The 57671-nt window shown below is 65.4% G+C and carries 35 protein-coding genes (2 of these 35 running past the window's edge); 16 read left to right on the top strand and 19 right to left on the bottom strand.

The features are described from left to right. From F1609_RS02325 to msbA, 5 genes are all read right to left on the bottom strand, one after another. On the bottom strand, positions 1 to 546 hold the 5' portion of the coding sequence (locus F1609_RS02325) for a formate dehydrogenase accessory sulfurtransferase FdhD (protein WP_167074250.1). Its footprint begins 276 nt before the window's first position; 546 of the gene's 822 nt are visible here — the first part of the coding sequence; it begins with the start codon at positions 544 to 546; its stop codon lies off the left edge, out of view. After that, the gene (gene fdhF / locus F1609_RS02320; protein WP_167074248.1) at positions 543 to 3374 is read right to left on the bottom strand and encodes a formate dehydrogenase subunit alpha; all 2832 of its coding nucleotides are present in this window, start codon (positions 3372 to 3374) and stop codon (positions 543 to 545) included. Before fdhF ends, F1609_RS02325 begins: the two co-directional genes overlap by 4 nt. Then, positions 3371 to 5074: an NAD(P)H-dependent oxidoreductase subunit E gene (locus F1609_RS02315; RefSeq protein WP_167074246.1), complete on the bottom strand. Its 1704-nt coding sequence runs from the start codon at positions 5072 to 5074 to the stop codon at positions 3371 to 3373. Before F1609_RS02315 ends, fdhF begins: the two co-directional genes overlap by 4 nt. Positions 5075 to 5163: 89 nt before the next feature. Next, the gene (waaF, locus tag F1609_RS02310) at positions 5164 to 6186 is read right to left on the bottom strand and encodes a lipopolysaccharide heptosyltransferase II (protein ID WP_167074554.1); all 1023 of its coding nucleotides are present in this window, start codon (positions 6184 to 6186) and stop codon (positions 5164 to 5166) included. Positions 6187 to 6188: 2 nt separating this feature from the next. Next, entirely contained in the window at positions 6189 to 7931 is a 1743-nt protein-coding gene (gene msbA, locus F1609_RS02305) for a lipid A export permease/ATP-binding protein MsbA (RefSeq protein WP_167074244.1), read from the bottom strand. Positions 7932 to 8250: 319 nt separating this feature from the next. Here msbA and F1609_RS02300 point away from each other — a divergent pair, with 319 nt between their 5' ends. The 4 genes from F1609_RS02300 (at position 8251) to F1609_RS02285 (ending at position 12378) form a co-directional block, all read left to right on the top strand. Further along, the gene (locus F1609_RS02300) at positions 8251 to 9510 is read left to right on the top strand and encodes an O-antigen ligase family protein (protein ID WP_167074242.1); all 1260 of its coding nucleotides are present in this window, start codon (positions 8251 to 8253) and stop codon (positions 9508 to 9510) included. Then, a complete protein-coding gene (locus F1609_RS02295) occupies positions 9507 to 10331 on the top strand; it encodes a glycosyltransferase family 2 protein (protein ID WP_229421565.1) in 825 nt (274 codons plus the stop codon). The genes F1609_RS02300 and F1609_RS02295 overlap by 4 nt, the downstream gene beginning before the upstream one ends. A 119-nt stretch (positions 10332 to 10450) precedes the next feature. Then, a complete protein-coding gene (locus F1609_RS02290; RefSeq protein WP_229421563.1) occupies positions 10451 to 11266 on the top strand; it encodes a glycosyltransferase family 2 protein in 816 nt (271 codons plus the stop codon). An 8-nt stretch (positions 11267 to 11274) separates the two neighbouring features. Further along, positions 11275 to 12378 carry a glycosyltransferase family 2 protein gene (locus F1609_RS02285; RefSeq protein WP_167074238.1) on the top strand — a complete coding sequence of 368 codons (1104 nt, stop codon included), beginning with the start codon at positions 11275 to 11277 and terminating at the stop codon, positions 12376 to 12378. 15 nt (positions 12379 to 12393) lie between these two features. Here F1609_RS02285 and dnaE read toward each other — a convergent pair whose 3' ends face one another. Continuing rightward, the gene (gene dnaE, locus F1609_RS02280) at positions 12394 to 15954 is read right to left on the bottom strand and encodes a DNA polymerase III subunit alpha (RefSeq protein ID WP_167074236.1); all 3561 of its coding nucleotides are present in this window, start codon (positions 15952 to 15954) and stop codon (positions 12394 to 12396) included. 160 nt (positions 15955 to 16114) lie between these two features. Here dnaE and F1609_RS02275 point away from each other — a divergent pair, with 160 nt between their 5' ends. Continuing rightward, positions 16115 to 17032: a sulfurtransferase gene (locus F1609_RS02275; protein ID WP_167074234.1), complete on the top strand. Its 918-nt coding sequence runs from the start codon at positions 16115 to 16117 to the stop codon at positions 17030 to 17032. A gap of 175 nt (positions 17033 to 17207) precedes the next feature. On the opposite strand, the gene F1609_RS02270 is transcribed toward F1609_RS02275, so the two are convergent. From F1609_RS02270 to F1609_RS02240, 7 genes are all read right to left on the bottom strand, one after another. Then, entirely contained in the window at positions 17208 to 18629 is a 1422-nt protein-coding gene (locus F1609_RS02270; RefSeq protein WP_167074232.1) for a mannose-1-phosphate guanylyltransferase/mannose-6-phosphate isomerase, read from the bottom strand. A 153-nt stretch (positions 18630 to 18782) separates the two neighbouring features. Beyond that, positions 18783 to 18989, bottom strand: coding sequence for a DUF6447 family protein (locus F1609_RS02265; protein WP_167074230.1), 207 nt, complete (start codon positions 18987 to 18989; stop codon positions 18783 to 18785). A 55-nt stretch (positions 18990 to 19044) separates the two neighbouring features. Beyond that, complete coding sequence (locus tag F1609_RS02260) at positions 19045 to 20391, bottom strand: TolC family outer membrane protein (protein ID WP_229421561.1); 1347 nt, start codon at positions 20389 to 20391, stop codon at positions 19045 to 19047. 1 nt (position 20392) lies between these two features. Beyond that, complete coding sequence (locus F1609_RS02255; protein WP_167074228.1) at positions 20393 to 21748, bottom strand: HlyD family type I secretion periplasmic adaptor subunit; 1356 nt, start codon at positions 21746 to 21748, stop codon at positions 20393 to 20395. A 4-nt stretch (positions 21749 to 21752) separates the two neighbouring features. Further along, complete coding sequence (locus tag F1609_RS02250; RefSeq protein WP_167074226.1) at positions 21753 to 23597, bottom strand: type I secretion system permease/ATPase; 1845 nt, start codon at positions 23595 to 23597, stop codon at positions 21753 to 21755. Positions 23598 to 23937: 340 nt separating this feature from the next. Next, complete coding sequence (locus F1609_RS02245; RefSeq protein WP_167074224.1) at positions 23938 to 28266, bottom strand: DUF4214 domain-containing protein; 4329 nt, start codon at positions 28264 to 28266, stop codon at positions 23938 to 23940. A gap of 586 nt (positions 28267 to 28852) precedes the next feature. Beyond that, on the bottom strand, positions 28853 to 30250 hold the full coding sequence (locus F1609_RS02240) for a FecR family protein (RefSeq protein WP_167074222.1): 1398 nt from the start codon (positions 30248 to 30250) through the stop codon (positions 28853 to 28855). Positions 30251 to 30543: 293 nt separating this feature from the next. On the opposite strand from F1609_RS02240, the gene F1609_RS02235 reads away from it, so the two are divergent. The 11 genes from F1609_RS02235 (at position 30544) to F1609_RS02185 (ending at position 49518) form a co-directional block, all read left to right on the top strand. Next, entirely contained in the window at positions 30544 to 32379 is a 1836-nt protein-coding gene (locus F1609_RS02235) for a CHASE2 domain-containing protein (RefSeq protein ID WP_229421559.1), read from the top strand. Then, the gene (locus tag F1609_RS02230; RefSeq protein ID WP_167074220.1) at positions 32376 to 33713 is read left to right on the top strand and encodes a tetratricopeptide repeat protein; all 1338 of its coding nucleotides are present in this window, start codon (positions 32376 to 32378) and stop codon (positions 33711 to 33713) included. The genes F1609_RS02235 and F1609_RS02230 overlap by 4 nt, the downstream gene beginning before the upstream one ends. Positions 33714 to 33790: 77 nt before the next feature. Beyond that, entirely contained in the window at positions 33791 to 34120 is a 330-nt protein-coding gene (locus tag F1609_RS02225) for a VanZ family protein (RefSeq protein ID WP_167074546.1), read from the top strand. 25 nt (positions 34121 to 34145) lie between these two features. Further along, positions 34146 to 34922 carry a Crp/Fnr family transcriptional regulator gene (locus F1609_RS02220; protein ID WP_229421557.1) on the top strand — a complete coding sequence of 259 codons (777 nt, stop codon included), beginning with the start codon at positions 34146 to 34148 and terminating at the stop codon, positions 34920 to 34922. A gap of 196 nt (positions 34923 to 35118) precedes the next feature. Beyond that, positions 35119 to 36336 (top strand): alginate O-acetyltransferase AlgX-related protein, encoded by a 1218-nt coding sequence (locus F1609_RS02215; protein ID WP_167074218.1) that lies wholly within the window; start codon positions 35119 to 35121, stop codon positions 36334 to 36336. A 92-nt stretch (positions 36337 to 36428) separates the two neighbouring features. Beyond that, on the top strand, positions 36429 to 37859 hold the full coding sequence (locus F1609_RS02210; RefSeq protein WP_167074216.1) for an MBOAT family O-acyltransferase: 1431 nt from the start codon (positions 36429 to 36431) through the stop codon (positions 37857 to 37859). Between the two features lie 231 nt (positions 37860 to 38090). Then, the gene (locus tag F1609_RS02205) at positions 38091 to 41897 is read left to right on the top strand and encodes an Ig-like domain-containing protein (RefSeq protein ID WP_167074214.1); all 3807 of its coding nucleotides are present in this window, start codon (positions 38091 to 38093) and stop codon (positions 41895 to 41897) included. 280 nt (positions 41898 to 42177) lie between these two features. Further along, positions 42178 to 42978: an ABC transporter permease gene (locus tag F1609_RS02200; protein WP_279401140.1), complete on the top strand. Its 801-nt coding sequence runs from the start codon at positions 42178 to 42180 to the stop codon at positions 42976 to 42978. Beyond that, positions 42978 to 44198 carry an ABC transporter ATP-binding protein gene (locus F1609_RS02195; RefSeq protein WP_167074212.1) on the top strand — a complete coding sequence of 407 codons (1221 nt, stop codon included), beginning with the start codon at positions 42978 to 42980 and terminating at the stop codon, positions 44196 to 44198. Before F1609_RS02200 ends, F1609_RS02195 begins: the two co-directional genes overlap by 1 nt. Beyond that, positions 44195 to 45679, top strand: coding sequence for a class I SAM-dependent methyltransferase (locus tag F1609_RS02190; protein ID WP_167074210.1), 1485 nt, complete (start codon positions 44195 to 44197; stop codon positions 45677 to 45679). The genes F1609_RS02195 and F1609_RS02190 overlap by 4 nt, the downstream gene beginning before the upstream one ends. Beyond that, a complete protein-coding gene (locus F1609_RS02185; RefSeq protein WP_167074208.1) occupies positions 45679 to 49518 on the top strand; it encodes a glycosyltransferase in 3840 nt (1279 codons plus the stop codon). The genes F1609_RS02190 and F1609_RS02185 overlap by 1 nt, the downstream gene beginning before the upstream one ends. Here the strand turns inward: F1609_RS02185 and F1609_RS02180 are convergent. From F1609_RS02180 to F1609_RS02155, 6 genes are all read right to left on the bottom strand, one after another. After that, on the bottom strand, positions 49515 to 50726 hold the full coding sequence (locus F1609_RS02180; RefSeq protein ID WP_167074206.1) for an alginate O-acetyltransferase AlgX-related protein: 1212 nt from the start codon (positions 50724 to 50726) through the stop codon (positions 49515 to 49517). The genes F1609_RS02185 and F1609_RS02180 overlap by 4 nt on opposite strands. A 1-nt stretch (position 50727) precedes the next feature. Next, positions 50728 to 52137, bottom strand: coding sequence for an MBOAT family O-acyltransferase (locus tag F1609_RS02175; RefSeq protein ID WP_167074204.1), 1410 nt, complete (start codon positions 52135 to 52137; stop codon positions 50728 to 50730). Positions 52138 to 52226: 89 nt separating this feature from the next. Continuing rightward, positions 52227 to 53429: a hypothetical protein gene (locus F1609_RS02170; protein WP_167074202.1), complete on the bottom strand. Its 1203-nt coding sequence runs from the start codon at positions 53427 to 53429 to the stop codon at positions 52227 to 52229. 1 nt (position 53430) lies between these two features. After that, a complete protein-coding gene (locus F1609_RS02165; RefSeq protein WP_167074200.1) occupies positions 53431 to 54855 on the bottom strand; it encodes an MBOAT family O-acyltransferase in 1425 nt (474 codons plus the stop codon). 139 nt (positions 54856 to 54994) lie between these two features. Continuing rightward, entirely contained in the window at positions 54995 to 56176 is a 1182-nt protein-coding gene (locus F1609_RS02160; RefSeq protein WP_167074198.1) for a hypothetical protein, read from the bottom strand. After that, positions 56173 to 57671, bottom strand: the 3' portion of a protein-coding gene (locus tag F1609_RS02155; RefSeq protein ID WP_167074196.1) for a hypothetical protein. 253 nt of this gene lie beyond the right edge of the window; only the last 1499 of its 1752 coding nucleotides appear in the window; its start codon lies beyond the right edge, outside the window — the gene reads right to left on this strand; the stop codon is at positions 56173 to 56175. Before F1609_RS02155 ends, F1609_RS02160 begins: the two co-directional genes overlap by 4 nt.

The following is a 57671-nucleotide window of genomic DNA, read 5'->3' as shown; positions in this document are numbered from 1 at the left end:
GCGGCCCACGTCTTCCACGAAATACAGCAGCTCGCCCGCGTTGGAAAACAGCGCGCAGCCATGCACCGAGCCGGCCTGCTTGTAAATCGATTGCTGCGTGCGGATGATGTCGACGATGCGGTACACGGTCGATTGCGCCAGGCGCGCGCCGGGAGGCAGCACGATCTTGTCGATATCGTCCATCAGGGCACCGAACACCGAGCCCTGGCCGCAGCCGGTGGTGACCACCTTCCTGGAGGTGCGCGCCTCCACATCGGCAATGCCGGCGCGCGTGAGCACGGCCACCGCGTCGACCGACCAGTCGACCTGCACCGAGACGATGTCGGTAACCGACGTCACCAGGCGCTGGTTGCGCAGGTAGCCGAGCGTGAGCGCTTCGGGGGCGCCGCCGAGGGTCATCAGGGTCACCAGTTCGCGCTTGTCCACATACACCGTGAGCGGCCGCTCGGCGGGAATGGCGATGGTCGAGCGGCGTGCGCGTTCGTCGAGCACCTCCACCTCGTGGGTGAGCGCGGCGCGGGCGTCGCTCAGTTGCGGCATTATCATGGAAGCGCTGCCTTGGCAAGCACGCCTGCCAGCACCTGGCCGCCGCCGAAGCTGCCCTGCGGCTGCACCGCGCCGCCCAGCGCCACCCGGATGGCGCAGTATTTGAATTCGGGGATTTTCCCGAACGGGTCGAGCGCGGCGTTGGTGAGGCGGTTGATGGCCGCTTCGTAATAACAGAAGGGCACGAAGATCGCGCCGCGCGGCGAACTGTCGTCGGCGCGCGCGTACAGCGCCACTTCGCCACGGCGCGAAGCGATGGTGATCACATCGCCCGGCTGGCCGCCCAGCGCCGCCAGGTCGAGCGGATGCACCAGCGCCACCGGATCGGGCTCGATCGCGTCCAGAACCGCCGTGCGGCGCGTCATGCTGCCGGTATGCCAGTGTTCGAGCTGGCGCCCGGTGATGAGCACCATCGGATACGCGCTATCCGGGCGCTCGTCGGCCGGGATGATATCGGCCGGCACAAAGCGCGCGCGCCCGGACTCGCGCGGGAACTGCTCGGTGAACACCACCGGCTGGCCCGGATCGCCCTCCTTCGTGCACGGATAGGTGACGGCGTGCTCGCGTTCCAGCCTGTCCCAGGTGATGCCGCCGATGCTCGGCATGATGCGGCGCATCTCGTCGAACACTTCCGACACGTGCCCATACTGCCAGTCCAGGCCCAGGCGCTGCGCCATCTGCTGGATAATCCAGAGGTCCTGCCTGGCCTGGCCGGGCGGGTCGATGGCCTGGCGGCCGATCTGCACCAGGCGGTCGGTGTTGGTGAAGCTGCCGGTCTTTTCCGGAAACGCGCTGGCCGGCAAAATCACGTCGGCCAGGTAGGCGGTCTCGGTCAGGAAAATATCCTGCACCACCAGATGGTCGAGCGCGGCCAGCGACGCGCGCGCGTGGTTGGCGTCGGGGTCGGACATGGCCGGGTTTTCGCCCATGATGTACATGCCGCGAATTTCGCCGCGCGGAATCGCATGCATGATTTCGACCACCGTCAGGCCGGGCCGGGAGTCGAGCGGCATGCCCCAGGCCTGCTCGAATTTGGCCAGCGCCTGCGGATTGTCGACCCGCTGGTAGTCGGGGAACATCATCGGGATCAGGCCCGCGTCGGACGCGCCCTGCACATTGTTCTGGCCGCGCAGCGGATGCAGGCCGGTGCCGGGGCGGCCGATCTGGCCGGTCATCAGCGCCAGCGCGATCAGGCAGCGCGCATTGTCGGTGCCGTGGATGTGCTGCGAAATGCCCATGCCCCACAGGATCATCGACGCTTTCGACGTGGCGTACAGGCGCGCCACATAGCGGATGGTGTCGGCGTCGACGCCGCAGATGGGCGCCATCAGCTCCGGGCTGTAGCCGGCCACGTTCTGTTCCAGCTCCGCGTAGCCGATGGTGCGGCTGGCGATGAAGTCCTTATCGACCAGCCCTTCGGCCACGATGGTGTGCATCATCGCGTTGAGCAGGGCCACGTCGGTATCGGGCTTGAACTGCAGATAGCGGTGCGCGCTGCGGGCGAGGTCCGAGCGGCGCGGATCGCACACCACCAGCCTGGTGCCGTTCCTGATCGCGTTCTTGATCCAGGTGGCCGCCACCGGATGGTTGACGGTCGGGTTGGCGCCGATGACGATCACCACCTCGGCCAGGGTCACGTCCATCACCGGGTTCGACACCGCGCCCGAGCCGATTCCTTCCAGCAGCGCCGCCACCGACGATGCGTGGCACAGGCGCGTGCAGTGGTCGACGTTGTTGCTGCCGAAGCCTGTGCGCACCAGCTTCTGGAACAGGTAGGCTTCTTCGTTGCTGCCCTTGGCCGAGCCGAAGCCGGCCAGCGCGCGCTTGCCGTGGGTGTCGCGGATGCGCGCCAGCGCGCCGCCGGCGGCGTCGAGCGCCTCTTCCCAGGTCGCTTCGCGGAACACGTCGAGCACGCGCGCCGGGTCCATGGAAAATTCGCCGCTCTTGGGCGCGTCAAGGCGGCGGATCAGCGGCACCGTCAGGCGCTGCGGATGGTGCGCGTAATCGAAGCCGTAGCGGCCCTTGACGCACAGGCGTTCGCGGTTGGCCGGGCCATCGCGCCCCTCGACGAAGACGATCTTGTTGTCTTTGATGTTATAGGTCAGCTGGCAGCCCACGCCGCAGTACGGGCAGACCGAATCGACCTGCTTGTCCGGCACGGCCAGGGCGGCGTCGCGCGCCGGGGTCAAGGCGCCGGTCGGGCAGGCCTGCACGCATTCGCCGCAGCCGACGCAGGTGGAGTCTCCCATCGCATCGTCCATGTCAAAGACGATTTTTGCGTGGTCGCCGCGCCAGGCCAGGCCAATCACGTCGTTGACCTGCTCGTCGCGGCAGGCGCGCACGCAGCGCGTGCACTGTATGCAGGCGTCCAGATTGACGGTGATGGCCGCGTGGGAAGCGTCGCGCGCCGGCTGGCTGCGCGCGGCGAAGCGCGGCTGGCCGAGGGCCAGCTTGCGGGCCCAGAAATCGACTTCGTTGTGGCGCGTGTAGGCGCGTTCGGGCATGTCGGACTGCAGCAGTTCGAGCACCATTTTTTGCGCCGCCACGGCGCGCGCGCTGTTGGTGGCGACCTTCATGCCGGCGGCCGGATGGCGGCAGCACGATGGCGCCAGCACGCGCTCGCCGTCGATCTCCACCATGCACGCGCGGCAGTTGCCGGCCGTGTCCATACCCGGCTTGTAGCACAGGCGCGCAATCTCGATGCCTTCGCGCGCGGCCACCTCGATCAGGGTTTCGTGGGAAAAGGCGGTTACCTTCCGGCCGTTGATTTCCAGCTCCACCGGGGTGCCCCGCAAGGCGGCTTGCTTGCTCCTGCTGATCGCATTCATGGCTTGCCCAATTCATGAGAAAAGTACTTGACGACGCAATCGACCGGATTGGGCGCGGCTTGCCCGAGGCCGCAGATGGAGGCGTCGCGCATCACCTGCGACAGCTCGGCCAGCAGCGGCGTGTCCCATGCCGCTTGCTCGATCAGCGCCAGCGCCTTGGCGGTGCCGACCCGGCACGGCGTGCACTGGCCGCACGATTCGTCCTTGAAGAAGCGCAGCGTGTTGCGCGCCGCCGCCACCGCCGAATCCTGGTCCGACAGCACCACCACGGCGGCCGAACCGATGAAGCAGCCGTATGGCTGCAAGGTGTCGAAGTCGAGCGGGATGGCGTTCAACGCGGCCGGCAGGATGCCGCCCGATGCGCCGCCCGGCAGGTAGCCATAGAACTGGTGGCCGGGCGCCATGCCGCCGCAGTATTCGTCGATCAGTTCCTGCACCGTGATCCCGGCGGGCGCCAGCTTGACGCCCGGCTCGCGCACCCGGCCCGAGACCGAAAACGAGCGCAGACCCTTGCGGCCGTGCCGTCCCTGGCTGCTGAACCAGCCGGCGCCATGTTCAAAGATGGCGCGCACCCAGTGCAGGGTTTCGAAGTTGTGCTGCAGGGTCGGCAGTCCGAACAGGCCGGCCTGGGCCACGTAAGGAGGACGCAGGCGCGGCATGCCGCGTTTGCCCTCGATCGATTCGATCATCGCCGATTCTTCGCCGCAGATGTAGGCGCCGGCGCCACGGCGCAGGATCAGTTCCGGCATGGGCGACAACGGCGGGTCGGCGCGCAGGCGCGCCAGCTCGGTCTGCAGCATGGCGCGGCAGCCGTGGTATTCGTCGCGCAGGTAGATATAGATGGTCTCCACGCCGGCCACCCAGGCCGCCACCAGCGCGCCTTCGAGGAAGCGGTGCGGATCGCGTTCGAGATAGTAGCGGTCCTTGAAGGTACCCGGCTCGCCCTCGTCGATATTGATCGCCATCAGGCGCGGGCCGGCTTCGTTGCGCACGATGCGCCATTTTCGCCCGGTCGGAAAACCGGCGCCGCCAAGGCCGCGCAGGCTCGATTCCTCCATCGTGGAGATCAGCGTATCGGCATCGCGCCCGCCGTCGTGGCACGCGCGCGCCAGCACGTACCCACCGGCGGCGCGGTAGCTGTCGTAGTCGATGTAGCCGCTCGGCGCATGGGTAGTGTGGCCCAGGCTCACCGCGGCGGCCACCGACTCGCAGCTGGCGTGGGCGAGCGGATGCTGGCCGACCACGGCGGCTGGCGCCTGTTCGCAGCGGCCGATGCAGGGCGCGGCGAGTACGCGCACGTCTGCGCCCAGGATGGCGGGCAGGCGCTCGAGCAGCTCGCGCGCGCCGGCCATCTCGCACGACAGGCCGTCGCAGACGCGCACCGTCAATGGGGGCGGCGCGCTGGCGCCTTCGCGGACCACGTCGAAGTGATGATAGAAGGTCGCGACTTCATAGACCTCGGCCTGGGCCAGCTTCATTTCCTGCGCCAGCGCGGCCAGGTGGGCGTGCGACAGGCAGCCGAAGGCATCCTGGATGTGATGCAGGTGCTCGATGAGCAGGTCGCGCTGGCGCGACTGCGCGCCGAGGAGGCGCTGCACTTCCAGCAGGGCCTGCGGGTCGACGCGCCGGCCCTTGGGCGCCTGGCGCTTGCGCTGGCGGCTGCTGGCCTGGGCCACGATCGGAATGACGGGATGGTTCATGGATAAATCCTGAAAGTAACCCTGCTGACTGACGATAACAAGGTCACATCATACCCTTGCCCGCGCCACATTTCACCTCCCACCCGGGCTTACATCTGGCGCAGCTCCTGCCATACCATGGCCGGGTCGAGCTTTTCCATGCAGTCGTGGTGGCCCAGCGGGCATTCGCGCTGGCGGCACGGCGCACAGGCCAGCCGCAGCGAGATCGAGCGGGCCACGTCGGAAAACGGCGGCGCGTGGTCCGGGTCGGTCGGGCCGTACAGCGCAATCACCGGCCGGTTCAGGGCCGAGGCAATGTGCAGCAGGCCGGAGTCGTTGGCCACCACGGCGGCCGCGCCGGCGATCAGCGCGATCGCTTCGCTGAGCGAGGTGGCGCCGGCCACGTTGTGGATGCCGACAGTGCCGGTGATCGCCGTGATCTCGGCGCAGGCTTCGCGGTCCTTGGGCGAGCCAAGCAAGGCGATGTGGGCCGCCGGGTCCTGCTCGCGCACCGATTGCGCCAGCGCGGCGAAGTGGCGCGCCGGCCAGCGCTTGGCGGCGCCGAATTCGGCGCCCGGCGCAAACACCACCAGCCGCCCCGCCCCGCCCATGCCGTGGCGCGCGCGCACCTCGTCAATCTGTTCCTGGCCGACCCGCATGGCCGGGCGCGGCACGTCGGTGCGCAGGGCTGCATACGACGCGGCATCGGGCGCGCCGGCCAGCGCCGCGTAGAACGGCACCATCGCACGCTTCGGGCTGTCGTCGTGATGGACCACGTTGAGCAAGCCATAGCGCATCTCGCCCTTGTAGCCGACCCGGCGCGCGATTCCCGCCAGCCAGGGAATGAGCGCGTACTTGATCGTGTTGGGCAGCACGTAGGCGTCGACATAGCCGCGCGCGCGCAGCACCCTGGCGTAGCGCCAGCGCTCGCGCAGTTGCAGCGCGCCGTGCCGGAACGGGGTTTCGAGCACGCTGTCGACTTCGATCATGGCGCGCCAGGCCGGCGCCACCGAGGGCGGCGCCAGCACGTCGATCGGGCGCTCCGGATGTTGCCGCTTGAGCAGTTGCAGCAGCGGCTGGGCCATGACGGCGTCGCCGATCCAGTTGGGGGAGATGACCAGGGTGCGGCCCATGTTCATGCTTCGGCCTTGTTGTCCGGCTTATTGGCGAACTGCAGGCGGTACAGGTTGGCGTACATGCCGTCTTGCGCCAGCAGTTCGTCGTGGCGGCCCGCTTCCACGATCCGCCCCTGGTCGAGCACCACGATGCGGTCGGCCCGTTCGATGGTCGAGAGGCGGTGCGCGATGACGAGCGTGGTGCGCCCGGCCATCAGGGTGTCGAGCGCGCCCTGCACCGCGCGTTCGGATTCGTTGTCGAGGGCGGAGGTGGCTTCGTCCAGGATCAGGATCGGCGCATCCTTGTAGATGGCGCGCGCGATCGCCACGCGCTGGCGCTGGCCGCCCGACAGGCGCATGCCGTTTTCGCCGATCGGCGTGTCGACGCCTTGCGGCAGGGCCGCCACCACCTCGTCCAGGTGGGCCGCCTTGATGGCCGCGGCCAGGCGCGCCGGGTCGACCCGCTCGGCGCCGTAGGCGATGTTGGCGCCCAGGGTGTCGTCGAACAGCACCACGTTCTGGCTGACCATGGCCAGCTGCGCGCGCAGGCTTGGCAGGGTGATGTCTTCATACGGCACGCCGTCGAGCAAAATACGCCCATCCTGCGGGGAATAAAAACGCGTGACCAGGTTCACAAACGTCGACTTGCCGCCGCCCGACATGCCCACCAGCGCCACGGTTTGCCCGGGCAGTACTTCCAGGCTGACGTCATTGAGCGCCAGCGGGTTGTTGTCGCTGTAGCGGAACTGGACGTTCTCGAAGCGCAGGTGGCCGCGCGCGCGCGCGAGCACGACCTGGCCCGGATCGGCTTCGACCGGGGTGTCGATCATGGCGAACACGGTTTCGGCGGCGGCCATGCCGCGCTGCAGCGGGCCGTTCACGCCGACCAGGGATTTGAGGGGCGCCAGCAGCATCAGCATCATGGTGATGAAACTGATGAATTCTCCCTGGGTCATGCCGGAGCTCATGGCGATCACGATCACCACCGACACCGCCAGCGCGGTGGCGCTCTGGGTGATCGGCACGGTGGCGGCGCTGGCGACCGTGATGCGCTGCGAGAAGCCGAGCAGCGCGCCGCTGCGCTGCTCGAAGCGTTCGCGCTCGTAGCGCTCGCCGGCGAACACGCGGATCACCTGGTGCCCGCGCGCCGCTTCTTCGACCACCTGGGTCATTTCGGCGGTCACGCGCTGGTTGTCGCGGCTCAGGCGGCGCATGCGCTTGGCGGTGGTGCGCACGATGGCGGCGGTGACCGGCATGACGACCAGGGCGATCAGGGTCAGTTTCCAGTTGGTCCACATCAGCATCAGCAGCAGCCCGACGATGACGAGCGAGTCGCGCACGTAGGCCACGAACACGGAGTTGATCATGTCGACCACCTGGCGCACGTCGCCGATGACGACGTTGATGATCTTGCCGGTCGATTCTTCGTGAAAGCGCGCCACGGGCAGGCGCAGCAGGCGGTCGAACACCATGCGCCGCAGGTCGTTGAGCACGCGGCTGATGACCCAGTTGTTCAGGTACGCGGTGGAGAAGGTGAAGATGCCGCGCCCGATGAAGATCGACAGCAGCACCAGCGGCACCAGCCACAGGGAAAATGCGACCCGGTTCGGGCCGAAGCCTTTGTCGATCAGCAGTTGCAGCGCGTAGCCGAGCGCCGGCTCGGTGACGGCGGTGCCGGCCATGGCCAGCAGCGACATCAGCGCGCGCGCACGGTACGGTTTGACGATAGCCAGCAGGCGCCGGACTATGACACTATTTTCCATCGTTTTCTTTCGCGTTCAGGATTCGAACCTGGTCCGGTTGCGGCATGCCGCGATTGTAAAGACGCGGCCTGTACCAGAGGCTCGACATTCTCGCACACGCGGTCCGGGTGCGGCCACTACTACATCGCAGGCCTGCCAAATCCGCCCGCGCAGGCGTCTGTCGGCACATGCATACGCCTGCCACAGGCCGTGCGCGGACGGTACTGTAAAATGGCGAACGAATTTTAGGGGGGCAGCCGCCGCGAGGCCGGCGCCCGCTATCGCCACGCCGCCCGCGCGGCATGCACGACCAAGGTCGCTTAACAAGGCTATTGCTACAATGCAAGATTCTCCCGGTTTTCCGATTACAAGGCTTGAGCGCGCGGTCCAGTACCTGCTCTTGCTGGCGCTGTTTTGCGTACCATTTTCCACCTGGCTGACCAATGTGTTTGCCGGCTGCTGCGTGCTGTGTTTCGGCGCCGCCGTCGCTACCAGCGCGCCGCTGCGCGCCGTGCTGCGCACGCCGCCGGCGCTGCTGGCCATCGGTTTGCTGGCGCTGCTGGCGCTTGGCGCCAGCTGGTCGATCGGGCCGCCGGCCGATATCGGCTCGGCCCTGAAAAAATATGCGCGCCTGCTGGTGCTGCCGATCGCGGTGGCCACCAGCCTGCGCGATCCAGGCATGCCGGCGCGCGCGCTGGCCGCCTTTTTCGGCGGCGCGGCGGTGCTGGCCAGCTCGAACTACCTGGTCTGGCACGACCTGATGCCCGCCTCCTCCGAAGGCTGGTGGCGCATCGGCACCGCCACCGATTCGTTCTCGTTCAAGAATCACATCACGATCGGCATCCTGCTCAGTTTTGCCACGGTGACCTGCCTGCTGGGCGCGACCTATGTGCAGGGAACGCGCGCGCGCGTGGCCTGCGTGGCAGCCGGAATCCTGTTCAGCGTACCGATCATTTTCCTCAACCAGGGCCGCACCGGCTACGTCACCCTGTTCGTCGGCATGGTGGTGCTGTTCCTGCTGCGGGTGCGCTTTACGCCGCTACGCACCACGTTCGGCCTGGCCGCCATCGTGCTGCTGTTCGTCGGCTTCTATGCCAGCTCGAACAACTTCAAGCAGCGCACCGACGACCTGATCACCGAGGTGCGCACCGACCAGAAACGCTCGCCCAACGGCCTGCGCATGAGTTATCTGCGGGTCGGCACCGGCATCGTCGCCGCCCATCCGCTGGCGGGCCTGGGCACCGGTTCGTTCGCCGAGGTGTATGCGCCGACCGCGCTGCGCGACTGGCCCGAGGATGAACTCGGACACACGCGCCACCAGCCGCACAGCGAATTCCTGCTCATCGCCGCCCAGCTTGGCGTGCCCGGCCTGCTGCTGTATTTCGCCATGCTCGCCAGCCTGCTGCGCCCCGCCCTGCGCACGCGTTCCTTCCACGCCGACGCGCTGGTGCTGCTGTGGGTGATTTACGTGGTCAGTTCCTCGTTCAACAGCCTGCTGTGGGATGTGACGGAAGCCTACTGGTTCCTGCTGCTGGCCGGCTCGCTGTATGCGAGTGCGCGCCATCAGGCGCAGCCCGCCCTGCGTCCGGCGGCGCCATGAGCATGAGCATGCGCCCGGACGCGCTCATCTCCATCGTCATCGCCACCTACAACCGCCCCGACGCGCTCGAGGCGGTGGTGGACGCCTGCTTTGCGCAGAGCGACAGGCAGTTCGAAATCATCATCGCCGACGACGGCTCGGGCGAACCGACCCGTGCCTGTGTCGCGCGACTGCAACAGCGCGCGACGGTGCCCCTGCTTCATGTGTGGCAGCCGGACCAGGGCTTCCGGCTGGCGATGGCGCGCAACCAGGGTATCCTGGCCTCGCGCGGCGAGTACATGGTGCTGCTCGACGGCGACTGCATCCCGCAGCGCGATTTCGTGGCGCGCCACCGCGCGCTGGCGCAAGCGGGCTGCATGGTCACCGGCAGCCGCATCCTGCTCGACGACGCCTTTACCCAGCGCGTGCTGGCCGACAAGCGCAACCTGCACGCGCTCGGACTGGCCGACAAACTGGCCCTGCGTGCGCGCGGTCACCTCAACAAGGTGCTGCAGTTGCTGGTCAAGCTGCCCGACCTGGGACGGGTGCAAAAGCGTTTCAGCTGGCGCCGCATCAAGGGCTGCAACATGGCGGCCTGGCGCAGCGACATCGACACCGTCAACGGCTTCGACCAGAGCTTCGAGGGCTGGGGGCACGAGGATGCCGACTTCGTGGTGCGCCTGCATAATGCCGGCATCAAGCGCAAGGATGGCGCGTTTGCCACCGAAGTGTTTCATTTGTGGCACCGCGAGAACGCGCGCGACGAGGCCTCGAGCAACCGCGCGCTGGTGCGCCAGCGCGCCGCCGAGCGCACCGTGCGCGCACTGCGCGGGCTGGCATGACGCGCCGCCCGCCATTGCACCCGCAAGAGGCTGGACGCGGCGCGGCGGCGACGTATAATAGGTATGTACGCGATGCGCGCTGCCGCTGGCAGTGAATGTCGTTTCACCGGGAGTTCATCTTGTCACGTCCGCACACCATTTCTCTGATCGTCACCACCTACAACCGGCCCGATGCCCTGGAGGCGGTGCTGCGTGCCTGCCTGGCGCAGGATGACGAGGATTTCGAGATCATCGTCACCGACGATGGGTCGACCGAGGCGACCCGCCATTGCGTCGAACGCATCGCGGCGGGCACGCAGCGCCGCCTGGTGCATGTGTGGCAGCCCGACGACGGCTTCCGCGTGGCACGCGCGCGCAATCAGGGCGTGCTGGCCGCGCGCGGCGATTACGTAGTCTTCCTCGACGGCGACTGCGTGCCGCGCAAGGATTTCGTGGCCAGCCACCGGCGCCTGGCGCAGCCGGGCTGCATGATCACCGGCAGCCGCGTGCTGCTGTGTCCCGAATTTACCCGCGCCGCCCTGGCCGAACAGCGCGACCTGCACGAGGCGGGGCTGGATGTGTGGTGGCGCGCCTGGCGCGCCGGGAATATCCAGAAGATCCTGCAGCTGGCGATCCGCCTGCCCGACGTGGGGCGGGTGCGGCGCGGTTTTACCATGCGCCGCATCAAGTCCTGCAACATGAGCGCCTGGCGCAGCGACATCGAGCGCGTGAACGGTTTCGACGAATCGTTCTCCGGCTGGGGTCATGAAGATGCCGATTTCGTGGTGCGCCTGTTTAACGCCGGCGTGCGGCGCAAGGATGGCGCCTTCGCCACCGAGGTGTTCCACCTGTGGCACAAGGAGCGCAATCGCGACCAGGCGGCGCATCACGACAAGCTGGTGTACCAGAGCCAGGTCGACAAGATCATTCGCGCGCCGGTCGGACTGGCGCGCTGACTGCATCCATGAGCATGCACGCCGCGGCGCCGCAGCCGCTATTGAGCATCATCGTCCCCGCCTGGAATGTGCAGAACTACATCGTGGCTTGCCTGGCATCGGTGCTCGACCAGATGGGGCCGCGCCATGAGCTGATCGTCATCGACGACGGCTCGCGCGACGCCACCCTGGCGCGCGTGCGCACCCTGCTCGAGGCATGCCCGCAGCTGGCGTGCACGGTGCTGGCGCAGGATAACCAGGGTATCGCGGTGGCGCGCAACCAGGGCCTGGCCGCTGCCCGCGGCGAGTACATCGTGTTCGTCGACAGCGACGACCGCCTGCTGGCCGGCTCGCTGGCGGCGCTCGAGCAGGCCATCGACGCGCACCATCCGGACGTCATCGCCTGCGACTTCCGCGTGTGGGTGCCGGATCAGGAAGACAAATCGCACCGGGTCGGCCTGCGCTATCCGCATGCGCTGCTGCGCGACCAGGCCACCATCCTCAATACGTTTTTCGCCGACCGCCAGATGTATGTGTGGGCCAAGGTCTTCAAGCGCGCCGTGTACGAGCAGCTGGAAGCGCCCGTGTTCCCGCCCGGGCGCGTATTCGAGGACGTGTCCACGCTACCCCGGCTATTGAGCCAGTGCGCCAGCCTGCTGTACCTGCCGCATCCGATCATCGACTACCGCCAGCACCCGGCCAGCATCACCAAGCTCATTTCCGAGAAGTGGTGCCTGGACCTGGCGGGGGCGCTGCTGGTCGCGCGCGAGCATCTGGAGCGGCGTGGGGTTGATGCGTCGGTGAAGACCCACTTCGATATCGCGGCCGGGTATTTTTTTATCGGCGTGGTCAAGGACTCGTACGAATTGCCGCGCGCAAGCGGGCGGCGCGTGCGCGCCGCCATCAAGGCGGTGTTCATGGAGAGCCTGTTCGGCGACTGCGCCAGCATGCTGGCGGCGGTGCGCGCGGCGCAAACGGTATCGGTCGACCGCGAGCACGATGCGCGCATGATCCGCCAGGTGGAACGCGCGCTGGCGGGCAGTTTCGTATTCCGGGTCAGGCAGACGGCGAGCCGCAAGATCAAGGTATGGCGGCGCTTGCGCAGGAACCAAAAGGCGGCGGCCGTTTTTTGAGCGCCGCCCGGCCGCTCAGTACTCCACCGCGACCTCGCGCGCCCCCAGCACCTGTTCCAGCGCCAGGGTCAACGCATCCGACGGCGCCACGCGCCAGTCGTCGCCGAACTGCAAGGTGCAGTCGACGCCCTGCGGCTTGACCCGCATCGCGACCGGCAGCCCGCTGCCACCCTGGGCGCGGTACGGTTGCAGCACTTCGGCGATTTTCGACGAGGCCACCTTGCCCGGCAAGTACAGCCCGAGCTGGCGCCCGTAGTGCACGCGCGCCGAGGTCAGGTCGAACACCTTCTCGGCCGTGATGCGCAGGCCGCCGTTGAAGCGGTCTTCCGACACCTTGCCCACCACCGCCAGGAACTCGTCTTCCTTGAAGATGTTCTTGTTCGACTCGACCACTTCGCTGTACACCGTCACTTCGACGGTGCCGCTCTTGTCGTCGAGCGAGACGATCAGGATCTTGCCGCGCTGGGTCATCTGGGTGCGTACGCCCGTGATCACGCCGCACATCATGCGCGGCTCGCGCGACGGTTCCAGGTCGGTCAGCTTGGTGCGCGCAAAGCGCCGCGCCTCGGTCGCGAACGAATCGAACATGTGGCCCGACAGGTAAAACCCGAGCGCGATTTTTTCTTCCGACAGCTTCTGGCGGTCGGTCCACGGGGTCGCTTTCACGTACTCGGGCGGGGCCACCAGGTCGCTGTCGTCGCCGCCGAACAGGCTGACCTGGTTGACCGAGGCCGAGGCCTGGTCGGCCACTTCGACCGCGAACGGCACCGAGGCCAGCAAAATCGCGCGGTCGACCTTGAAGCAGTCGAACGCGCCGCTGCGGATCAGGGACTCGATGGTGCGGCGGTTGATCTGCTTGCGGTCGACCCGCTTGCAAAAGTCGAACAGGTCGGTAAACGGCCCGCCGGCGGTGCGCGCGGCGATGATCGCTTCGATCGCCGACTGGCCCGAGCCCTTGACTGCGCCCAGGCCATAACGGATGTTGGTGACGCGCTTGCCCGTCACGGACGGCGGTGGGCCTTCCGGCATGAAGCGGTAGTCGGAATGGTTGATATCGGGCGGCAGCAGGGTGAGGCCGCATACCTCGAGCGAGTCCACCACCAGGATCTTGATCTTGTCGGTGTCGTCCATCGCCAGCGACAAGTTGGCGGCCATGAAGGCGGCGGTGTGGTGCGCCTTCAGGTAGGCGGTGTGGTACGACAGCAGCGCGTAGGCGGCGGCGTGCGACTTGTTGAAGCCGTAGCCGGCGAATTTTTCCATCAGGTCGAAAATCTCGTCGGCCTTTTCGGCCGTCAGGCCATCCTTGGCGGCGCCGGCGCGGAAGATCTCGCGGTGCTCGGCCATCTCTTCGGCCTTCTTTTTACCCATCGCGCGGCGCAGCATGTCGGCGCCGCCGAGCGAGTAGCCGCCGACGATCTGCGCCATCTGCATGACCTGCTCCTGATACACCATGATGCCGTAGGTTTCGGACAAAATGGATTCGGTGCGCGGGTCGGGATAGTCGAAGCGTTCGCCGTGCTTGCGCTTGCAGAAGTCGGGGATCAGGTCCATCGGGCCCGGACGGTACAGCGCCACGAGCGCAATGATGTCCTCGAAGCGGTCGGGGCGCGCGTCTTTGAGCATCCCCTGCATGCCGCGCGACTCGAGCTGGAACACCGCGACCGTCTTGGCCTTGGTCAGCAGCTCGTAGGAAGCCTTGTCGTTGAGCGGCAGCTTCTCTAACGCGAAGTCGGCGTTGGCGACCGGGTCGAGCTGCTTGATGTAGCGTACCGCGCGGTCGAGAATGGTGAGCGTGGTCAGGCCCAAGAAGTCGAACTTGACCAGGCCCACGGCCTCCACGTCGTCCTTGTCGTACTGCGAGACCACGCCCGAGTCGCCGCCCTGGGTGTACAGCGGGCAGAAGTCGGTCAGTTTGCCGGGCGCGATCAGCACGCCGCCGGCGTGCATGCCGATGTTACGGGCGATGCCTTCGACCTGCTGCGCCAGCGCCAGCAACTGCTTGACCTCGTCCTCGTTCTCGAGGCGCTCCTTGAGCATCGGTTCTTCTTCGATGGCGTCGGCGATCGTGACAGGTTTGCCGGGCTTGAAGGGAATCAGCTTGGAGATGCCGTCGCAGAAGTTGTAGCCGAAATCGAGCACGCGGCCGACGTCGCGGATCGCGCCCTTGGCGGCCATGGTACCGAAGGTGGCGATCTGCGAGACCGCCTCCTTGCCGTACAAATCCTTGACGTGCTGGATGACGCGGTCGCGCCCTTCCTGGCAAAAGTCGATGTCGAAGTCGGGCATCGAGACGCGTTCGGGATTCAAGAAGCGTTCGAACAGCAGGTTGTATTGCAGCGGGTCGAGATCGGTGATGAGCAGCGAATACGCCACCAGGGAACCGGCGCCCGAACCGCGGCCCGGGCCGACCGGCACGCCGTTTTCCTTGGCCCACTTGATGAATTCGGCCACGATCAGGAAGTAGCCGGGGAACTTCATGTTACAGATCGTATCGGTCTCGAACTTGAGGCGCGCTTCGTAGCGCGGACGCGCCGCTTCGCGCTTGACCGGGTCCGGGTATAGGTGGATCAGGCGCTGTTCCAGGCCGGCCTGCGATTCGGAGACCAGGAACTGGTCGATCGTCATGCCGGGCGGGGTCGGGAAGTTCGGCAGCTGTGGTTTGCCGAGGGTGAGCACGACGTTGCAGCGCTTGGCGATTTCGACCGAGTTGGCCAGCGCGGCCGGCATGTCGGCGAACAGCTCGGCCATCTCGGCCTGCGACTTGAAGCGCATCTCTTCGTTGAAGCGCTTGACGCGTTTGGCGTTGGCCAGCATTTCGCCTTCGGCGATACAGGTGCGCGCTTCGTGGGCGATGAATTCTTCGGGCGAGAGGAACTGGATCGGATGGGTGGCCACCACCGGCAGGCCCAGTTTGGCGGCCAGCGCGACCGCGTGGCGCACCTGGGCTTCCTGGTTGGGCTGGCCGGCGCGCTGCACTTCGATGTAGAAGTGGCCGGGGAAGACCGCCGCCCAGCGCTGGGCGCAGCGTTCGGCCAGGGCCAGGTTGCCGTTTTCGATAGCGGTGCCGACGTCGCCGAAGTGCGCGCCCGAGAGCACGATCAGGCCATTGGCCTGGCTCTCGTCCGGGGACAGGGTGGAGACGCTGGTGGCCAGCGCGTCGAGCCACTCGGGGCGGATTTCGGCGCGGCCCTTGTGCTGGTTGGTCAGCCAGGCCTTGGAGAGCAGTTCGCACAGCTGCAGGTAGCCCATGCGGTTCTTGGCCAGCAGCAGCAGGCGCGATGGCTTGTCGCGGTTGTCGTCGTTGGTGATCCAGGCGTCCACGCCGATGACCGGCTTGATGCCCTTGCCGCGCGCCGATTTGTAGAACTTGACCATGCCGAACAGGTTGGCCAGGTCGGTAATGGCCAGCGCCGGCTGCTTGTCTTTGGCGGCGGCGGCGACAACGTCGTCGATGCGCACCAGGCCGTCGACAATCGAGTACTCGGAGTGCACGCGAAGGTGGACGAATGCCGGTGCGGCCGGCTTGACTGGCGCGGCGAGCGTGGTGCTCCCGGCTTCGATGACATCGGTACTCATGTGTGTTTCGCCTGCTGTACAAAGAGTGCTATTTTACCGCGCTGGCGGGTCGGGCGACCAAACGTCGTGGCGCCGGCAACATACCCCTGATGCCAACGTGGACATTGTTCTATAATATCGGCTTTCCCGTTTTCAGATCCTTCACCGATCCTTCCCTCCCATGCAAGCTAATACTGCTTTACAAGCTGAAGCGCATGCCGCCATCGCCGCAGCTGCCGCCCACGTCAATATCGCCGCCTACAAATTTGTCACTTTCGACAACATTGAGGAAATGCGTCCCCTGTACCAGGACATCTGCAAGCGCCTGGCGCTCAAGGGCACCATTCTGCTGACGCCGGAAGGCATCAATATGTTCCTGTCCGGCCCGCGCTCGCACATCGACGAGTACCTGGCGTGGGTGCGGGCGGACGCGCGCTTTGCCGATATCGAGGTCAAGGAAAGTTACTCGGAAGAGCAGTCGCACAAGCGCATGCTGGTGAAGATCAAGAAAGAAATCATCACCATGCGCATGCCGCTGATCCAGCCCGAACAAGGCCGCGCGCCGGCGGTCCAGGCCACCACGCTCAAGCGCTGGCTCGACAATGGCGTCGATGACGAAGGCCGTGAAGTGGTGATGATGGAAACGCGGAATGCCTTCGAGGTCGATGTGGGCACCTTTGAAAACACCCTGGACTACCGGATCGACAAGTTCAGCGAGTTTCCGGAGGTGGTGGCGCAGCACCGCGAGGAGTTGCAGGGCAAGACCGTGGTGACCTTTTGCACCGGCGGCATCCGCTGCGAAAAGGCGGCGATCCACATGAAAAATATCGGCTACGAGAGCGTGTACCAGCTCGATGGCGGGATCTTGAAGTATTTCGAGGAAGTCGGCGGCGCCCATTACAAGGGCGACTGTTTTGTGTTCGACTACCGCACCGCGCTCAATCCGCAGTTGGAGGCGACGGTGACGACGGTGCAGTGCTTCGCCTGCCGCGCGGTGGTGACGCCGAGGGATCAGTTGTCGCCGCTGTATGTGTATGAAAAATCGTGCCCGCAGTGTCATCCGGAGCGGGATCAGGAAAAAGACCAGGCAGCACCGTAAAATCAGGGCGTTCAGGCGCCCTCCCCGGTACCGCTAAATGCAAAACCGTCTTTCCCGGCCTCGGCGGCCCCCTTGGCGGGAAAGACGGTTTTTGGGTTTGTGGCCGGATGATGGCCTGACTGGCCTGACTGGCCTGACTTAACGCTAGCGCCGTGGCACTAGCGCGGCTATGCCATCAAACGCGGCCGTAGTTATCCTGGAAGCGGACGATATCGTCCTCGCCCAGGTAATCGCCGCTCTGCACTTCAATCATCACCAGATCGAGCACGCCCGGGTTTTCCAGGCGGTGCTTGTGGCCGGCCGGAATATAGGTCGACTCGTTGGTCGAGACGAACAGTTCACGATCGCCATTGACCACTTTGGCCATGCCGCTGACCACGATCCAGTGCTCGCTGCGGTGATGGTGCATCTGCAGGCTCAGGCTGGCGCCCGGCTTGACTTCGATGCGCTTGATCTTGAAGCGGGTGCTGTCTTCCAGCACCGTATACGTGCCCCACGGACGGTGCACGGTGCGGTGCAGCTTGTGCACGTCGTGCCCTTCGGACTTCAGGCTCACGTACAGCTGCTTGACGTCCTGCACGCGACTGCGGTCGGCCACCAGCAAGGCGTCCGGCGTGTCCACGATGATCAGGTTGGAAACGCCAACCGCGCCCACCAGGCGCTCGTTGCTCTGGATGAAGCAATCGCTCACATCGTGCAGGCGCACGTCGCCGTCGATGCGGTTGCCGTCGGCGTCCGGCGCGATCAGCTCGCCCAGCGCGTTCCACGAACCAATGTCGCTCCAGCCGATATTGCACGGCACCACCGACACCTTGGCCGATTTTTCCATCACCGCGTAGTCGATCGAATCGTCGGCGACCTGCTCGAAAGCGGCCGCGTCCAGTTCGCACTGGGTAAAATTCTTGCCGCTGGCGCTGCGCGACTCGGCCAGGCAGGCGCGGGTGGCGGCCAGGATCTGTGGGCAGTGCAATTCCATCTCGGCGATCATGCTGCCGGCGGTGAAGCAGAACATGCCCGAATTCCACAGGTAGCGGCCGGTGGCCAGATATTCGCGGGCTTTTTCCAGGCTCGGCTTTTCGACGAAACGGAGCACGCTGTTGCCTTCCGCTTCGATGTAGCCGAAGCCGGTTTCGGGCGTATGCGGCTCGATGCCGAAGGTCACCAGGCGGCCGGACTGGGCCAGCGGGACGGCCTGGGCCACGGCGGCGCCAAAGGCGGCCTGGTCGGCGATCAAATGGTCGGCGGCGAGCACCAGCAGTACCGCGTCAAGGCCGTGCGTGGCGGCCACGTGCAGGGCGGCGGCGGCGATCGCGGGTGCGGTGTTGCGGCCGAACGGTTCCAGGATGTAGCTGTTGGCCAGGCTCTCGTGGCCTTTGGCGACGGCGCGGTAGTCGTCTTCAGTCTTGAAAAACAGTTCGCGGTTGGTCACGGTCAGCACCTGCGCCACGTCGGGCAAGGCGGCGCCGCGCAGCCAGGCTTTTTGCAGCAGGCTTTGGCCATCGGCCAGGCGAATGAAGGGTTTTGGATGAAGTTCGCGGGAAACGGGCCACAGGCGCGAGCCGGCACCGCCGCAAAGAATGGTAGGGATGAGTTTCAAGTGCGGTTCCTTTAGTGCATGCATGCCGGATCACCCGGCGATTGATGTGTCAACGCAAATAACGTTGCGCATTCTACATCATTGGATGCACCGGAGGAATCGCAGCACCCGTCCGCGTTGCCAGGGCGGCAGCGCGGACGGGTCCGGTGGGTCTTATTGCGCTGTTTTTGGCAGCAGATCTTTCAACACGGCCTTGTAGGTGCCGCGCGCGGTTTCGTAGATCGCCAGTTGGGCGTTCAGACGCGAGATTTCCGATTCCACGTAACGCAGGTTGGTCACTTGCTGTTGCGCTTCCGGGGTCAGGTCCGACACTTTATAGCTGACGCCGCCGGTGCTGATTTCAAGTTCGTTGGTGCTCATGGTTCCTCTTATGATAAAAAAGGCCGGTGCCAGATGGCTGCCGGCTGGGGGTTGATCAGCGGAAGTAGGATGCGGTGCGCGTAACGTCGCTCGCGTCCAGGGTTCCGGCGGCTGCGCGCAAACGCAGCGACGCCATCATATAGTTATATCGCGCTTGTGCAAGGTCGCGTTTGGCCGTGAACAGCTGTTGCTGGGCATTGAGCAAGTCGAGATTGATGCGCACGCCGCCCTTGATGCTCTGTTCGGTCGCCTTGATCAGCAGGTTGCTCGACTCTACCGCGCGGTTCAGCGCGTTGACTTTGGCAATGCTGCTCTGCACGGCGCTGAACTGCTTGCTGACCTCGATCAAGGTCTTGTCGGTCTTGCCTTGCAGGTCAGCACGGCTGCGTTCGAGCCCGGCCACTGCCTGGCGCGAGGTGGCGTTGACCGAGCCGCCCGAGTACAAAGGCACATTGAGCTGGATGCCGATCGCGCGCACGGTCGAATCCTGGTTGAAGGTATTGATCGTTTCGGACGCGTTCTTGCTGTAGCTGGCCACAAAGTCGAGGCGCGGCGCATGGCCGGCGCGTGCTTTCAGGATTTCCTGTTTGGCCACTTCGACCGAGGTGGTCTGGGCCTGGAGTTCCGGATTTTCCTTGAGGGCCAGCGCTTTCCACTCGTCGAGCCGGCTTGGCGAGAGCGGCAGCATGCGGAAGGTGTCGTTCAGCCCGACCAGGTTGCCCGGATCGCCGCCGATGATGCCGGCCAGGGTGTTGCGCGCCGTGGTCTGGTTATCTTTCGCTTCGATCAGGTTCGCTTCCGACAGTTCCAGGCGCGCCTGCACTTCAAGCACATCGGTGCGGGTGCCTTCGCCATGCTTGAGCAGGCGCTGGTTGACCGCGCTCTGCTCGGTGTACGCATCGCGTTGGGCGGTGTTGAGCGCCACCTGCTCGTCCGCGAACAGGGCGTCGAAATAGGCGCTCATGACACGGATCAGCACTTCCTGGCCGCGCACGCTGAACACCTGGTCGCTCAGCAGGGCCTGGGCCTTGCCCTGCTTGTAGCGCGCGTAGGCGTCCACGTTGAACAGGGTCTGGCGCAGCTGGATGGTGGACACCCGGCTGATGTATTCAGGGTGCGTCAGCGCGGTCGAGGTCTCGATATCGGCGTGGTTCTTGCTCGCGTTGTAATTGGCCTGCACGTTCGGCAGCAAGCCGGCGCGGCCGATGATCGCACTTTCCTTGCCGCTCTGGTTTTCATAGAACGCCGCGCGGTAGGCCGGGTCGTTCTGCAGCGCCTGCTCGTAAGCCTGCTGCAAATTGATGGCGGACGCGCCGGCGCTGGCCAGCATCAGGGCGGCAGCGGCGGCGGCCTTCATGCGGCCCAGGGCGCTGCTGCGAAACGCGGTAACTCGAAACGTCATCTTAGTCCTCCGACAAAGCTGTCTTGGCACGATCGAAAATCGGCTTGAACAGGTAATTCATCATCGTGCGCTCACCAGTCTTGATGAACAATTCGGCCGGCATGCCGGATTGAATATCGAGCTTGTGCGAGGCAATCAGCTTGGCGCCTGCCGGCGTCACGCGCGCTTTAATTTTGTAGTATGGCATGCCGGTACGCTCGTCGGTGGTACGGTCGGCCGAGACCTGGGTCACGATGCCCGGAATGTGCGGCGTCTTGTTGGTGTTAAAGGCCGAGAAAATGAATTCGACCGGCAGGCCGACCTGCACCTTGTCGATCAGGTTGACCGGCAACTGGCCTTCGACGACCATGGCGTCCGAACTCGGCACGATATCCATCATGCGCGCGCCGGGTCCGACCACGCCACCCTTGGTAAAGAGCTGCAAGCCGACCACGATGCCGTCGACCGGCGCCTTGACTTCGGCATTGGCCAGGTCAAAATCCTGGGCCTGGATGCGGCTGGCCAGGGCGCTGGCCTCCTTTTGCACGTCGGCCAGCTGGGAGCCGACTTCCTTCTGGTAATCCTGGGTACGGACGATGCGGCGCAGGCTCAGTTCCATCAACTGGTTCTGGGCGCGGCTGATATTGCCGATATCTTCAGAAATCGTGCCTTGCACCGACATGAAGGTGCGTTCCATTTCCAGCAGGCGCGAGCGCGGAATGTAGCCATCCTTGGCCAGTTCGCGCATGCCGTCGAGCTGCTCCTTGATGATGGCGCCCTGGCTCTTTTTCGAGGCCATCGATTCCTGCAAGCCCTTGGTCTGCGCCTTGAGGCCGGCGGCGTTTTCTTCCAGTGCGGCCAGTTCATTCTTCAGGCTGGTCTGGCGCGAGACCATCAGCTGGGTGTGCGCTTCCATGGCTTCCTTGGCGCGCGGGTCGTCCTTGTGATCCAGCAATTCCTTGGGGAAGGTCGGCTGGGTCTTGCCGCTGCGCTCGGCTTGCAGGCGCGCTTCCGCAGCCAGCGAACCGTAGTATTGGGCGCGGCTCATTTCGACGGCGGAACGGGCCACGGTCGGATTGATGCGCACCAGCACCTGGCCGGCTTTGACGTGATCGCCATCCTTGACCAGGATGTCTTCCACAATGCCGCCGGTCAAATGCTGCACGGCCTTGCGGCTCGTTTCGGTGGCGACGGTACCCGACAGCGGCACGCCGCGGTCGAGCGGGGCCAGCGAGGCCCACAGGATAAAGCCGAGCACACCGACCAGCACGATGATCCAGCCCATGCGCGAATATTTTTTCGAGTCGACGCTGGCGACCTCCGGCTCGACGTCGCGGGCAACCACGTCAGTGACATTTCTGGTTTGAATGTTGCTCATGTTCTTATTCCTTTTCCGTTGTTACTGGCGCGCCAGCCTGGGAGGGCTGCGGCTGGCCCGGCTGACCTGCCTGGGCCTGCGCCTGTGCCTGGGCTTGGGCCTGGGCTTGGGCCTGGGCCTGCGCTTGTGCCTGCTGCTGTTGTTGCTGGGCGTCGATCAATTTCTGGTTGGCTTCCTGGATCGCCTGCAATACCTGGGCGGTCGGGCCGAACATCTGCACCGCGCCGTCACGCAGCACCAGCAGCTTGGTCGAGACATTGATCGCGGCCGGACGGTGGGTGATCAGCACAATGGTCTTGCCGCGCTGGCGCATGTCCTGCACCGCCAGCATCAGGGCGTGTTCGCCCTGGTCGTCGAGGTTCGAGTTCGGTTCATCCAGCACCAGCAGGGCCGGGTCGCCGTACATGGCGCGGGCCAGGCCCAGGCGCTGCTTCTGGCCGCCGGACAGGCCGGCGCCGCCGTCGCCGAGCACGGTGTCGTAACCGTTCGGCATCTTGAGGATCATGTCGTGCACGCCGGTACGCTTGGCGGCCAGCACCACTTGCTCAGGATCAATGTTGCCGAAGCGGGCGATGTTTTCGCTGACCGTGCCGCCGAACAGCTCGATATCCTGCGGCAGGTAGCCCAGGTGCGGGCCGAGCTGGTCCTTGTTCCAGTGGTAGATGTCGGCGCCGTCCAGGCGCACTTTGCCAATAATGGCAGGCCAGACGCCGACCAGCAGGCGCGCCAGGGTCGATTTGCCCGAACCGCTGGGGCCGACCACGCCGAGCACGTCGCCCGGTGCGATGGCGAAGCTGACACCTTTCAGTACTGGCAGGGTGGCGCCCGGAGGACCGGCGGTAATATTGTCGATCAACAGATTGCCGGCTGGCGGCGGCAAAGGCATGCCAGGCTTGCGTTCTTCGTTTTCTTCCAGCAGGGCCGTCAGGCGCTCGTACGAGCTGCGCACGCCGGCCACCGATTTCCACACGGCGATCACTTGCTGTACCGGCGCCATGGCGCGGCCGACCAGGATCGAGGCGGCGATCATCATGCCGGGGGTCAGTTTGCCTTCAATCACCAGCAAGGCGCCCAGGCCGAGAATCAGCGATTGCAGCGAGGTCTGGAAGAACTTGGTGATGGCACCGACAGTACCGGCTTTTTCGCTCGCTTCGGCCTGCAATTGCAGGAATTTGCTGTGGAAACCGTACCAGCGCTTTTGCAGCGCCGGCAGCATGCCCATCGCTTCGATGACTTCGGCATTGCGCAGGTTGTTGGTGGCCAGATTGGTGGAGACGATCGACAGGGTGCTCGCTTCGGCCAGTGGCTTGTGCGAGACCTTTTCGTTGACGACCGCCAGGATCACCAGGATGGCCGTGCCGCCGAGCGCGAACCAGCCCAGGATCGGCTGGAAGAAGAAAATCACGATCAGGTACAGCGGGAACCAGGGCGCGTCGAAGAAGGCGAACAGCGCGCTGCCGGTCAGGAACTGGCGCACATTGGTCAGGTCGCTCAGAGACTGGCCAGCATTGCCGCCGGCTTTTTTCAGGTTGCGCTCGAACGCGGCGGTGTAGACACGCTTGTTCATCTTCATGTCGAAGCGCGCGCCGACGCGCACCAGGATCATGCTGCGCATGAATTCCAGGGCGCTCATGAAGAAGTACGCGCCCAGCATCAGCAGGGTCAGCATGAGGAGCGTGATTTCATTCTGGCTGGCCAGCACGCGGTCGTACACCTGCAACATGTACAGCGATGGCACCAGCATCAAGAGGTTGGCGATCGCGCTGAAGATGCCGACGGTATAGAAGGTGCCCTTGAACGTGAGCAGCGCTTGCGCGATTTCGTTCTGCTTATCGAGAAGTTTTTTCATTAGAGACCAACACAATTCATTAGTAATTCACGAGGGGACAGCGCGGAGCGCGGCAAATTCCCGATCCTGGGGGAGCCCCGTGGTTTGTGGCACGGCGACAAGGACGACAGGATGTCAAAAAAATCCGCTTTGAAATGTGATGTGCATCACAAGATCGAAAGGTTAGCACAAAGCAGGTTTTTACACCAGAGAAGATTAACTGAACGCAGCATGGCTGCCACGCCACAGCCCGGCACGAACGGCGGGCAAAAAAAAAGGCCAGGCGGTGAAGCCTGGCCTTTCGCGTTGCTTGAAACCGCAAGCCCGAAGGCTTGCGATTGCTTGCAAACTAGGTCAACTATTAACCAATGATCAGCGAACCAGCACCGAAGGTGGTGTTGAAGTTAGCGATCGAGGTGCCAACAGCCAGATCATCCGCGCCGGCGATACCGGTCAGGGTGATGGTGGTGGTGGTGGCGCCGTTGACCGCGTTCAGCACGATGACGTTGTCGCCAGGAGCCGTGTTGGTGATGGTCACTGCGCTGCCTGCGATAAATGCCATGACATCGCCATCGTTGAAGTTAGCGATGGTGGTGTTGTAGGTACCGGCTGCGACGTTGAACTTGTAGTCCGAGATCGAAGGGGAACCGCTAGCAACACCAGCGTCGAACGACACGACCGTGTTGTTGACTGCAACAGCGTTCTTCGCACCAACTGCTTGGGTCAGCGCGCCGGCACCGAAGGCCGTGTTGAACGTGGCCACGTCGGTGATCGCATTGCCGATGGCTGCAGGAGCCTGGACGGTGATGGTCTGGATCAGTGCACCGGTAGTAGCGATTACCTTCACTTCGTTAGCCGGAGCAGTGTCGTCGAACGTCAAGACGGCGCCAGCTGGCAGCACCAGTTTGTCGCCAGCAGCGAAGTTGGTGACGGTGGCGTTGTAAGTCGCGCCGCCGGTTACCGTGATCGTAGCATCAACGCCGTTACCAGCATTAACACCGGTAGCCGTTGGGCTCACGCTGAATGCGCTCGTTACTGGTGGAACAACGACAACTGGAGCGAACACCGAAGCAGCGCCTTCGAGCAGGTAGTAGTTAGCTGCCGACGAGTTGACGAAGTTAGCCTGGGTCAGGTTAGCCCACAGGTTGGTGCCCGACAGCAGGGTACCAGCAGTGCCGGTGCTTGCCAGGTCGATCGTGCCTTCCAGGGTAGCAACTGCACCGCCAGCGCCAGCAGCGTCAGCGATCGAGTACACGGAACCAACGTTGGTCACCGAGTTCACTGCAACGTACACGTGCGTCTGTGCTTTGTCGTTAGCAGTGGCGTACAGCAGGTTGATAGCGTCAGTGGTCAGCGCGGTTGCAACAGCAGCGCCGATGGTGATCGACTTGTCGCCGGTGAAGCCGGTCGTCAGGGTCGTGCCACCGATTGCCGTGAAGTCCAGGTGATCGACGCCAGCGCCGGTCACGTCGAAGTTGACGATCGTGTCGTTGCCGAAACCAGCAGCGTAGACAACGGTTTCGTTGTTCGAAACAGCGTAGTCAGCAGCCAAAGGAGTCACGGTTGCGGTTTCTTTGTTGCCCAGAACGATAACGTCATTGCCCGAACCTGGGGTGATGATGTTGTCGCTGATGGCCAGGCTTTCTTCACCGGTCAGCTCTACAACAGTGGCGCCGTTGGCCTGTGCCAGGACGTCGGTGGTGTAAGCGGTAGCGAAACGCGAAGCGTAGTCGAGATTGGTGTTGAACGTAGCGATGTTAGCCAGGATCGTGGCGTAGACATCGGTGCCAGCGGTCAGACCATAAGCGGCCTGGAAGGCAGCGATATCGGCAGCCGAGATGGTGCCCAGGGTCAACGTAGGAGCAACCAGGCCAACCGACAGATCACCAACAACATGCTTGCCATCGCTCAGTGCCATTACGGTCAGCGAGAATGCAGGACCGTCAGCGGCGACCAGCAGTTTGTTCAGAACTGGGTTGTCGTTGATGGCTGCTTTGATAGCCTGGTTGATCTGCGCGTCGGTCGAACGGTAGTTCACGTTAGCAACGTCAACGGTGCTGGTGATGCCTTTGTAGGTCACGTTGAGTTTGGTGTTGAACAGGCCGTAGCTGTCGTTCACATCCGAACGCATGTTGCCAACGAAGCGATCAGCGATCGGCAGAACGTTGTCCTGGTTGGTCACGTTGAATGCCCAAACAGCAGTGGTAGGAGCCAGAACTGCGACAGGAGCAGGAGCGCCTGGAGCAGGTACGATTGGCGCGGCGACCGCAGGCTGGTTAACCTGGTTCAGGTTGTTGGTGCCGTACGAGAGCGTGAACAGGTTGGTAACGCCGGTGTTTTCGCTGTAGATGGTGTCATCGCCAGCGCCGCCGGTGATACGGCTATCGCCGTCGCCCAGTTTGCGGATGGTGTCGTTGCCGTCACCGCCGTTGATCTGGATGTTGTTGTTCAGATCCTGGTTGCTGTTCCAGAACTGAGGAAGGCCGCCGCCAGCAGCTGCTGGAACGATGCGCAGGGTCAGCGCGTCGTTACCGGTGCCACCGTCGAGGTTGAACGTGAAGTCTTCCAGACCGCTGACGATCTGGCTACGGCTGCCTGCAACGCCAGCGTCCAGGTCAACAACCATGGTGTCGTTGGCGATGCCGCCGGTGTACGAGAAAGCGACGTTATCAGCTGCCGAGTTCGACTGGGTGTCGACTTTGTTGATGTACTTGGCAACAGCGCGGTTGGTGATGGCGGCGGTCAGGCTGACGTCACCGACCATGACCGATGCGTCGATCAGACGAACGTCGTGGAAGCCATACTTGTCGCCGTGCTGCAGGCCACCGTTGATGGTGTCGGTGCCTGGCAATGGGGTGTCAACGCCAAAACCTGGCTTGGTGACGATGCCGCCATCCGATGGGATGCCATTGGCTGGGGTGCCGCTGATGCCGATGTTGGCAGCTTTCAGGTTGGCATTGCCATTGACGAATACAGCACCTTTGGTGACGCCATTAACAAAAATGACTTCTTCCAGGATGTTGTCGGTCGAGTTGATGGTTTGCAGACGGCTGGTGCGCTCGACGGTGATTTCGAAACGCTGAACGCCTTGCGAGGTCGAGGTGTCGCCATCGGACAGACCACCGATGACCAGGTCGCCACCATTCGAACCACGGCCCACGTCGTCCAGGATGACGGTGCTGGTGATTTTCGAAACGACGGAGGTTGGGTTACCCAACAGAATCGCGGTGTGCAGACCCGAGACAGGTGGAACTGCAGCTTCAGCAACCCAGCCCGAACCTTTAGGCAGGGTGATGGTGCCAGCGCCCTTGTTGGTCAGAACGATTTCAACACCGGTCTGTGGACGGCCGGTCGAGGTATCGGCAACGGTAAAGGTGCTACCTGCGTCAACTTGGAAGTTCTGCAGGCCTGGGGTCTGCGAGACTGCGATTTTCAGTGCTGCCAGCAGCTCAACGTAGTTTTGCGCCTGGTCAATCTTTTCCGAAGCAACGCGGATTTGTTTGCCGTCGAGCGAGAACAGGAAGCCGTTGTACGGCTGGTCTTTCAGCTGTGGCTCGCCCAGATCGCTGGCGCGGGTGTCCATCACTTGCAGACGCAGGGTTGCGCCCGAAGCGGTCACTGGCGCTGCGCGCAGGGAGTGCTGGTCGAAGTAGACGCCGAAATCGACGTTACCTGGATCGGTTTGCACCATGGCGATGGTGATGTCACGGGTGATCTGCGAGTCGAGGATACGGATATCTTCGATCAGCAGGTCGGCGCGGCTGTTGCTGTCTTCAAAACGGGTAACGCCATTCATGCGCTCAGCGTCGATCTGGACTTCGCTGGTGCGGCCGGTGTTGTTGTCGGTTTTGTCGGTCGAAATAGCTTGTGCGCTGATAACGACGTTTTCAACACCTTCGGTTTTTGCACGGAAAGCGAAGCGCTGCGAATCGCCAACATCAGCGCGCAGGGTGTCGTTACCGCCGCCGCCGATGATCTCATCGCCGCCTTGCAGGGTGTTCTGGTTGTCGAAAATGACGCCGCTGAAGGTATCGTTGGCATCGGTGCCGACCAGCATATCAAGCTGTGCGGTCAGGCGAATGGTCGCGCCAGGGGTGGTGCCCAGCGCCAGGCTAGCCAGTACCGAATTAACGGTAGCTTGGTAAACGATGTCGTTGGTGTTGGCGTTGACGTTGGACAGCAGCTTGCGTGCTTCAGCAGCGGCAGCGTTGCCGCTGTAGCCGGTGATTTCGGCTTGGGTGTCGATAGCGGCGGTGAAGTTCGATGCGACCAGTACTTTCTTGGCCACGGTCAGCGAGTCAGCACCTTTAGCGTCGATAGCGCCGGTCAGGATGTTGTAGGCAGCTGCGCCTTTGCTCAGGGTGCCGGCATCGATTTGCTTGACCCAGTAGGCGCCGCCTTCTGCATCAGGAGCGCGACCGAACAGGTTCATGTAGACACCTTTGACGAACTCAGCGGTCGAACCTGGGTACAGAGCTGCGGACTCGGCGCTGGTGCCGAAGTTGTCCATCAGCTGTTTGACTTCGGCGTTGGTTTTGTAAGCAAGAGCCAGACCAGCCGTGTCCGTAGGAGCTTTAGCTGCGGCCAGTGCGGCGGTCATGCTTGCCAGACCGGTCGAATCAGCTGGACGGCCAAAATAGGAGAGGTAAAGTTCTTGTGCTACTTTTGTGTACTCGGTTGCTACGGCCATGATTGATCCTTTAGTTGAGCTTAGATATAACCAAATTTCTGCGGCCCGGCGGGGTTAAAACTACCTCGCCTTGGCCCTTTTTTGCAGAACAGGGAGTATATTGCCACATCGTGGGGCGCGGGTTGTGATCACCATCACAAATGACGGATTAATCGCCATTTTTTACTGAAATTTCGTGAATTTAATTTGATATCGAACATCTTTCTGCCTATTTCTTGAGCAGATGCCTTCGAATCGGGCAATATTCGTCCAGATTGCGTAGTACCGATTAAATGATGCGGCAAGACAAGCCGAGCACCTGGATAATTTTCGGAATGAACGGTGGATTTATCGAAAAGCCGCTCTCGCCGCAGGTAAGGCGCCGCAGCGTTTCATATACGAGGGGCCGGTGGCCTTACAGAGAGGGAAATCGGATCATCCGGCGCGTGCCGCCGCCGCGCCTATATATATATGCACGGCGCGCCGCGTCCATATAAAGAAAACGGCCGCCAGACAGGCAGCCGCTTTGCAAACATCATCGCCACGCCATCAACGCCGATTACACCGGCGGCGCCGCCCGCAAACACGGGCAGGCGCAGCGCCGGCATTAACGCGTAAAGCGCGCATAACCCTGGGCGGAAAAGCCATTCGGATTCCAGATTTCTCCATTAATGCTCTTGAAGATGTATTCCGCGCCATTGGCTTTGTCGCCTCCGGTCAGGTAACCATGCAAGGCGGTGTTGGACTCCGGGTCGTGCGCCATGGTGCCGTTGGACCACACGTCGCCGACAGCACGCACCCGCAAGCTGCCTTCGTGGCTGCTGACCTGCAGAATGGTCTCAAATTTCTGGGTGCCGAAATTGACGTTCAGGCTGCCTTCCGTGATCTTGGCCGCCTGCGCATCCCCGCCCTTGCGCATCAGGCTGGCCGTCCCTTCGGCCAGCGCAAACGTGGCCTTGCCTTCCGACGGCAGCACCATGGTGGCGTCGAGGCGGCGCTTGATGGCATACGAGCCGACGCTTTTCCCGCCGTCATATGCCGGGTTGGTCAAGTGGGCCACCACTTCCGGATCGGAGACGGTTCCGGCGATGCGCTCGTAGCGGCCCCACAGCACCTCAGGGCCTTTCGGCACCTCGGGCACAGGCACCGGCACCGGCACGGATACTACCGGCGGCACCGGCGGCAGCGCGGGCACGACCGGCGGCTTGTTGGCCTGGTTGGCCTGGTTCAACTGCTCGAGCTTGTTGATGGTGTCTTTCTTGGCTTCGAGGAGAACCACCGTGCCGGCCGTGACCGGCACCGTCGTGGTCGGCCCGGCAACGCGCCCGCTCGGCTCGTCGCTGCGCGGCGGCACCACCTGGTCGGGACTGGCGCCGGGATTACTCAGCAGCTTGGGCACATTCTGACCCTTTTCCACCTGCAACAGCATGCCCGGCTGGCCGGCGAACAGTTCGCGGCTGCTGCGGCCTTCGCACGGGCCGCCGCCTTCCGGTCCGCAGGCGCCGGCAAAACCGCTCACCACCACGCCGCCGGAAACGACCGCGATGCGCGTGGTCAACTGGTCGGTCGAGACGATGAAGTCGGTGCCGCGCACGCCAATGGCCGCCACCGGCGTATTGAAGCGGAAGTTCTGGCGCGACAGCTTGACGCCCTGGCCCGAAATACTGCGCGCCACCCCGCTCAGCAATTCGAGCTTGACGCGGGTATTGGCCGGATTGGCGGCGTCGACCTTGTAGGCGATGATGCGCGCGCGGCTGTTCGGACGCAGGATCAGGAAGCCGCCGTCGACGGTCTTCATGTATACGTACCCCTGGGCGCCGGTGCTGATCTCGTCGCCTTCCTGGACGGGGTTGTCGAGCGCGGCGGCCTTGCTGGCCAACTGCACCTCGCCGGTGACAAACACGACCCGCGCGGCCTCGGCGGCTGCGGCTTGCCCGGCAGCGGCCCAGGACAGCGCCAGCGCAACGGACAGCCTACGGAATGTGACAATGGATTGATTAAACATAAATTCTCCCTTAGTACGGATTATGCGCCCGCAAAACCCTCCAAAATGTGTTGCACGTCACATTATTGCATTCGGATACAATTCTGAGACGGATCAGCAACATCTCTTGCGCCCGCTTGCGGCCTATGATCACGATGCCCCCTCTTGCGCGCACTAGCTTGCGAAGAAAGAAATGTTGCAAAAAGAGTTGCTTTGATAGGTTTACGCCTTGTCTGGCGTTATACTTGCATATTTTTCCAAGTCGTCAACTTGCACCGGGAGCAACATCCCCGTCCGCCGGCACGGCATACTCATTGGTCCACTTGCGCTCCTTTTCTCCCCCTCCGCTGCTGCACCTGTCGATTCCACTGGCGGCGCTGATCCTGGCCGTCTGGGCGCAAGTGCCGCGCGGCGCCTCGGGCCTGGACGCCGCCGATGAATGGCTGCGCGACCGCTTCGTGGTGGCCCAGGCGGCCGACACGCCCGAGCCGCGCATCCTGGTGGTCGATATCGACGAGACCAGCCTGGCGGCGCATCCCTGGCCATGGTCGCGCGAGCGCCTGGCCGAGCTGGTGGAGACCCTGATCGGCGACGGTGCCCGCGCGGTGGCGCTGGACATCCTGCAAGGCGAGCCCGGCGATGCGGCCGGCGACATGCGCCTGGCCGTGCTGGCCCAGCAAGGTCCGCTGGTGCTGGCCCAGCTGTTCGACTACGAACAGCGCCCGCAAGCGCTGCGCTTCGGCCGCCCCGCCGGCGGCACTGCTTCGGCGGCGGCGGGCGGCGCGGTGCCGGCCTACGGTTTCATCGCCAACCATGCCGGACTGGCCCGGGCCCCGCACGTGGGCAACATCGGCGTGCGCCCCGATCCGGACGGCGTGCTGCGCCGCGTCCCTATGTATACCTGGTTCGAACAGCGCCGCTTTCCGACCCTGTCGCGCGCGCTGCTCGACTGCTGCGCCGCGCCAGCCCCGGCAGCCGCGGCGGCGCCCGGCAAGAACGACGGCTACCAGCGCGTTCCGTTCAGCCGCTCGCTGGACGCCTACACCGTGGCCAAGGCCGGCGAAATCCTGGGCGGCCAGGTCGACCCGGCGCTGGTGGCCGGACGCCTGGTGCTGATCGGCTCGTCCTCGCTGAGCATCGGCGACCGCGTCGCCACCCCGCTCGGGCGCTCCAGCCCCGGCCTGCTGGTGCACGCCGCCATGCTCACCACCCTGCTCGACCAGCAAGCCGGCCTGGCCCCGGCGCCCTGGCCCGGACGCCTGATGGCGGTGCTGTTCGCCAGCGTGGTAGTGGTGCTGGCCGGCTACACCTTCGCGCGCCTGTCGGCCGCCGTCAATGTGCTGATGCTGGCGTGCGCATCGCTGACCTGGCTCATGCTGGCCTACGGCCTGTCGGTCCACGATCCCGATTTCTCGGTGAGCGGCCCGCTGCTCTCGATCGGGTTCCTGCTGGCGGTGGGCGTGCCCTTCCACTGGCAGCTGGCCCAGTCCGGCTCACGCCGCCTGCTCGACACCATGCGCCGCTACGTGGCCGGGGAAGTGGTCGACGAATTGCTGCGCAGCGGCCTGAAAGACCCGCTCGCCCCGCGCCAGTTGCAGGTCACCACCCTGATCGCCGACATGGAGGGCTACACCACCCAGGTTGAAGCGCTGCCGGTCGAGGAAGCGGCCAGGCTGACCACCGACTTTCTCGATTGCCTGACCCGCCCGGTGCTGGAAAACAAGGGCACGCTCGACAAATACACCGGCGACGGCCTGGTCGCCTTCTGGGGTGCGCCGATTCCGAACGACCAGCACGCCGACCTGGCGCTGGACGCGGCCGCCCGCATCCTGCGCGAAGTGGCCATATTAAGTGCAAAGCGGGTGCGTGCCGGCGGCCAGCCGCTGCGCGTGCGCATCGGCATCGAAAGCGGGCTGGCCATGGTGGGTGACTACGGCACCTCGTTCCGCAGTATTTACACGGCGGTGGGCGACAGCGTCAATACCGCCTCGCGCCTGGAACAGGCGGCGCGCGATTTTCCGCACGATGTGATCATCGGCCAGGGCACGGTCGGCTACGCCACGCGCCACCGCTTCCTCAGCCTGGGCCGCCACGCGCTGCGCGGCAAGGAGCATCCGATCGAGCTCTACACGCTGGAGCAACCGGCATGAGGCGCCCGCCTTTGTCAGCGCTGCCGGCCATGCTGCTGGCGCTCGCTGTGCTGGCCCCGGCCCAAGCCCAGCAGGGGGATGCGCCGGAAACCCCTGCGTCCGCATCGAGCGCGCCGGCCGAGGCCAGCGTGGCCGGGACGGCTGCGGCCGACGCCCCCGCCCACAGCGACGATGAAGTGGCCCAGGAAGAAAAACTCTACCTGGAAGCGCTGCGCTCGCTGTCCGAAGGGCGGCCCGACGAAGCCACCAGCAAACTCAGTCGCCTGCTGGAAAAGAACGCGCTGCACGCCGGTGCCTGGCTCGACCTGGCCATCAGCCATTGCGAACTGGGCAACAAGGCCGAGGCCGAGCGCCTGTTCGACCAGATCGAACAGCGTTTCAACCCGTCGGCCGCGATCCTGGAGCTGATGGCGAACTACCGCGCCTCCGGCTGCAAGGGCCAGCGCACTGCGGCGCGCTCGATGTCGTTCAAGCTCGGCGCCGGCTACGACACCAACGTCAACCAGGGCTCGAGCAGCCGTTTCGTCACGCTCGGCAGCAGCACCGCCCTGAAAGTGCTGGAGCTGGGGGCCGACTCGCTGCCGCGCGCCGATCATTTCAAGGTGCTCTCGGGCGACTTCAACCAGCCGCTCGGCAGCCGCGGCATGCTCCTGATCGCCCAGTTGCGCGCCTTGCGCCACAATGAAGTGCGCAGCCAGGACAGCGATTCGGCCCTGCTCGGGCTGGAACGCCCGTGGAGCGGCGCCGGCTGGACCGGACGCGCCACCGCCGCCTACGGCCTGGTCAAGCTGGGCGGCGAACTGTACCAGCGCCAGGCCCAGGTGCTGCTGCGCGCCGTGCCGCCGCTCGACCTGGGCGAGTCGCTCGGCTGGTCGCTCAGCGCCGGCTACAGCACCGCCATTTACCCGACCCGGCGCTATTACGACGCGCGCACGCTCGACCTGGGCACCAGCCTGGCGATCCGCAGCAAGACATCGACCGTGGTGCTGTCCAGCGGCCTGCTGGCGGACCAGGGCAAGGATGCGCGCCCCGGCGGCGACCGCAGCGGCTGGTACGGCGGCGTCAGCCTGGTCGCGCTGCTGGGCGACAAGGCGATTGCCGAAGTGGGCGTCTCGCGCCAGTCGTGGCGCGGCGCGCGCATCTACGCGAAGGACTTCATCGAGGCCAGGCGCGACCAGGACACCAATGTGCTGCGCGCCAGCCTGCTGTTCCCGGTCGGCACCCACAGCGCCCTGCAACTGGAAGTGCGGCGCACCTTCAATCGCGAGAACATTCCCCTGTTCCAGTACGACAGCCGCTGGTTCCAATTCAGCTGGCGCACCGACAACTGGTAAGATACCGCTCCAGCACGTCTGCTGGCGCTGGCACGGCATACCCGGGCGCCGGCGGACCGATTGTTGATGTGGATAAGATGACTTGGGAATTGATTGTGTTTTTACTGGCCGCGCTGGGCATCGTCGTCGGCTGCCTGATGCCGAACGAATGGCTGCCGCCATTGCCGAACGACAAACTCCTGCACTTCCTGGCGTTCGGCCTGCTGGCTTTGTTGCTGGCGCGCATGGTCCCGGGCGGCTGGATCCTGCAGCTTTGCCTGCTGGGCTTGCTGGGCGCCGGCCTCCTTATCGAAATCCTGCAGAATTTAGTGCCAGGAAGAAAATTTTGCTGGCGCGACATGGCCGCCAATGCCGCCGGCATCGCCACGGTGGCGCTGTGCGCGCCGCTGGCGCATGCCTATCTATGACGGAAACAGTGCATGAGTACAGATCATGAGTACAGATAACTTCATCGTAACCGCGACCAAGAACGGGGTCCCGCTCGGTCCCGAGGATGCCTCGGTGATGCCGGTGCCCAAGGATTCGCAGAACAAGGTCAGCGTCCAGATCCACCTGCGCAAGATACCCCTGCTGGCCCAGCTGAGCGAGGATGAAATGCGCCAGGTCATGACCGACCTGCGTATCCGTACCTACGCCAAGCGCGACGTGGTGCTGCAAAAAGGCGCCAGCGGCGACAGCCTGCTGTTCCTGCTGTCGGGCCAGCTGCAAGTGATCGACGTGACCGAGGACGGACGCGCGATCGGCCTGCGCATGCTCGCGCCGGGCGACTTCTTCGGCGAAATCGCCGTCATCAACGGCTCGACCCGCTCGGCCTCGGTAGTGGCCCTGAGTCCGGTGATGGTAGCGCTGCTGCCGCGCGTCACCGCGTTGCATCTGTTTTCGCACTCGCCATCAGTGGCCAAGCACATGCTGCGCTTCCTGGCCGAAAAAGTGCAGCGCGACTCGCAGTTCCGCGCGCTGCTGAGCATCCACAACACCGCCAAGCGCATCTACACCTTCCTGGAACTGATGAAGGAAAAGAAGGAAGGCGATGTGGAAGTGGTCGAAAACCTGCCGACCCACCAGGATATCGCCAACATGATCAACACCAGCCGCGAAACGGTGACCCGCACCCTGCTCGCGCTGGTGCAGCAAGGGATCGTCGAAAAGGGCACGCACCGCCTGATCATCCTCAACCCGCAAGAGCTGCACAAGCTGGCGCAGAACTGAGACCCGTTCAGGCCGGGCGCGCCCCCGCCCGGCATGGCGACGCCAGCTTTCGCTCGCTTTGGCGAACACAAATATTGTATACTGCGTATCGTTTTATCCGGCACATCATCGTCGCACGCGGCAAGGGCGACCGAGGGCTTGCCCACCTTGGCCGCGCCGCCCCCAGCCCGACCAACCCGCAAGGAATTGCAGTTTCATGAACGACTCTTCTTCCCCAGCCGTCAAGTCCGCGCGCCTGTCGCCATGGCGCGCCCGGGTGCTGGCCTGGCGCCACCGCAGCCGCGCCGCGCGCCATGGGCTGCGCTTGCTGCTGGTGGCCCTGGTGTTTACCATCAGCCTGGTGCCAGCCGTGCCGAAGTTCTCGGGCTGGCATACCGCCAAAATTCCTCCGGTAGAAGAACTGCGTCCGCTGGCGGCCTACCCGACGGCATGGGCAGGCGGCATCTTCGAGACCGACAAGAATTACGCGCGCTTCGAAAAAGCCTTCGCCGACCAGCTCGGCCTGCGCAACCTGATGATCCGCGCCAAGAACGAAATCGACTACCGCCTGTTCCGCACCTCGCGCCGCGTGTATTACGGCAAAAATGGCGAACTGTACGGCCGCAACCTGGCCGAGGTCGAATTGCCGGCGACCGAGCGCGTCCTCGGCACACAGGAAGCGCAGGACGCCTCGCACGCCGGCCTGCTGGCGCTGGCGGCGCGGCTGCGCGCGCAAGGCACCACCGTGGTCCTGATGACCCCGGTCCAGAAGCAGTATTTCACCCGCGAGCGCTTGCCCTTCTTCGCCCCGCGCGTGCCGGACGACTCGCATTTCATGCACTTTTACCAGCGCCTGAAAAACACCCCCGAGGTGCATTTTGTCGACCTGATTGGCCTGATCCGCGCCAACGAAAGCAAGTTCGCGCCGTTTTTCAAGCAGGATTTCCACTGGTCCGAACCGATGGCCATGGCTGCGGCGGCCGACGCGGTGCGCGTGATCGCCGAACTGGAAGGCTCGCCCGTGCGCTGGCGCCACCGGCTCGAACTCGAGGACAAGCCTTTCGTCGGCGTCGAAATGCGCTTCGCCGGACGCCTGAACATGCACAAGGATGTCATCGAGCAGTCGGTCAAGAAGACCTGGACCGAGCGCCACCAGCGCCGCGAGCTCGACGCCGCCGGCAGCGGCTTCGAATTCGATACCGGCACCCTGGAAGGGGCCGATCTGCTGCCGCCGACCTGCATGTTCGGCAACAGCTTCAGCGACGGCATGCTGCGCGCCGGCCTGATCGAGCATTTCCAGAAATTCACGAAGATCAGCCGTCACTATGAACTGACCGATGTCGCCCCGCTCATCGCCGGGCGCTGCAAGTACCTGATTGTCCAGGTGCTCGACATCCAGTCCGACCGCTGGGCCGCATTCGCCAACAAACGCTGAGCCGGGACCCCGGCCTTTTCATGCAGCGCACACGGCGCTGACCGATTACTCTTTTGCCGCGCAGGGCCCCAGGCCCGCGCCCACGGACCACCATGGTTTTTTCTTCTCCCGGCTTCCTGTTCCTGTTCTTCCCGGTGTTTTTCGCGCTGTACTTCGTCATGCCGAGGGCGGCGCGCAACAGCTACATCTTGCTGGCCAGCTTTGCCTTCTACATCCTGGGCGCCGGCGCCCTGACCGTGGTGGCGCTGGTGCTGCTGATGCTCAACTGGCTGCTGGCCCAGCTGATCGGGCGCCTGCGCCGCGCCGAAACCGGCGGCGCGGGCCCGGGCGCGGCCAGGGCTGCGCTGGCAGCGGGCATTGTCATGAACCTGGCGCCGCTGATCTTCTTCAAATACCTGGTGTTCCTGGCGCAGGTGCTGCACGACCTGTCGGGCGCGGCGCCGTTCGCCTCGGCGGCCGCCTGGAAGATCATCCTGCCGCTCGGCATTTCCTTCTACGTGTTCCATTTCCTGTCGTACCTGCTGGACGTGCACGCGCGCCGCATCGAGGCCGAAACCAGCATCCAGAAGTTCGCCATCTACATCTTCCTGTTCCCGCACCTGATCGCAGGTCCTGTGGTGCGCTACGCCGAAGTGCGCGAGCAGCTCAACCTCAAGTACCGGCGCCTGGTCGGCAGCGATGTGTTCTGGGGCATGGTGATCTTCTGCATCGGCCTGTCCAAGAAAATGCTGATCGCCGACCCGCTCGGCGCCGTGGTCGACGTGGTGCACGGCCCCACCGTGGCGATGAGCACCTACGCCGCCTGGCTCGGCGCGCTGTGCTATTCCTTCCAGATTTACTTCGACTTTTCCGGCTACACCGACATGGCGATCGGCATGGCGCGCATGATGGGGTTCCGTTTCCCGCGCAACTTCAACCGTCCGTACGCGGCGGCCAGCATCACCGAGTTCTGGCAGCGCTGGCACATGACACTGTCGCGTTTTTTCCGCGACTACGTCTACATTCCGCTGGGCGGCAACCGGCGCGGCAACCTGGCCACCTACCGCAACAGCTTCATCGTGTTCGGCCTGTGCGCGCTGTGGCATGGCGCCGCCTACACCTTCCTGATCTGGGGCCTGGGGCACGGCGCGCTGCTGGCCCTGGAACGCGCGGGCGTGCTCAATGCGGCGCGCTGGCGCCTGGGCAGCCTGCCGGTGTTCGTGCTGGCGACCTTGCTGTGGGTGCCGTTCCGCGCGGTCGACCTGGGCCAGACCGGCAAGCTGCTCGGCGCCATGAGCGGGCTCGATCCGGCCGTGCCGCTGTGGCAGGACGCCAACCGGGTGCTGGCCGATCCGAAGGTGATTTTCCTGCTGGCCCTGGCCGCCGCGATCTGCCTCTTGGGCGACAAGCCGTTCCACCGCCTGCGCCGCCGCAGCCTGCGCCAGCCGCTCATGATGGGCGCGTACGCCTGCGTGCTGTACGTGCTGTCGTGCCTGGCGGTGGTGGAAGGCGGGTTCAATCCCTTTATCTACTTCCAGTTCTGATACGGGCGGCGGCGCACGGCATGCGCCGCCGCTGGAACTTGGAGAAAATCAAGAACTGTGGAAAACGGGAAAAGCGGTGTGTGGTGCGAATGCATCGTCCCGCCAGACTGTTCAATTGTGCGGATAAAGCAACGGATTTGTCGGGTGTAAGATGAATTGTCATCTCAACCCCGCCGGAGAAACATCAGCAGTGCGCGGGGCGGCCCTACTCACCAGCAAGGAGTCCGTTCAATGCCTCAACCGACCTATGACAGCGCGAATGGCTATATCGCTGAAAACTTTTTCAGCTTGTTTTACAGCATCGCGCTCGACGCCGCCAATCCCCCGCCGACCAGCGCCTTTTCAGTCAAGATCAACGGAACCGGCACCACCGTGTCGGCGCTGTCCATCGACAGCGCCACGAAAATGGTCAGGCTGACCTTCACCGCCAACGCCCTGACCGCCGGCGACATCATCGAATTTACCTATACCGACCCGACCCCCAACAACGACGCCAACGCCGTGCAAGGCCTGGACGGCAGCGACGCCGCCACCTTTTCCGCCAGCACCATCGTGATGGGCGGGCGGCCCGGACCGGCCGCGCCGCCCTTGCCGACCCTGGCCAGCGGCAGCGACAGCGGCACGCCCGGCGACGGCATCACCAATGTCGGCATCCCGACCGTGAGCGGCACCGCCCTGCCGAATGCCACGGTCAAGCTGTACGACACCGATGGCACCACCCTGCTGGGCAGCATCGCGGCCGACGGCAGCGGCAACTGGAGCATCACCAGCAGCCTGCTGGGCGACGGTAGCCACACCCTGAAAGTCACCCAGACCAACGGCGCCAATGAGACCTCGCCCCTGAGCGCCGGCCTGGTCCTGACCATCGACAGTAGCGCCAGCGCACCGACCCAGCTGGCGCTGCAGGCCGGCAGCGACAGCGGCATGATCGGCGACGGCATCACCAATGTGGCCGCCCCGTCCATCACCGGCACGGCCGAGCCGAACGCCACGGTACGCCTGTACGACACCGACGGCACCACCCTGCTCGGCACCGCCAACGCCAACGGTGCGGGCAGCTGGAGCATCCCCAGCAGCAACATGGTGGAGGGGCCGCATACGCTCACCGTCAAGCAGACCGACAAGGCCGGCAACATCTCGCCCGCGTCCAGCGGCTTCGCCTACATTCTCGACACCATCGGTCCGGTCGGCATGGCGCTGAGCACCACCTCGGTCGACGCCAGCAGTGCCACCAATGGCAGCACGATCGCCACGCTGTCCTCGACCGACATCACCAGCGTGCAGTACGGCTTTGCGGTCGGCAACGGCACCATCGACGCCGACAACGCCAAGTTCAGTATTTCCGGCACGGGCCTGGTGGCCAGCCAGAACCTGCCGATGGGCGCGTACCACATCTACCTGAAGGCGACCGACGCCGCCGGCAACGACGCCTTCCAGATCTTCACCATCAACGTCACCAATACCCCGAGCGTGAGCGCCATCGTGCGCGCCGGCGGCGCCGCCGTCGCGGTCCCGGCGGCGACCACGGCGGTCAGCTACGCGGTCACCTTCAGCCAGAGCGTGACCGGGGTCGACGCGGGCGACTTCACCGTGGTCACCAACGGCACGGCGGCGGCCGGCATCACCTCGGTCACCGGCAACGGCGCCAGCTACACCGTGACAGTGGGCGGCCTCGGCGGCGACGGCAGCGTGCGCCTCGACCTCAATGCCAGCGGCACCGGCATCCAGAATGCCGGCAACGTGGCCATCAGCGGCGGCTACGACGGCGGCGAAACCTATGTGCTCGACCATACCGCGCTGGCGCCGTCGGTCCCGTCGATGACCAGCGCCACCGACAGCGGGGTTTCCGACAGCGACGCCGTCACCAGCAACGCCACCCCCGAGTTCAAGGGCCAGGCCGAACCGGACGCCACAGTCAGGCTGTACGATAGCGACGGCATCACCCTGATCGGCACCGGCGTGGCCGACGGCAAGGGCAACTGGAGCATCCCCAGCAGCACCCTGGCGGCCGGCCAGCATACCGTTACCGCGCGCCAGACCGACCTGGCCGGCAATGTGTCGTCCGCCAGCGGCGCGCTGACCGTTGTCATCGACAGCGGCGCCGCGCCGCTCGGCGCACCGGTGCTCACGCCCAAGAGCGACAGCGGCGCCGTGGGCGACAACCTGACCCGCTTCGCCACCCCGACCCTGAGCGGCACTGCCGAACCGTATGCAAGCGTGGAGCTGTTCGACAGCGATGGCGTCACCTCGCTCGGCAGCGCCAGCGCCAACGAAAATGGCGTGTGGACCATCAGCACCAGCCTGCTCGCCGATGGCAGCCATACGCTCAGCGCCCGCCAGACCGACAAGGCCGGCAATGTGTCGGGCGCCGGCGCCGCCCTGACCCTGCTGATCGACACCGGGGCGCCGGCCGCGCCCGCGGCGCCGCTGCTCTCGCCCGCCAGCGACAGCGGCGCGGCCGGCGACCAGATCACGTATGTCAGCACGCCGCTGCTGAGCGGCAGCGCCGAGCCGCATGCCAGCGTGACCTTGTACGACGGCGATGGCGTGACGGTGCTGGGAAGCGCGCTGGCCGACGCCGGCGGCCAGTGGAGCATGACCACCCTGCCGCTCTCGCTCGGCTATCATGCGCTCACGCTCAAACAGGCCGATGCGGCCGGCAACCTGTCGCCGGCCAGCCCCATCATGGGCCTGTTGATCGAGGCGCCGCCGCTGCCGCCGGTCATTCCGGTGCCGCCCACGCCAACGCCACCGGTGCCGGTGGTGGCGACGGTCGATGGCGTGCCAGTGTCGACCGTCGCAGTGACCCTGCCGGGAGGCGCCAACGGTACCCGGACCGTCATTCCGGTGGTGAGCGGCGAGCGCGCGGAATCGAATGGCGGCGCCAGCACGGCCGACATCGCGCTGGCCACCGGCAGCGGCGCCAACCTGCTGCTGGCCCAGCTCGCACCCGGTGTCGGCCTGACTGCCAGCGGCGGCCCGAGCCAGGCTGCCGGCAATTCGACCGAGCACCTGATCCAGGCCATCCTGGCGTCCACGCCGAGTCATCCGGCGGCCGACCAGTCTCACCTGACCGGCAACGGCGTGGTCTTCCTGGGCAAGCTGGGCGCCAGCCTGCCCTTGCTGGTCGAAACCATCGTGGCCGTCGGCGCGGCCAACAGTGCAACGGGCGCCCTGACCCTGACCGGCACCAGCAGCGCGACCCAGGCCACGGCGCTGGTGGTGGACGCCACCGGCCTGGCGCCCGGCAGCCAGATCGTGCTCAATGCGGTCAATTTCGCCGCCATCGTCGGCGCCGCCAGTGTCAGCGGCAATACCGACGGCCAGATCCTGACCGGCGACGCCGCCAGCCAGGCGTTTACCAGCGCGGCCGATACCGCCTACGTGTTTGCCGGCGGCGGCGGCGACAGCCTGCGCCTGGCCTGGGCGCCGGGCAGCGCCACCAGGGCGGCGGCGGCCGAAGCGGCGCCCGCGCCGGCGCCGACCATCCTGCATGGCGGACTCGATGCGGATAGCGGATTTTTTATCGGTAACAGCAGCGACTACACCATCGCACGCCACGAAGCGTACGTGACCATCACGCCCAAGGACCAGCCGCAGCGCACGGCGCTGGCGATCAATCTGGAAGCCCTGGTGTTTTCCGACACCACCATCGTGCTCGAGCAGCGCAGCGAACAGAGCGCACTGGCCGGACTGTACAAAAGCGTGCTGGGACGCCAGGCCGACTACCAGGGCTTCGAGTTCTGGTCCCAGGCCGAGAAGAACGGCGTGAGCCTGGGCCACATTGCGCTGGAAATCATCAGTTCGCCCGAGGCGCAGCTGGTGAACAAGGCGCCCTTCAACGGCTTCATCGCGCACGACCTCGAGCTGCTCTACCAGAACATCTTCGGGCGCCAGAGCGATGCGCCCGGGCTGGCCTTCTGGCGCGCGGCCATGGAGCAAGGGGTGAGCCTGGAGCATGTGGCCGACCAGTTCCTGCGTTCACCGGAAATCGCGGCGCATGTGGTGGCGCCGCTGCAGTGGGACTTTATCGTCTGAGGCGCGGGCCGGGCAGCGCGCAAGCTGCCCGGCGCTTCGACACGGCGGCGCACGCCCGTGCGGCCGCCCCTTCCGTCATGGCGGCTCACGCCGTGTTTTTTGCGCCGTTGTGGCGCAAAAGCTGCATGCTATAATCTTCCGCCCCGCAGCCCCGGCAAGACCCGGCGCGAGCTGTGATTTCCCATATGCCTGATAAAACGACCCACACCATGACCTTGCCGTTCGCCGCCCGTGCGCCTGCGCTTTCCACCAGAGACCACGCGCACCGCGCCGCGCGCGCATGATCTCGCTATCGATGTTCCGCGGTGTCTGGCGCTACCGCGGCTTCGTGCTCGGCAGCGTCAAGCGCGAATTCCAGTCCAAGTACCGCAATTCCCTGTTCGGCGCGCTCTGGACCGTGCTCAATCCGCTGGCCATGATCACCGTCTACACCGTGATCTTTTCCGAAGTCATGGGCAGCCGCCTGCAAGGGGTCAATTCGACCTTCGCCTACAGCATCTACCTGTGCGCCGGGGCGCTCACCTGGGGCCTGTTCGCCGAAATCACTACGCGCGCCCAGACGGTGTTCATCGAAAACGCCAACCTGATCAAGAAGCTGCAATTTCCACGCATCTGCCTGCCGATCATCGTGGTGCTCAACGCCTGCGTCAACTTCGCCATCATCTTCGGCCTGTTTACCGCCTTCCTGGTCTGGTCCGGCCACTTTCCGGGCGCGGTCTACCTGCTGCTGTTCCCGGTGCTGGCGCTGCAGATCCTGTTTTCGATCGGGCTGGGCATGGTGCTCGGCGTGCTCAACGTGTTCTTCCGCGACGTCGGCCAGTTCTTCGGCATCCTGCTGCAATTCTGGTTCTGGTTCACCCCCATCGTGTACCCGGCCACGGCCTTGCCGAAAGCGGTGCGCGAGCTGCTCGTCTTCAATCCCATGGCCGCCGTGATCGGCGCCTACCAGACCATCCTGGTGCACGGCCGCGCGCCGGACTGGGCCGGCATGCTGCCGATCGCCATCCTCACCGTGCTGTGCTGCGTGATGGGTCTTTTACTGTTCCGCAAGCGCTCCGGCGAAATGGTGGATGAACTCTGATGGGTACCATACGCGTCAACCAACTGGGCAAGGCCTACAAACAATACGGTAACCGCTGGGGCCGGCTGGTGGAATGGGTCCTGCCCTTCCTCGGCCAGCGCCACCGCCTCAAATGGGTGATCCAGGATGTCAGCTTCCAGCTGGCGCCAGGCGAAGCGGTCGGCATCATCGGCATCAACGGGGCCGGCAAGAGCACCCTGTTGAAACTGATCACCGGCACCACCACGCCGACCACCGGCAGCGTCCAGATCACCGGCCGCGTGGCGGCCCTGCTCGAACTGGGCATGGGTTTCCATCCCGATTTCAGCGGCCGCCAGAACTGCTTCATGGCCGGCCAGCTGATCGGCTTGACCGTCGATGAAATCAGCGCCCTGATGCCCGAAATCGAAGCCTTTGCCGACATCGGCGAGTACATCGACCAGCCGGTGCGGGTGTACTCCTCGGGCATGCAGATGCGCCTGGCCTTCAGCGTGGCCACCGTCAAGCGGCCCGACGTGCTGATCGTGGACGAAGCGCTGTCGGTCGGCGACGCCTACTTCCAGCACAAGAGTTTCGAACGGATCCGCCAGTTCCAGAAGCTCGGCACCACCTTGCTGATCGTCAGCCACGACCGCGCCGCGATCCAGTCGATCTGCGAACGCGCCCTGCTGCTCGACGGCGGCCGCCTGGCCTCGCAGGGCAGCCCGGAACAGGTGATGGACTACTACAACGCCCTGATCGCCTCGCGCGATGGCGCCGGGGTCGAGCAGGTGGTCACCGAAGCGGGCCGCACCCAGACCAGTTCCGGCACCGGCGAAGCGAGCGTGACCCGCATCACCCTGGAGGACGAGGCCGGACGCGCGCTCGAGACGGTCAACGTCGGCGCCGCCGTCACCCTGAGCATTGAGGTCAAAGTGCATCAGCCGGTGTCGCGCCTGGTGCTCGGCTACATGATCAAGGACCGCCTCGGCCAGCAGATGTACGGCACCAATACCCACCACATGGATATGGTGCTCGACGACGTGGCGGCCGGCGAAGAGATCACCTTCCGCTTCGCCTTCCCGCTCAACCTGGGCGAAGGCAGCTATTCGCTCACCACCGCGCTGACCAGCGCCGAAACCCATTTGGGCGGCAACTACGAGTGGCGCGACCTGGCCTTCCTGTTCATCGTCATGAACATGAACCGCAAGTACTTTGTCGGCACCAACTGGCTTGAGCCGCGCGTGGAGATCCTGCGATGAGCGACAATTTTTACCGCGCTTTTGAGGACCGCTACCGCGGTTCGCGCGACCTGATCAAATCGCGCCTGGCGGCGTACGCCCCGTTTTATGCCCCGCTGGCCGCACTCTATCCGGGCGCCAGGGTGCTCGACCTGGGCTGCGGGCGCGGCGAATGGCTCGAACTGCTGGGCGAGCAAGGCTTCCAGAGCTTCGGCGTCGACCTCGACGACGGCATGCTGGCGGCCTGCCGCGAACGCGGCCTGCAGGTCGAGCTGACCGACGCCCTCTCGGCCCTGCGCGCCACGCCTGACTCCAGCGTGGCCATGGTCTCGGCCTTCCACCTGGTCGAGCACATTCCCTTCGAGATGGTGCAGGACCTGATCCGCGAAGCGCGCCGCGTGCTGCTGCCGGGCGGCCTCCTGGTGATGGAAACGCCGAATCCCGAAAACCTGGTGGTGGGCGCGTCCAGCTTCTACATGGACCCCTCGCACCTGCGTCCGATTCCGCCGCCGCTGCTCGACTTCGTGGTCGGCTTTGCCGGCTATGCGCGCCAGAAGGTGCTGCGCCTGCAGGAAGCCAAACAGCTGCACGAAGGCCATCCGATCGGCCTGATCGACGTGCTCGACGGGGTCAGCCCCGATTACGCGGTGGTCGGCCAAAAAGACGCGCCGCCGGAGGTACTGGCGCCGTTCGGCGCGCCGTTCGCGGCCAGCTACGGCATTTCCCTGTCCGACCTGGCGCTGCGCTTCGAGGAACAGGACAGCGGCCGCCGCGCCGAACTGCACCAGGCGCTGGGACGGCTGGGCGACCGCGTCGGCCGGCGCGAGCAGGCCGACAGCGCCAACTTCGACACCCTGCACAAGGGCCTGGCGCGCGTCGCCGAGGGCGTCGAGAACAATCGCCTGCGCCACGACGCGGTCGAGCCGCAGCTGCATGCCTTGCACGCGGGCGCCGCACAACTGCGGCTGCAACAGCGAGAACAGGAACAACGCGAGCAGCAAGCGCAACTGGCGCACCTGGCGCTGCAAACCCAGGCCGCCGCCTTCCAGGACAGCCTCAATGCGCTGGCCCAGCGCACCGGCGCGGCCGAGGAACGCGCCGCCCAGCACCAGCGGCGCGTCGAAGAACTGTTGGACAGCACCTCGTGGCGCGTCACCGCGCCGCTGCGCATGGTCACCGGCTACGTTTACCGCCTGCGCAACGCCGCCCGCGACGGCCGCATCGTACCCGGCATCAAGCGCCGTTTCACGCCGCCGCTGCTGGCCCTGATGCGCGCCCTGCTGCGCCGTCCGCGCGCCAAGCGCACCGCGCTGGCCATGCTGCGCCGCTTTCCCGGCCTGCACGCGCGCCTGTACGGTGTGCTCAGGCGCGGCAACAACCCGCCGCCGCCGCCGCCGCCCGCCGCGCCATTCCCGCCCAGCGCCAGCCTGGACGACCTGACGCCGCGCGCGCAGCGCATCTACCAAGAACTCAAACAAGCTATCGACTCAAGGAAGAACTGATGCGCATTGTGATCGACCTCCAGGGCGCCCAGTCGGAAAGCCGCTTTCGCGGCATCGGCCGCTACTCGCTGGCCCTGGCCCTCGGCGTGGCGCGCAACGCCGGCCAGCACGAGATCTGGCTGGTCCTCAACGGCGCCCTGGGCGCCTCGATCATCGACCTGCGGCGCAGCTTCGCCGGCCTGGTGCCGCCCGAACGGATCCGCGTGTTCGACATCCCCGGTCCGGTGGCCGAAATCGAAGCGGGCAACAGCGGCCGCGCGCGTGCCGCCGAACTGACGCGCGAACACTACATCGCCCAGCTGCGCCCGGACGCGGTGCTGGTCACCAGCCTGTTCGAAGGCTTCGTCGACGACGCCGTGGTCTCGGTCGGCGCCTTCGCCGGCGCCGAGCGCACGGCGGTGGTGCTGTACGACCTGATTCCGTTCTTGAATCCCGAGGCTTACCTCGGCAGCGCCATCCAGCGCGTGTATTACGAGCGCAAGATCGCCTCGCTGCGCAGCGCCGGCCTGCTGCTGGCCATTTCCGACTACTCGCGCCAGGAAGCGATCGACGCGCTGGCGCTGGCGCCGGACTCGGTGCACGCCATCTCCACCGCGGTCGACGACACCTTTTGTCCCGACGACACGCAGACGCCGGAACAGGTGGCCGAACAGGAAAGTGAACTGCGGGCCCGCTTCGGCATCAACCGTGGCTTACTGATGTATGCGCCGGGCGGCTTCGACGCGCGCAAGAACATCGATGGCCTGATCACCGCCTACTGCCTGCTGCCGCCGGCCCTGCGCGACAGTCACCAGCTGCTCATCGCCAGCAAACTCGGTGAGCGCGACCGCGCCGACCTGCTGGCCCACGCGGCCAAGCGCGGCATGGAAAAGGATCACCTGATCCTGACCGGCTATGTCAGCGACGCCGACCTGATTGCCCTGTACCGTATCACCGACCTGTTCATTTTCCCGTCGCGCCACGAAGGCTTCGGCCTGCCGGCGCTCGAAGCGATGGCCTGCGGCGCGATCGTCATCGGCGCCAACAACACCAGCATTCCCGAAGTGGTGGGCTGCGAGGAGGCGCTGTTCGACGCCGACCGCCCGCAATCGATCGCCGAGAAAATCGGCCAGGTGCTGCAAGACCCGGCCCTGCGCGAACGCCTGCGCGCGCACGGGCGCGCCCAGGCCAGGCGCTTTTCGTGGGACGAGAGCGCGCGCAAGGCCCTGCGCGCGATCGAGCTGCGTTTCGGCGCGCCGCTGGCGCCCGTGGCAGTGGCCAACGCCGTGGCCACCCCCGTGGCCGATGCAACGGCCGGCGCGCCGGCCCGGCGTCCGCGCCTGGCGTTCGTCTCGCCGCTGCCGCCCGAGCGCACCGGCATCGCCGACTACGCCGCGCAAGTGCTGCCGGCCATGATGGCGCATTACGAGATCGACCTGATCGTGCATCAGCCCAAAGTGGTGCTGCCGGAGGCGCTGGCCGCCCTGCCCCAGCGCGACCTGGCCTGGTTCGAGCAGAACGCCGGCCAGTTCGAGCGCATCGTCTACCAGTTCGGCAACAGCCCGTATCACAGCCACATGTTCGGCATGCTGGCGCGCCATCCCGGCGTGGTGGTGCTGCACGACTTCTTCATCAGCAGCGTGCTGGCCTACGAGCAGCTGGCCGGCGGCATTCCCAACGCCTGGACCGACGCCCTGTTCCACTCGCACGGCATGGCCGCGCTGCTGGCCGGCCTGAAGGTCGAGCGCGCGCTGGAAACGCGCAGCCTATATCCGTGCAACCTGGCCGTGCTGCAGCAGGCGCGCCGGGTGGTGGTCCATTCCGACCATGCGCGCACCCTGGCGCGCCACTGGTACGGACCGCTGGCGGCGGGCGACTGGAGCGTGGTGCCGCTGCCGCGCGCCCTGCCCGCGCCGGGCGACCGGGCCAGCGCCCGGCGCGCGCTGGGCATCCCCGACGACGTGTTCCTGGTGTGCAGTTTCGGCTTTGTGGCCAACACCAAGCATACCCAGGAATTGCTGGACGCCTGGATCGACTCCAGCCTGCACCGCGACCCGCGCTGCGAACTGGTGCTGGTCGGCGAAAACGACGGCGGCGAGTACGGCAAGCGGATCGCCGCCACCTTGTCCGCCGGCGGCAAACGCCTGCGCGTGGCCGGATGGACCGACGAAGCGGTCTACCAGCAGTACCTGCACGCGGCCGATGTCGGCGTGCAGCTGCGCTGCCAGTCGCGCGGCGAAACCTCGGCCGCGGTGCTGGACTGCCTCAATTACGGTTTGCCGACCATCGTCAACGCCAACGGCTCGATGGCCGAACTGGCGCCGGACGCGGTGTGGGGCCTGCCCGACCTGTTCACCCAGGACCAGCTGCGCGAGGCGCTGGAAGGCTTGCACGCCGACCCGGCGCGGCGCGCCGCGCTGGGCCGGCGCGCCCGCGAACTGCTGCACACGGTGCACAGCCCGGCCCATTGCGCCGCCCTGTACGCGGTGGCCATCGAAGAGGCCTATGCCGGCGCGCCGGGGTCGCGCGCCGCTTTGATGTGCGCACTGGCGGCCCAGCCGGCGCTGCATCACGACGACGCGCTGGTACGCATGAGCGCCCAGTGCATCGCCGCCGCGCCCGAGGCGCTGGCGCCGCGCCAGTTGCTGGTCGACGTCACCTCGACTGCGCGCCATGGCCTCAACACCGGCATCGAACGGGTGGTGCGGATGCAGTTGACCGAACTGCTGGCGCGCCTTGAACCGAGCCTGCGCATCGAGCCGGTCTACCTGGCCGAGCACAATGGCCGCATCGAATACCGCTATGCGCGCGAGTACGCGCGCACCCTGTATGGCATCGATTCGCCGCTGCCGTCCGATGAAGCGGTGGAAGTCAATGCGGGCGACCGTTTCTACTGCGCCGACTATGCGCCCGGCGCGGTGCTGGCGGCGGCGCGCGAAGGCCTGTTCGCGCTCTGGCGCGCGCGCGGGGTCGAAGTCACCTTCCTGATCCACGACCTGCTGCCGGTACTGCGTCCCGAATTCTTCCCGGAAGGCGCGGACGCTGGCCATGAAGCCTTTTTGGCCTGCATCGCGGCCAATGCCGACCGCCTGCTGTGCATTTCAGGCGCGGTCAGGAGCCAATTGCAGGACTGGCTGGCGCAGGCCGGGGCGCGCCTCGACTTGCGCGGCCCGCTCAAGCTGGCGGTGCTGCACCACGGCGCCGATTTCGGCGCGCCGCAGGCGCCGGCAGCGCCCGCGGTCAGCGCCAGCGCACGGCGCGACGGTCCGGCCACCTTCCTGATGGTCGGCACGATCGAGCCGCGCAAGGGCCACCTGCAGGCGCTCGACGCGTTCGAGGTGCTGTGGCGCGAAGGCGTCGAGGCGCGCCTGGTGATCGTCGGCGCGGAAGGCTGGACCCCATTGCCGGCAGCGGCGCGGCGCACCATACCGCGCATCGTCGAGCGCCTGCGCGGCCACCCGGAACTGGGCAAGCGCCTGGAATGGCTGCAAGGGATCGGCGACGCCGAACTGCTGGCGCTGTACCAGTCCAGTTCCTGCCTGCTGGTGCCGAGCGAGGGCGAAGGTTTCGGCCTGCCGCTGATCGAAGCGGCGCGCTACGGCTTGCCGCTGCTGGCGCGCGACCTGCCGGTGTTTCGCGAGGTGGCCGGCACGCACGCGGCTTACTTCAGCGGGATGCACGGGACCGAGCTGGCGCAGGCGCTGCGCACCTGGCTGGCCCAGCGCAGCGCCGGCACCGAGCCCGATTCGGCCGGCATGCCGTGGATCACCTGGCGCGACAACGCCGGCCAGCTGCTGGCGGTGCTCGACGGGCGCGGCGGCGACGTGCCGTGGAACCCGGCCGCGCCAGGAAAATCCTAAGCCTTCGGCAACGGCGCCGGCAACAGCGGCTCGGTCCCGAAGCGCAGCACGTTGTTCAGGACGCCGCCATCGTGATACAGGAACAGGATGTCGGTGCCGGCGCGCTCGCGGTACATATAGGCCTTGAACGCCTCGAGCTGGGCGGGCGAGAGCCGGCCCACGTCATTGGTGGCGAACTGCTCCACGCGGGCATAGTAGCGCGCGTACCAGGCCGACACTTTCGAGCCGAACGAGTCCGACACGATCAGCAGGCGCCGCTGCGGCGCCCTGGGATTGTCAAAGCGGCTGACGTCGCGCAGGATCGCCGCGATGTCGGCAATCTCGGGGTAGCACGCGGCGCCCCAGCAGCCTTTCACGCCGGATTTTTCCAGGTCCGGCTCGATGGTTTCGCTTTCCAGCAGGACGCCGTCGAACAGGTGCGACACGTCGGCCCGCTGGATCCGCCTGTTCTGCGCCAGCGCGGGCGCCTGGTCGAGCGGACGCTGCCAGAAATGGGTCAGGGACAGGCGCGCTACCTGGTCGAGCCCGTCTCCGGTCCAGTGGAACCAGGTCTTAGGAAACAGCAAGGCGCTCTTCTTGATCTCGCGCATTTCCCTCAATGGATAGAACATGGCGGCGGCCGCCGTCCGCTCGATCCGCGGCGACTTGATCATGTCGTCGATCGGATTGACCTCGCTGCCGCATTCGCTCTCGAGAAAGCGCGGCACGTCTTCCGGATAGACCTGCGGGGCCGAGGGCACCACCAGCAGTTTCGGGTCCAGGCCGGCGCCGTGAAAGGCGCGGAACAGGCGGTTCAGGTGCGCCACGGTGGCCTGGTCCGCCGTGGCCCGGCTGCAGACGGTGGTCAAGGCCTGGTACGGCTGCATGCTGGTGTTATGGGCCGAGAGAAAATAGCGGCCGTGGCGCCCGGCCGCCATCTGCACCGTAGGAAACTCGCGGAACAGCTTGAAGCGCAGGCGGTTATTGTACTGGAGCAAGGGAAGCCGGTAGCCGAAATGGTCGTTGATCCAGGCGTCGAGCAGGGGCGGCGTCTCCAGCAGCTCGGCGATGCCGGCCGGAACCGGCGGCAACGGCTTGCGGTTGGGGTTGGGGTCGGCCGGCTTGGTGACGGCGTCGTACACCGAGATCAGTCCCGGCAGCGCGAGCAGGGCCACCAGCGCGATCTTGCCGGCATTGCGTCCCAACATGGCGAAAACAGGGTTGCGCATATCAGAAGCGGTAATAGATGAAGGGATTGTAGGTGCCGGCCGCCAGACTGGCGATGCACAGCAGCGCCAGCGCGGCGGTCAGCGCGGCATGGCCGGCATGCACCAGCACGCCCGCAGCCGCATCGGACGTGGCGCCCTCCTGTGCGGGATGCGCGCTGCGCCAGCGCCAGCAGGCCAGCACCGTCCCCACGGCCAGCGCCAGCAGCGCGCTGCTGCCGACATCCATGCGGTATGGACGAAAATAGGTTTCAGCGTCGTGGCCGCCGAACATGACGCCCAGGTACTTGAGCGCATACGGCACGTTGTCGGCACGAAAGAACACCCAGCCGATCATCACGCACAGCATGGTCCAGGCTTGCGCCACCACGCCCGGCAGGCGCGCCAGCAGGGCCGTGCCGCCGAGGCGTTCGAGCACCAGCAGGGCGCCGTGCCACAGGCCCCAGATCACGAAGGTCCAGGCCGCGCCGTGCCACAGTCCGCACAGGAAGAACACCAGCGCCAGGTTGACGTAAGTGCGCACTGGCGAAACCCGGTTGCCGCCCAGCGGAATGTAGACGTAATCGCGAAACCAGCTCGACAGGCTGATGTGCCAGCGGCGCCAGAAGTCGGTGATCGAGGTGGCCGAATACGGGCGGTTGAAGTTGGGCGGATAGCTAAAGCCGAGCATGTGGCCGATGCCGATCGCCATGTTCGAGTAGCCGGCGAAGTCGAACAGGATCTGGATGGTGTAGCAGGCGATGCCGACCCAGGCCGCGGCCGCATCCAGCTGGGCGGGGTCGTTGGCGAAGACGTTGTCGGCGCCCAGCGCCACCGAATTGGCGATCAGCACCTTCTGCGCCAGGCCCAGCACGAACAGGCGACACCCCATCCACAGGCGCGCATTGGTGATGCTGCGCTGCTCGACTTCACCGGCGATCTGGCGGTAGCGCACGATGGGGCCGGCGATCAGTTGCGGGAACATGGCCTTGTACATGGCAAAGCGCAGCAAGCTGGTTTGCACGCCGATGTCGCGGCGGTACACGTCGATCAGGTAGGAAATGCCCTGGAACACGAAAAAAGAGATCCCCAGCGGCAGCACGATGGCCGGCAGCGCGCCTTCGCGCAGGCCGATGGCGTTCAGGATGCCGGCGAAAAAGCCCAGGTATTTGTAATAGCCCAGCATCACCAGGTTCAGCCCGATTCCCAGTCCGAGCAGGGCCTTGCGGCTCCCGGCGGCGCGTGCGATCAGGCAGCCGAAACTATAGTTGAGCAATGCCGACAGCAACAATAGCGGCACGAAGCGCGGCTCGCCCCAGGCATAGAACACCAGGCTGCCGATCAGCAGGACGGCATTTCTCCAAGGTAAAACGTAATACAGCAGCAAGAAGCCGGGGAAAAAGTAAAACAGGAAAACGGCTGAACTGAAAACCATGATGTCTCGTCACATTGAAACAACGGCGGCGCGCCGGGGGCATGCCGCCCGGCAGGCGTGGGGAAGTATCACACGTCCAGCGCGCTGCCTCAGGGTTTGGGTGCTGCCGGGCCCGGCAGGATTCCCTGGGTCCCGAGCAGCAGCACGTCGTACATGGCGCCGCCGTCGTGATACACGAACAGGATGTCGGTATTTTCCCGGTCACGGTAAATATACGACTTCATCGATGCGACCTGCTGCGGGTTGAGCTCGTAGGTGTGGGTCGTGCAGAAATGCTCGACCTCGCCGTAATAGCGCGCATTCCACTGCGCCAGCTTGGCGCCGAAGGAATCGGAAATGACCAGCAGGCGGCGCTTGGGCGCGTTCGGGTTGTGGAAGCGGCTGACGTCGCCCAGCACGCGCGCCACGCCCGGCATCTCCGGGTAGCAGTCGGCGCCGTAGCAAGCCTTGATGCCCGACGCGCCATGGTCCGGCTCGGTCAATTCGGTGTCGAGTTTGACGCCGATGACCATGTGCCCGAGGTCCGAGTGGCCCATGTAGGTGCGCACCTTCAGCGGCGGCTGGTCCAGCGGGGTCTGGAAGAAGTGGCTCAAGGTCAGGCGCGCGACCTGGTCGATGCCCTCGCCGTTCCAGTGGAACCAGGTCTTGGGGAACAGGGTCGCCGTTTTCCTGATCTCGCGCATCTCGTTGAGCGGATACAGGATCGACTTGCGCGCTTGCGGCAACAGCTCGGGCGAGGCCAGCACACGCGCGGGGGGCGTGTCGGTGCTGGTGCATTCCTCGACCAGGTCGGCCGGCACATCTTCCGGATAGACCGCCGGAGACGACGCCACCACCAGCAATTTGGGGTCCATGCCGGCCGCGTGGAACGTGGTAAACAGCTTGTTCAGGTAGGGAATCGTGCTGGCGTTGGCCTTGCCCTTGCCGCATACGGTCGTCATGGCCTGGTACGGGCCGACGGTCTTGGCATGCGCGGCCATGAAGTAGCGCCCGTTCTGGCCGTAGGCCAGCTGAACCGACGGAAACTCGTGGAACAGGTAAAAGCGCATGATGTTGTCGGCCATGATGAACTGGCGGCGAAAGCCGAAGTGATCGCTCACCCAGGCCGTGACCTTGGGCGGCATCTCCACCAGTTGCTGGAACGTATGGGGACGCGCCGGCAGCGCCGTCAGGTTGGGGTCGTCCGGCCTGCGGGTGGCCTTGATCGACATCAGCGCCGGCACCGCCAGCATGAAAATAATGCAGATTTTGGCCGTGTGCCGGCCCACCTGTGCGAGCATCGTCGAGCCCATGTCAGAACCTGAAGTAGATAAACGGATTGTAGGTCCCGCCCGCCAGGCTGCTGATGCACAGCAGCCCCAGCACGGCCGTCGCCAGCACGCTGGCGCTGTTGGCCAGCACGCCGCTGCGCGGAGCGACGATGGCCGGGACCGCCTTAGCTTCGAGCTTCTCGCCCGGTGCGGCGCGCAAACGCCAGCAGGCGAGCACGATGCCGATGACCAGTACGATGGTGGCGGTGGTGGTCATGTTGTGGCGCCACGGATGGGCGTCGACCAGGCCATCGTAGCCGCCGAACATGCTGCCCAGGTACTTGAGCGCGTACGGCACGTTGTCGGCGCGGAAGAACACCCAGCCGATCATCACGCACAGCATGGTCCAGGCTTGCGCCACCACGCCCGGCAGGCGCGCCAGCAGGGCCGCGCCGCCGAGGCGTTCGAGCACCAGCAGGGCGCCGTGCCACAGGCCCCAGATTACGAAGGTCCAGGCCGCGCCGTGCCACAGGCCGCACAGGAAGAACACCAGCGCCAGGTTGACGTAAGTGCGCACTGGCGAAACCCGGTTGCCGCCCAGCGGAATGTAGACGTAATCGCGAAACCAGCTCGACAGGCTGATGTGCCAGCGGCGCCAGAAGTCGGTGATCGAGGTGGCCGAATACGGGCGGTTGAAGTTGGGCGGATAGCTAAAGCCGAGCATGTGGCCGATGCCGATCGCCATGTTCGAGTAGCCGGCGAAGTCGAACAGGATCTGGATCGTGTAGCAGGCGATGCCGACCCAGGCGCCGGGGGCGTCGAGCCGGGACGGATCGACCGCGAACAGCTGGTCGGCCGGCAAGGCTACGTAGTTGGAGATCAGCACTTTTTGCGCCAGGCCCAGCACGAACAGGCGGAAACCCATCCAGATCCGTTCATTGGTCAGCGAGCGCTGGTCGACTTCGTGGGCGATCTGGCGGTAGCGCACGATCGGGCCGGCGATCAGTTGCGGGAACATGGCCTTGTACATGGCAAAGCGCAGGAAGCTGCTTTGCGCGCTGATGTCGCGGCGATACACGTCGATCAGGTAGGAAATGCCCTGGAACACGAAAAACGAAATCCCCAGCGGCAGCACGATGGCCGGCAGCGCGCCTTCGCGCAGGCCGATGGCGTTCAGGATGCCGGCGAAAAAGCCCAGGTATTTGTAATAGCCCAGCATCGCCAGGTTCAGGCCGATGCCCAGCGCGAGCAGCACCTTGCGCTGGCCGCCGGCGCGCGCGATCAGCCAGCCGAAGCTGTAGTTCAGGAAAGCCGAGAGCAGCAGCAGCGGCACGAAGCGCGGCTCGCCCCAGGCGTAGAAAAACAGGCTGCCAACCAGCAGGACGGCATTTTTCCATGGCAGGACGTAATACAGGAGCAGGAATGCAGGGAAAAAATAGAACAGGAAAACGGCCGAACTGAAAACCATAAAATGTCTCGTCAGATGAAAACGGCGTCGTTGCGGCGCTGGATAAGCGCGCGATTATAGCATCGCCTTGTTGCAAAATATGGATAGTTGCCAAGAAACAATCAAGAGAAATGGCGGGTCAACGCGGCGACGGCGTCCGCTACGGCAGCATGTTTTCGGTTCCGAGGCGCAAAGTATCGTACATGGCGCCGCCGTCGTGGTACAGGAACAGGATGTCGGTGCCGGCCGGGTCGCGGAACAGATAGGTTTTCAGCTCGGCCATGTGCTGCGGCGAGAGCTGGTCGACCCGGTTGGTGGCCATGTGCTCGACCTGGCGGTAGTAGCGCGCATACCAGGGCGCGATCTTGATCCCGAAGGAGTCGGAAATGATCAACAGGCGGCGCGCCGGCGCGCGCGGATTGTCGAAGCGGCTGACGTCTTGCAGGATGCGCGCCGCCGCCACCTCCGGATAGCAGTCGCGCCCGATGCAAGCCTTGACGCCGGAAGCGTCCAGGTCGGGTTCGACGACCTGGCTCTTGAGGCTCACGCCCACGAACAGGTGCGACACATCCGAGTTCACGCGCCGGCTGCGGGTCGCCAGCGGCGGCCCCTGCTCCAGCGGACGCTGCCAGAAGCGGGCCAGGGTCAGGCGCGCCACCTCGTCCAGCCCGGCGCCGCTCCAGTGGAACCATGTGAGCGGGAACAGGGTCGCGCTTTTCTTGATCTCGCGCATTTCCTTGAGCGGATAGAGAATATTGCCTGACGCCGCGGGCAGCAGTTCGGGCGCTGCCAGCACGGCGCTCACGGCGGTCTGCTCGGCGGCGCACTCGGCCACCAGCTGGGGCGGCATGTCTTCCGGGTGGACCGCCGGGGCCGACGGCACCACCAGCAGTTTCGGCTGCAGTCCGGCGGCGTGGAAGGCGCCGAACATCTTGTTCAGGTAAGGGATGGTGCTGGCATTGGCCACGCCCTTGCCGCACACGGTGTGGATGGCCTGGAAGGGCGCGCCCTTGGCGCTGTGCGAGGCGAGGAAATAGCGGCCGTGCTGGCCGACCGCCATCTGGTTGGTCAAGAATTCGTGGAACAGGTGAAAGCGCACGATCGTGCCGAGCCGGATGAACAGCTTGCGCCCGCCGAAATGGTCGGCCATCCAGGCGTCGAGCTTGGGCGGCGCAGCGGTCCAGTCCGCGAAGCTGAGCGGCCGCGCCGGCAGCTGCGCCAGGTTGGGGTCGGCAGGCTTACCGAGGGCGCGCTGGACCGACAGCAGCGCCGGCAGTCCCAGCAAGAGAACGATCCAGATCTTGGCCGCATGCCGGCCTAAGCGCGCCGAGATGGCGCTCACGGCAGCCTGGCCGCTTCGCACAGCTGATACGGATCGCTGGCGCCGCCGCCGAAGCGGGCGTCGTACACGACGCAGCTCGCTTCATCGAAGCCGAGCTGGTAGCGTCCGAGCACCTGCTGGCCGGCGTCGTACAGGCGGCGCAGGCGCTGCGCGGTCTCGGGCTCGAGCGCCGCGGCGCCCCTGCGCGGGCCCAGCGGCAAGCCGGGAGCGGTGATCATCACATACAGCGGGCCACGGCGCGCGGCCACCATCTGCGCCACGCGCTCGGCGAAAGCGGGCGACTCGGGAAAGCCCGAGCCGAGCGCGGCGAACGCCAGGCGGTTCGGAAAACTCGGCACCAGCCACGACATCGGCGGGTCGCCATGGACGGTAAACACCATGCTCTGCTCCGGCTCGGCAAACGCCGGCACCTGCACGGTGAAACTTTTCTCGCCATTGTAGTGATGGCCCCAGTCCACGCGCGGCAGGCCGGCGATGGCCGAGAGCACGATGCACCAGGCGCCGATGGCGCGCGCCACCGGCAGGCTGCACAGGCGGTGCAGCAGCAGCCACAGCACCAGGGGAGCGAGCAGTTCGAGCGGCACCATGTAGCGGTAGATCCCGAACAGCTTGAGCCAGATCAGGTACGAGAGCGCGAAAAACACCAGCAGCAGGCGCGCGCCGGGGGTCTCGCCGGCCGTCGCGATGCCGCTGGCGGGCGCGGGACCGGGCGCCGCCAGCCACAGGCGGCGCAGGCGCTGCGCGATCAGCGCGAGGAAGGCGATGTAGAGCAGCGGCCAGATGATCTGGGTCATCGGCAGTTCGATCACGCGGCGCGAATTGAAGGTGAAAATGAAAGGCCACAGCAGCGCCTCGAGCGCGTTCTTGGGCACCCAGCCCATGTCGGCCACGGCGATCTGCGAGGCCAGCGGCGCCTTGAAGATATTGTTAAATTGGGGGAACAGGGGATTGCCGAACTGCGTCCACATCAGCCAGTACCAGTGGCCGGCGGTGGCGCCGATGCCGGCCAGGGTGCCCAGCCCGAACACGAAGGCGGTGCTAAAGCGCCGCCACAGCGACACGCGCAGGGTCAGCAGCGCCAGGCACAGGGCCAGCGCATAGTTGGCATTGGTCAGCTTGAGCCCGGTGCCGGCGCCGATGATCAGCCCGGCCAGGGCGGCGATCAGGGCCGCGCGCGCGCCGCCGGCCAGCAGTTGCGGCCACTGGCGCAGCAGCAGCGCGATCGCGCCCAGCACGGTCAGCGAAGTCAGGTTGTCGCCCATGGTGTTGCCGAGCTGGGTCAGGAAGGAAAACCCCATGCAGCCGGCCACGCCCAGCAGCAGCGGCAGGCGGTAGCGCGTGGTGGCAAGCGCGGCCGGCTCGCCGGCGCCCAGCACCTGGCGCACGATCAACACCAGCAGCACGAAATTGAAGCCGTGCAGGAAACCCATCACAAAACCGGTCACGCGGGTCGGAAAATGCGAGGCCAGTCCGTAATACAGCAGGTCGATGGTGG

The organism is Massilia aquatica (assembly GCF_011682045.1).
GTDB classification, from domain to species: domain Bacteria; phylum Pseudomonadota; class Gammaproteobacteria; order Burkholderiales; family Burkholderiaceae_D; genus Telluria_A; species Telluria_A aquatica.
The sequence above is the reverse complement of the archived record's forward strand: the minus strand, read 5'-3'. Positions and strand labels throughout refer to the sequence as shown.

Coding starts and splice junctions, on each gene's coding strand:
- F1609_RS02170 (WP_167074202.1), bottom strand. CDS start 53,429: ATGGGCTCGACGATGCTCGCACAGGTGGGCCGGCACACGGCCAAAATC.
- F1609_RS02220 (WP_229421557.1), top strand. CDS start 34,146: ATGAGTACAGATAACTTCATCGTAACCGCGACCAAGAACGGGGTCCCG.
- F1609_RS02275 (WP_167074234.1), top strand. CDS start 16,115: ATGCAAGCTAATACTGCTTTACAAGCTGAAGCGCATGCCGCCATCGCC.
- F1609_RS02300 (WP_167074242.1), top strand. CDS start 8,251: ATGCAAGATTCTCCCGGTTTTCCGATTACAAGGCTTGAGCGCGCGGTC.
- F1609_RS02225 (WP_167074546.1), top strand. CDS start 33,791: ATGACTTGGGAATTGATTGTGTTTTTACTGGCCGCGCTGGGCATCGTC.
- F1609_RS02215 (WP_167074218.1), top strand. CDS start 35,119: ATGAACGACTCTTCTTCCCCAGCCGTCAAGTCCGCGCGCCTGTCGCCA.
- F1609_RS02195 (WP_167074212.1), top strand. CDS start 42,978: ATGGGTACCATACGCGTCAACCAACTGGGCAAGGCCTACAAACAATAC.
- fdhF (WP_167074248.1), bottom strand. CDS start 3,374: ATGAATGCGATCAGCAGGAGCAAGCAAGCCGCCTTGCGGGGCACCCCG.
- F1609_RS02210 (WP_167074216.1), top strand. CDS start 36,429: ATGGTTTTTTCTTCTCCCGGCTTCCTGTTCCTGTTCTTCCCGGTGTTT.
- F1609_RS02180 (WP_167074206.1), bottom strand. CDS start 50,726: ATGCGCAACCCTGTTTTCGCCATGTTGGGACGCAATGCCGGCAAGATC.
- F1609_RS02255 (WP_167074228.1), bottom strand. CDS start 21,748: ATGAGCAACATTCAAACCAGAAATGTCACTGACGTGGTTGCCCGCGAC.
- F1609_RS02245 (WP_167074224.1), bottom strand. CDS start 28,266: ATGGCCGTAGCAACCGAGTACACAAAAGTAGCACAAGAACTTTACCTC.
- F1609_RS02260 (WP_229421561.1), bottom strand. CDS start 20,391: ATGACGTTTCGAGTTACCGCGTTTCGCAGCAGCGCCCTGGGCCGCATG.
- F1609_RS02285 (WP_167074238.1), top strand. CDS start 11,275: ATGAGCATGCACGCCGCGGCGCCGCAGCCGCTATTGAGCATCATCGTC.
- F1609_RS02205 (WP_167074214.1), top strand. CDS start 38,091: ATGCCTCAACCGACCTATGACAGCGCGAATGGCTATATCGCTGAAAAC.
- F1609_RS02315 (WP_167074246.1), bottom strand. CDS start 5,074: ATGAACCATCCCGTCATTCCGATCGTGGCCCAGGCCAGCAGCCGCCAG.
- F1609_RS02295 (WP_229421565.1), top strand. CDS start 9,507: ATGAGCATGAGCATGCGCCCGGACGCGCTCATCTCCATCGTCATCGCC.
- F1609_RS02185 (WP_167074208.1), top strand. CDS start 45,679: ATGCGCATTGTGATCGACCTCCAGGGCGCCCAGTCGGAAAGCCGCTTT.
- F1609_RS02230 (WP_167074220.1), top strand. CDS start 32,376: ATGAGGCGCCCGCCTTTGTCAGCGCTGCCGGCCATGCTGCTGGCGCTC.
- msbA (WP_167074244.1), bottom strand. CDS start 7,931: ATGGAAAATAGTGTCATAGTCCGGCGCCTGCTGGCTATCGTCAAACCG.
- F1609_RS02165 (WP_167074200.1), bottom strand. CDS start 54,855: ATGGTTTTCAGTTCGGCCGTTTTCCTGTTCTATTTTTTCCCTGCATTC.
- F1609_RS02265 (WP_167074230.1), bottom strand. CDS start 18,989: ATGAGCACCAACGAACTTGAAATCAGCACCGGCGGCGTCAGCTATAAA.
- F1609_RS02250 (WP_167074226.1), bottom strand. CDS start 23,597: ATGAAAAAACTTCTCGATAAGCAGAACGAAATCGCGCAAGCGCTGCTC.
- F1609_RS02190 (WP_167074210.1), top strand. CDS start 44,195: ATGAGCGACAATTTTTACCGCGCTTTTGAGGACCGCTACCGCGGTTCG.
- waaF (WP_167074554.1), bottom strand. CDS start 6,186: ATGGGCCGCACCCTGGTCATCTCCCCCAACTGGATCGGCGACGCCGTC.
- F1609_RS02200 (WP_279401140.1), top strand. CDS start 42,178: ATGATCTCGCTATCGATGTTCCGCGGTGTCTGGCGCTACCGCGGCTTC.
- dnaE (WP_167074236.1), bottom strand. CDS start 15,954: ATGAGTACCGATGTCATCGAAGCCGGGAGCACCACGCTCGCCGCGCCA.
- F1609_RS02240 (WP_167074222.1), bottom strand. CDS start 30,250: ATGTTTAATCAATCCATTGTCACATTCCGTAGGCTGTCCGTTGCGCTG.
- F1609_RS02175 (WP_167074204.1), bottom strand. CDS start 52,137: ATGGTTTTCAGTTCAGCCGTTTTCCTGTTTTACTTTTTCCCCGGCTTC.